51 protein-coding genes, 1 tRNA gene and 1 pseudogene (1 of these 53 only partly in view) are annotated in these 55,925 nt (G+C 73.3%); 30 read left to right on the plus strand and 23 right to left on the minus strand.

Going from position 1 to position 55,925, the window contains the following annotated elements:
• Positions 1 to 144: 144 nt before the first annotated feature.
• Positions 145 to 693 carry a sigma-70 family RNA polymerase sigma factor gene (locus IG05_RS0122285; RefSeq protein WP_030345134.1) on the minus strand — a complete coding sequence of 183 codons (549 nt, stop codon included), beginning with the start codon at positions 691 to 693 and terminating at the stop codon, positions 145 to 147.
• A gap of 330 nt (positions 694 to 1,023) precedes the next feature.
• Here IG05_RS0122285 and IG05_RS0122290 point away from each other — a divergent pair, with 330 nt between their 5' ends.
• Both IG05_RS0122290 and pepN read left to right on the plus strand, forming a co-directional pair.
• Positions 1,024 to 2,043, plus strand: coding sequence for an aspartate-semialdehyde dehydrogenase (locus tag IG05_RS0122290; RefSeq protein ID WP_030345136.1), 1,020 nt, complete (start codon positions 1,024 to 1,026; stop codon positions 2,041 to 2,043).
• 327 nt (positions 2,044 to 2,370) lie between these two features.
• Positions 2,371 to 4,941 (plus strand): aminopeptidase N, encoded by a 2,571-nt coding sequence (pepN, locus tag IG05_RS0122295; protein WP_030345138.1) that lies wholly within the window; start codon positions 2,371 to 2,373, stop codon positions 4,939 to 4,941.
• Between the two features lie 195 nt (positions 4,942 to 5,136).
• On the opposite strand, the gene IG05_RS0122300 is transcribed toward pepN, so the two are convergent.
• Positions 5,137 to 5,406, minus strand: a complete 270-nt coding sequence (locus tag IG05_RS0122300) for a hypothetical protein (protein ID WP_234335956.1) — start codon at positions 5,404 to 5,406, stop codon at positions 5,137 to 5,139.
• 223 nt (positions 5,407 to 5,629) lie between these two features.
• Positions 5,630 to 6,613, minus strand: a complete 984-nt coding sequence (locus IG05_RS0122305; RefSeq protein WP_051790114.1) for an EamA family transporter — start codon at positions 6,611 to 6,613, stop codon at positions 5,630 to 5,632.
• Positions 6,614 to 6,767: 154 nt separating this feature from the next.
• Between IG05_RS0122305 and IG05_RS0122310 the strand changes: the two genes are divergently transcribed.
• Positions 6,768 to 7,268, plus strand: coding sequence for a MarR family winged helix-turn-helix transcriptional regulator (locus IG05_RS0122310; protein WP_030345143.1), 501 nt, complete (start codon positions 6,768 to 6,770; stop codon positions 7,266 to 7,268).
• Between the two features lie 44 nt (positions 7,269 to 7,312).
• Positions 7,313 to 7,576, plus strand: a pseudogene (locus IG05_RS0122315) (TetR/AcrR family transcriptional regulator); the annotation flags it as partial.
• Between the two features lie 142 nt (positions 7,577 to 7,718).
• Here the strand turns inward: IG05_RS0122315 and IG05_RS0122320 are convergent.
• From IG05_RS0122320 to IG05_RS0122330, 3 genes are read right to left on the minus strand one after another with little or no spacing between them, the layout of a single operon-like run.
• Positions 7,719 to 8,000, minus strand: a complete 282-nt coding sequence (locus tag IG05_RS0122320) for a hypothetical protein (protein ID WP_030345144.1) — start codon at positions 7,998 to 8,000, stop codon at positions 7,719 to 7,721.
• Positions 8,001 to 8,048: 48 nt separating this feature from the next.
• Complete coding sequence (malQ, locus tag IG05_RS0122325) at positions 8,049 to 10,157, minus strand: 4-alpha-glucanotransferase (RefSeq protein WP_030345146.1); 2,109 nt, start codon at positions 10,155 to 10,157, stop codon at positions 8,049 to 8,051.
• Positions 10,158 to 10,403: a hypothetical protein gene (locus tag IG05_RS0122330; RefSeq protein ID WP_030345147.1), complete on the minus strand. Its 246-nt coding sequence runs from the start codon at positions 10,401 to 10,403 to the stop codon at positions 10,158 to 10,160. It lies immediately after the preceding gene.
• A gap of 156 nt (positions 10,404 to 10,559) precedes the next feature.
• On the opposite strand from IG05_RS0122330, the gene IG05_RS0122335 reads away from it, so the two are divergent.
• From IG05_RS0122335 to IG05_RS0122355, 5 genes are all read left to right on the plus strand, one after another.
• A complete protein-coding gene (locus IG05_RS0122335) occupies positions 10,560 to 11,168 on the plus strand; it encodes an RNA polymerase sigma factor (RefSeq protein ID WP_030345149.1) in 609 nt (202 codons plus the stop codon).
• On the plus strand, positions 11,165 to 12,088 hold the full coding sequence (locus IG05_RS0122340; RefSeq protein WP_030345150.1) for a zf-HC2 domain-containing protein: 924 nt from the start codon (positions 11,165 to 11,167) through the stop codon (positions 12,086 to 12,088). The genes IG05_RS0122335 and IG05_RS0122340 overlap by 4 nt, the downstream gene beginning before the upstream one ends.
• Before the next feature lie 204 nt (positions 12,089 to 12,292).
• Positions 12,293 to 13,066, plus strand: coding sequence for an ABC transporter ATP-binding protein (locus IG05_RS0122345; protein ID WP_030345152.1), 774 nt, complete (start codon positions 12,293 to 12,295; stop codon positions 13,064 to 13,066).
• A complete protein-coding gene (locus IG05_RS0122350; protein WP_107051396.1) occupies positions 13,060 to 14,376 on the plus strand; it encodes a hypothetical protein in 1,317 nt (438 codons plus the stop codon). The genes IG05_RS0122345 and IG05_RS0122350 overlap by 7 nt, the downstream gene beginning before the upstream one ends.
• Positions 14,373 to 14,984, plus strand: coding sequence for a hypothetical protein (locus IG05_RS0122355; protein WP_030345155.1), 612 nt, complete (start codon positions 14,373 to 14,375; stop codon positions 14,982 to 14,984). Before IG05_RS0122350 ends, IG05_RS0122355 begins: the two co-directional genes overlap by 4 nt.
• A gap of 58 nt (positions 14,985 to 15,042) precedes the next feature.
• Here the strand turns inward: IG05_RS0122355 and IG05_RS0122360 are convergent, their stop codons facing one another.
• A complete protein-coding gene (locus tag IG05_RS0122360) occupies positions 15,043 to 15,579 on the minus strand; it encodes an HNH endonuclease (protein WP_030345157.1) in 537 nt (178 codons plus the stop codon).
• Positions 15,580 to 15,896: 317 nt separating this feature from the next.
• Here IG05_RS0122360 and IG05_RS0122365 point away from each other — a divergent pair, with 317 nt between their 5' ends.
• The 3 genes from IG05_RS0122365 to IG05_RS0122375 all read left to right on the plus strand — a co-directional run bounded on the left by IG05_RS0122365 (position 15,897) and on the right by IG05_RS0122375 (position 18,085).
• Positions 15,897 to 17,009 (plus strand): mechanosensitive ion channel family protein, encoded by a 1,113-nt coding sequence (locus IG05_RS0122365; protein WP_030345159.1) that lies wholly within the window; start codon positions 15,897 to 15,899, stop codon positions 17,007 to 17,009.
• Positions 17,010 to 17,178: 169 nt separating this feature from the next.
• Positions 17,179 to 17,769 carry a Uma2 family endonuclease gene (locus tag IG05_RS0122370; RefSeq protein ID WP_234335958.1) on the plus strand — a complete coding sequence of 197 codons (591 nt, stop codon included), beginning with the start codon at positions 17,179 to 17,181 and terminating at the stop codon, positions 17,767 to 17,769.
• A gap of 82 nt (positions 17,770 to 17,851) precedes the next feature.
• Positions 17,852 to 18,085, plus strand: coding sequence for a hypothetical protein (locus IG05_RS0122375; RefSeq protein ID WP_030345162.1), 234 nt, complete (start codon positions 17,852 to 17,854; stop codon positions 18,083 to 18,085).
• Between the two features lie 121 nt (positions 18,086 to 18,206).
• Here IG05_RS0122375 and IG05_RS0122380 read toward each other — a convergent pair whose 3' ends face one another.
• Positions 18,207 to 18,743 carry a hypothetical protein gene (locus IG05_RS0122380; protein ID WP_030345164.1) on the minus strand — a complete coding sequence of 179 codons (537 nt, stop codon included), beginning with the start codon at positions 18,741 to 18,743 and terminating at the stop codon, positions 18,207 to 18,209.
• Between the two features lie 270 nt (positions 18,744 to 19,013).
• Here IG05_RS0122380 and IG05_RS0122385 point away from each other — a divergent pair, with 270 nt between their 5' ends.
• The 14 genes from IG05_RS0122385 (at position 19,014) to IG05_RS0122450 (ending at position 38,208) form a co-directional block, all read left to right on the plus strand.
• Positions 19,014 to 20,225 carry an ROK family transcriptional regulator gene (locus IG05_RS0122385; protein ID WP_030345166.1) on the plus strand — a complete coding sequence of 404 codons (1,212 nt, stop codon included), beginning with the start codon at positions 19,014 to 19,016 and terminating at the stop codon, positions 20,223 to 20,225.
• Positions 20,226 to 20,267: 42 nt separating this feature from the next.
• Positions 20,268 to 21,611 carry an ABC transporter substrate-binding protein gene (locus IG05_RS0122390; RefSeq protein ID WP_030345167.1) on the plus strand — a complete coding sequence of 448 codons (1,344 nt, stop codon included), beginning with the start codon at positions 20,268 to 20,270 and terminating at the stop codon, positions 21,609 to 21,611.
• Positions 21,611 to 22,552, plus strand: coding sequence for a carbohydrate ABC transporter permease (locus IG05_RS0122395; RefSeq protein ID WP_030345169.1), 942 nt, complete (start codon positions 21,611 to 21,613; stop codon positions 22,550 to 22,552). Before IG05_RS0122390 ends, IG05_RS0122395 begins: the two co-directional genes overlap by 1 nt.
• Positions 22,553 to 22,554: 2 nt before the next feature.
• Positions 22,555 to 23,448, plus strand: a complete 894-nt coding sequence (locus tag IG05_RS0122400; RefSeq protein WP_030345171.1) for a carbohydrate ABC transporter permease — start codon at positions 22,555 to 22,557, stop codon at positions 23,446 to 23,448.
• Positions 23,449 to 23,455: 7 nt separating this feature from the next.
• Positions 23,456 to 24,721: a 6-phospho-beta-glucosidase gene (locus IG05_RS0122405; protein ID WP_030345173.1), complete on the plus strand. Its 1,266-nt coding sequence runs from the start codon at positions 23,456 to 23,458 to the stop codon at positions 24,719 to 24,721.
• On the plus strand, positions 24,712 to 25,698 hold the full coding sequence (locus IG05_RS0122410) for an N-acetylglucosamine kinase (RefSeq protein ID WP_030345175.1): 987 nt from the start codon (positions 24,712 to 24,714) through the stop codon (positions 25,696 to 25,698). Before IG05_RS0122405 ends, IG05_RS0122410 begins: the two co-directional genes overlap by 10 nt.
• Before the next feature lie 73 nt (positions 25,699 to 25,771).
• A complete protein-coding gene (locus tag IG05_RS0122415; RefSeq protein WP_199808364.1) occupies positions 25,772 to 27,226 on the plus strand; it encodes a purine-cytosine permease family protein in 1,455 nt (484 codons plus the stop codon).
• Positions 27,227 to 27,408: 182 nt separating this feature from the next.
• Positions 27,409 to 28,857 carry a hypothetical protein gene (locus IG05_RS0122420; protein ID WP_030345179.1) on the plus strand — a complete coding sequence of 483 codons (1,449 nt, stop codon included), beginning with the start codon at positions 27,409 to 27,411 and terminating at the stop codon, positions 28,855 to 28,857.
• A 14-nt stretch (positions 28,858 to 28,871) separates the two neighbouring features.
• Positions 28,872 to 29,903, plus strand: a complete 1,032-nt coding sequence (locus tag IG05_RS0122425) for a glutamate ABC transporter substrate-binding protein (RefSeq protein ID WP_030345181.1) — start codon at positions 28,872 to 28,874, stop codon at positions 29,901 to 29,903.
• Between the two features lie 41 nt (positions 29,904 to 29,944).
• A complete protein-coding gene (locus tag IG05_RS0122430) occupies positions 29,945 to 31,237 on the plus strand; it encodes a hypothetical protein (protein ID WP_030345183.1) in 1,293 nt (430 codons plus the stop codon).
• On the plus strand, positions 31,234 to 33,711 hold the full coding sequence (locus tag IG05_RS0122435) for a serine/threonine-protein kinase (protein WP_030345184.1): 2,478 nt from the start codon (positions 31,234 to 31,236) through the stop codon (positions 33,709 to 33,711). Before IG05_RS0122430 ends, IG05_RS0122435 begins: the two co-directional genes overlap by 4 nt.
• 3 nt (positions 33,712 to 33,714) lie before the next feature.
• A complete protein-coding gene (locus IG05_RS0122440; RefSeq protein WP_030345187.1) occupies positions 33,715 to 34,956 on the plus strand; it encodes a PP2C family serine/threonine-protein phosphatase in 1,242 nt (413 codons plus the stop codon).
• Between the two features lie 113 nt (positions 34,957 to 35,069).
• Positions 35,070 to 36,413, plus strand: coding sequence for a vWA domain-containing protein (locus tag IG05_RS0122445; RefSeq protein WP_030345189.1), 1,344 nt, complete (start codon positions 35,070 to 35,072; stop codon positions 36,411 to 36,413).
• 34 nt (positions 36,414 to 36,447) lie between these two features.
• Positions 36,448 to 38,208: an FHA domain-containing protein gene (locus IG05_RS0122450; protein WP_030345191.1), complete on the plus strand. Its 1,761-nt coding sequence runs from the start codon at positions 36,448 to 36,450 to the stop codon at positions 38,206 to 38,208.
• A gap of 7 nt (positions 38,209 to 38,215) precedes the next feature.
• Here IG05_RS0122450 and IG05_RS0122455 read toward each other — a convergent pair whose 3' ends face one another.
• Positions 38,216 to 39,193, minus strand: coding sequence for a methyltransferase domain-containing protein (locus IG05_RS0122455; protein WP_030345193.1), 978 nt, complete (start codon positions 39,191 to 39,193; stop codon positions 38,216 to 38,218).
• 95 nt (positions 39,194 to 39,288) lie between these two features.
• Between IG05_RS0122455 and IG05_RS0122460 the strand changes: the two genes are divergently transcribed.
• Positions 39,289 to 39,693, plus strand: a complete 405-nt coding sequence (locus IG05_RS0122460; protein WP_030345194.1) for a globin — start codon at positions 39,289 to 39,291, stop codon at positions 39,691 to 39,693.
• A gap of 132 nt (positions 39,694 to 39,825) precedes the next feature.
• Here IG05_RS0122460 and IG05_RS0122465 read toward each other — a convergent pair whose 3' ends face one another.
• The 5 genes from IG05_RS0122465 to IG05_RS0122485 form a co-directional block, all read right to left on the minus strand.
• Positions 39,826 to 40,503 carry a hypothetical protein gene (locus IG05_RS0122465; protein WP_030345195.1) on the minus strand — a complete coding sequence of 226 codons (678 nt, stop codon included), beginning with the start codon at positions 40,501 to 40,503 and terminating at the stop codon, positions 39,826 to 39,828.
• The gene (locus IG05_RS0122470; RefSeq protein WP_030345196.1) at positions 40,500 to 40,916 is read right to left on the minus strand and encodes an acyl-CoA thioesterase; all 417 of its coding nucleotides are present in this window, start codon (positions 40,914 to 40,916) and stop codon (positions 40,500 to 40,502) included. The genes IG05_RS0122465 and IG05_RS0122470 overlap by 4 nt, the downstream gene beginning before the upstream one ends.
• 6 nt (positions 40,917 to 40,922) lie before the next feature.
• The gene (gene ettA / locus IG05_RS0122475; RefSeq protein ID WP_030345197.1) at positions 40,923 to 42,587 is read right to left on the minus strand and encodes an energy-dependent translational throttle protein EttA; all 1,665 of its coding nucleotides are present in this window, start codon (positions 42,585 to 42,587) and stop codon (positions 40,923 to 40,925) included.
• 262 nt (positions 42,588 to 42,849) lie between these two features.
• Entirely contained in the window at positions 42,850 to 43,299 is a 450-nt protein-coding gene (locus tag IG05_RS0122480) for a hypothetical protein (protein WP_030345198.1), read from the minus strand.
• A 13-nt stretch (positions 43,300 to 43,312) separates the two neighbouring features.
• Positions 43,313 to 43,588, minus strand: a complete 276-nt coding sequence (locus IG05_RS0122485) for a hypothetical protein (RefSeq protein WP_030345199.1) — start codon at positions 43,586 to 43,588, stop codon at positions 43,313 to 43,315.
• A 192-nt stretch (positions 43,589 to 43,780) separates the two neighbouring features.
• Here IG05_RS0122485 and IG05_RS0122490 point away from each other — a divergent pair, with 192 nt between their 5' ends.
• Positions 43,781 to 44,272: an MSMEG_6728 family protein gene (locus tag IG05_RS0122490; RefSeq protein ID WP_030345200.1), complete on the plus strand. Its 492-nt coding sequence runs from the start codon at positions 43,781 to 43,783 to the stop codon at positions 44,270 to 44,272.
• 351 nt (positions 44,273 to 44,623) lie between these two features.
• On the opposite strand, the gene IG05_RS0122500 is transcribed toward IG05_RS0122490, so the two are convergent.
• The 4 genes from IG05_RS0122500 to IG05_RS0122515 all read right to left on the minus strand — a co-directional run bounded on the left by IG05_RS0122500 (position 44,624) and on the right by IG05_RS0122515 (position 51,228).
• Entirely contained in the window at positions 44,624 to 45,982 is a 1,359-nt protein-coding gene (locus IG05_RS0122500; RefSeq protein ID WP_030345203.1) for a Cys-Gln thioester bond-forming surface protein, read from the minus strand.
• 289 nt (positions 45,983 to 46,271) lie between these two features.
• On the minus strand, positions 46,272 to 46,748 hold the full coding sequence (locus tag IG05_RS0122505) for a single-stranded DNA-binding protein (protein WP_030345205.1): 477 nt from the start codon (positions 46,746 to 46,748) through the stop codon (positions 46,272 to 46,274).
• Between the two features lie 466 nt (positions 46,749 to 47,214).
• Positions 47,215 to 49,572, minus strand: a complete 2,358-nt coding sequence (locus tag IG05_RS0122510; protein WP_420707615.1) for a GTPase — start codon at positions 49,570 to 49,572, stop codon at positions 47,215 to 47,217.
• Between the two features lie 48 nt (positions 49,573 to 49,620).
• Positions 49,621 to 51,228: a dynamin family protein gene (locus tag IG05_RS0122515; RefSeq protein WP_030345210.1), complete on the minus strand. Its 1,608-nt coding sequence runs from the start codon at positions 51,226 to 51,228 to the stop codon at positions 49,621 to 49,623.
• 320 nt (positions 51,229 to 51,548) lie between these two features.
• On the opposite strand from IG05_RS0122515, the gene IG05_RS0122520 reads away from it, so the two are divergent.
• A tRNA-Arg gene (locus IG05_RS0122520) sits at positions 51,549 to 51,624 on the plus strand.
• An 87-nt stretch (positions 51,625 to 51,711) separates the two neighbouring features.
• On the opposite strand, the gene IG05_RS48460 is transcribed toward IG05_RS0122520, so the two are convergent.
• The 3 genes from IG05_RS48460 to IG05_RS47030 all read right to left on the minus strand — a co-directional run bounded on the left by IG05_RS48460 (position 51,712) and on the right by IG05_RS47030 (position 52,623).
• The gene (locus IG05_RS48460) at positions 51,712 to 51,864 is read right to left on the minus strand and encodes a hypothetical protein (protein WP_199808365.1); all 153 of its coding nucleotides are present in this window, start codon (positions 51,862 to 51,864) and stop codon (positions 51,712 to 51,714) included.
• Positions 51,865 to 52,147: 283 nt separating this feature from the next.
• Positions 52,148 to 52,270 carry a DUF6959 family protein gene (locus IG05_RS50645; protein WP_420707616.1) on the minus strand — a complete coding sequence of 41 codons (123 nt, stop codon included), beginning with the start codon at positions 52,268 to 52,270 and terminating at the stop codon, positions 52,148 to 52,150.
• Positions 52,271 to 52,509: 239 nt separating this feature from the next.
• Positions 52,510 to 52,623: an LPXTG cell wall anchor domain-containing protein gene (locus tag IG05_RS47030; RefSeq protein WP_107051397.1), complete on the minus strand. Its 114-nt coding sequence runs from the start codon at positions 52,621 to 52,623 to the stop codon at positions 52,510 to 52,512.
• Positions 52,624 to 52,861: 238 nt separating this feature from the next.
• On the opposite strand from IG05_RS47030, the gene IG05_RS0122540 reads away from it, so the two are divergent.
• The gene (locus tag IG05_RS0122540) at positions 52,862 to 53,083 is read left to right on the plus strand and encodes a hypothetical protein (RefSeq protein ID WP_030345215.1); all 222 of its coding nucleotides are present in this window, start codon (positions 52,862 to 52,864) and stop codon (positions 53,081 to 53,083) included.
• 480 nt (positions 53,084 to 53,563) lie between these two features.
• On the opposite strand, the gene IG05_RS0122545 is transcribed toward IG05_RS0122540, so the two are convergent.
• Both IG05_RS0122545 and IG05_RS0122550 read right to left on the minus strand, forming a co-directional pair.
• Entirely contained in the window at positions 53,564 to 55,474 is a 1,911-nt protein-coding gene (locus tag IG05_RS0122545; protein ID WP_030345218.1) for a M64 family metallopeptidase, read from the minus strand.
• Between the two features lie 9 nt (positions 55,475 to 55,483).
• Positions 55,484 to 55,925, minus strand: the 3' portion of a protein-coding gene (locus IG05_RS0122550) for a hypothetical protein (RefSeq protein ID WP_030345220.1). 5 nt of this gene lie beyond the right edge of the window; only the last 442 of its 447 coding nucleotides appear in the window; its start codon lies beyond the right edge, outside the window; its stop codon occupies positions 55,484 to 55,486.

Raw genomic sequence — 55,925 nt, forward strand, 5'->3', positions numbered from 1 at the left:
CCGGCACTCCTTGCACCTCCGGCACCCCCAGCCCTCTCGGCGCCCCCGGCACCTCCGGCGCTCTCGGCACCCCCGGCGCGCCAGGCACCCCCGGCGTCCCCGGCGCTCCCGGCGTCCCGCGTGTTGTCGTGTTCGGCGGTCATGTCACACCACCTCGTCCTCGTGCAGCCGGTCGCGCAGTGCGCGGACCGCCGTGTGCAGCCTGCTCTTGACCGTGCCCTCCGAGACGCCCAGCTCCTCGGCGATGGCCCGCACCGGCAGGTCCGCGAAGAAGCGCAGCACCACCACCTGCCGCTGGGCGGCGGGCAGCTCGTCCAGGCCCCGGGCGACCGTGAGGGACAGCAGGCTGGTCTCCTCGCCGGAGACGTGCGCGGGCTCGCGCAGTGCCGCCAGCCGCTCCCCCAGCCGCTCCCGGCGCCGCTTGGCCCGGTGCCAGTCCATGGCCAGGTTGGAGGCGACCACCGCCGCCCACGCCGACACGTCCCGCGGCGCCTCACGACCGCTCGCGGCCCGCTCCAGCAGCCGCAGCCGTACCTGCTGCACCCCGTCCGGCAGGTCCGACTGCGGCACCCCGCCGAGCGCGAGCACCGCCCGCACCCGGCGTTCCTGGGCCGCGTCCAGCGGATCGTCGCCGGGCCGGTCCGTACCGACGGCGTACACCCCCTGCTCGCGGCGCGCCTTCCCGCGCAGCACACGCCACCCCCTCCCGCGTCTGCCCCTACGACGTGGCAGCGGGCCGAAACGTTCGGCCGGTGCCGGACCGGCGCAGAGGCGTACGTCACACCTTCGTATGGGCCACGCCGGGACGGGCAGGGTCCGGGACGGCACAGCTTCCGGCGCGGACCTGCGGCCGAGGGAATTTCTGCAGTTCAGCGGGGTGCTCGGCGAACGTCTGGAACCGCCGGGCGGCTGCTCGTGTCCCATTCCTCGGGCACACGGCACAAAGAATTGGACAGGTGGGCCGGGGTCGGCCGCATGATGGAAAAGCCCCGGTCAGGCAAGAGACAGATAGAGGGAGTCGCTGTGAGGGTCGGAATCGTCGGAGCCACCGGTCAGGTCGGCACGGTCATGCGCGGGATCCTCACGGAGCGGAACTTCCCGGTGACGGAGCTGCGCCTGTTCGCCTCGGCCCGTTCCGCCGGGAGCGTGCTGGACGGCGTGACGGTGGAGGACGCGGCGACCGCCGACTACACCGGCCTGGACATCGTGCTCTTCTCCGCGGGCGGCACGACCTCCAAGGCGCTGGCCGAAAAGGTCGCCTCGCAGGGCGCCGTGGTGATCGACAACTCCTCGGCCTGGCGCAAGGACCCCGAGGTCCCGCTGGTGGTCTCGGAGGTGAACCCGCACGCGATCGCCGACCGCCCCAAGGGCATCATCGCCAACCCGAACTGCACCACGATGGCCGCGATGCCGGCGCTCAAGGCGCTGCACGAGGAGGCCGGCCTGGAGGCCCTGGTGGTCGCCACCTACCAGGCGGTGTCCGGCTCGGGCCTCGCGGGCGTGGCCGAGCTGCACGGCCAGGTGCAGAAGGTGGCCGCCGAGGCCGACAAGCTCACTCACGACGGCGCGGCGGTCGACTTCCCCGAGCCGAACGTCTACAAGCGCCCCATCGCCTTCAACGTGCTGCCCTTCGCCGGCAACCTCGTCGACGACGGTCTGAACGAGACCGACGAGGAGCAGAAGCTGCGCAACGAGTCCCGCAAGATCCTGGAGATCCCCGGCCTCAAGGTCTCCGGCACCTGCGTGCGCGTGCCGGTCTTCTCCGGCCACTCCCTCCAGGTGAACGCCCGCTTCGCCCGCCCGCTGTCCCCGGAGCGCGCCACCGAGCTGCTCGCGAAGGCGCCGGGCGTCGCCCTCTCCGACATCCCGACCCCGCTGCAGGCGGCCGGCCAGGACCCGTCGTACGTGGGCCGCATCCGCCGCGACGAGACGGTGGACAACGGCCTCGCCCTGTTCATCTCCGGCGACAACCTCCGCAAGGGCGCCGCCCTGAACGCGGTCCAGATCGCGGAACTGGTGGCGGCGGAACTGTCCGCCAGGTAATCCCACCGGCCCACCAGGGGCGGCCCACCGGGGCCGCCCCTTCCGCATGCCCCGACGTCACCGGTGCCGCGGCAGCCGGTGGCCTGTCCCGGCCCCGCCGCCCCGGCCCCGCCGCCCCGGCCCCGCCGCACCTCGTACGGGAAGCAGCCGTACTCCACCACCCGCAGGTGCACCACCACCGCCGCCTGCGGGCCGGCTGCGGTGCACGTCGTCGCGCGCCCGGCGTCCCGCCGCGGCGCCGCGCCCACCGGCGGGATGCGGACATCGCTTTCCCCGTCGGTCCCATGGAAGGATGGCGCAACCGACACATAACGAGGAGATGACCGCGTGCCTGGCACAAACCTGACTCGCGAAGAGGCGCAGCAGCGGGCGGAGCTGCTCACCGTTGACTCGTACGAGATCGATCTCGACCTCTCCGGCGCGCAGGAGGGCGGTACCTACCGGTCCGTGACCACGGTGCGCTTCGACGTGGCCCGCGGCGGTGCCGAGTCCTTCATCGACCTGGTGGCCCCGACGGTCCACGAGGTGGTGCTCAACGGCGACCCGCTGGACCCCGCCGAGGTCTTCAAGGACTCGCGGATCGCGCTGCCGGAGCTGCTCCAGGGGCCCAACGTCCTGCGGGTGGTCGCGGACTGCGCCTACACCAACACCGGCGAGGGCCTGCACCGCTTCGTCGACCCGGTGGACGAGCAGGCCTACCTGTACACGCAGTTCGAGGTCCCGGACGCCCGGCGCGTCTTCGCCTCCTTCGAGCAGCCGGACCTGAAGGCCACCTTCCGGTTCACCGTGAAGGCGCCCGAGGGCTGGACCGTCATCTCCAACTCGCCGACCCCGGAGCCCAAGGACAACGTCTGGGCCTTCGAGCCGACCCCGCGGATCTCGACGTACATCACCGCGCTGATCGCCGGCCCGTACCACTCCGTGCACAGCGTGTACGAGAAGGACGGCCAGTCGGTGCCGCTGGGCATCTACTGCCGGCCCTCGCTCGCCGAGTTCCTCGACTCGGACGCGATCTTCGAGGTCACCCGGCAGGGCTTCGACTGGTTCCAGGAGAAGTTCGACTACGCGTACCCGTTCGAGAAGTACGACCAGCTGTTCGTGCCCGAGTTCAACGCGGGCGCCATGGAGAACGCGGGCGCGGTCACCATCCGGGACCAGTACGTCTTCCGGTCCAAGGTGACCGACGCGGCGTACGAGGTGCGCGCCGAGACCATCCTGCACGAGCTGGCCCACATGTGGTTCGGCGACCTGGTCACCATGGAGTGGTGGAACGACCTGTGGCTGAACGAGTCGTTCGCCACGTACACCTCGATCGCGTGCCAGGCCGCGGCTCCCGGCTCCCGCTGGCCGCACTCGTGGACCACGTTCGCCAACTCGATGAAGACCTGGGCGTACCGGCAGGACCAGCTGCCGTCCACGCACCCGATCATGGCGGACATCCGCGACCTGGACGACGTGCTCGTCAACTTCGACGGCATCACGTACGCCAAGGGCGCGAGCGTGCTCAAGCAGCTCGTCGCGTACGTCGGCGAGGACGAGTTCTTCAAGGGCGTGCAGGCCTACTTCAAGCGGCACGCGTTCGGCAACACGCGCCTGTCCGACCTGCTGGGCGCGCTGGAGGAGACCTCCGGCCGCGACCTGAAGACCTGGTCGAAGAAGTGGCTGGAGACGGCCGGCATCAACATCCTCCGCCCGGAGGTGGAGACCGACGCCGAGGGCCTGATCACCTCGTTCGCCGTCCGCCAGGAGGCCCCGGCGCTCCCGGCCGGCGCCAAGGGCGAGCCGACCCTGCGCCCGCACCGCATCGCCATCGGCCTGTACGACCTCTCCGACGCCGGCAAGCTGGTGCGCACCGAGCGGATCGAGCTGGACGTGGACGGCGACCTGACCGCCGTACCGCAGGTGGCGGGCAAGCGCCGCCCGGCGGTGATCCTGCTCAACGACGACGACCTGTCGTACGCGAAGGTCCGCCTGGACGAGGAGTCCCTGCAGACCGTCACCGAACACCTCGGCGACTTCGAGGCGTCCCTGCCGCGCGCCCTGTGCTGGGCGTCGGCCTGGGACATGACGCGGGACGCCGAGCTGGCCACCCGCGACTACCTCGCCCTGGTGCTGTCCGGCATCGGCAAGGAGTCCGACATCGGCGTGGTGCAGTCCCTGCACCGCCAGGTCAAGCTGGCCATCGACCTGTACGCCGCGCCGGCCACCCGCGAGTCCCTGCTGACCCGCTGGACCGACGCCACGCTGGCCCACCTGCGCACCGCCGAGCCGGGCAGCGACCACCAGCTGGCCTGGGCGCGGGCGTTCGCGGCGACCGCGCGCACCCCGGAGCAGCTGGACCTCCTGGAGGCCCTGCTCGACGGCACCCAGACCGTCGAGGGCCTGGCCGTCGACACGGAGCTGCGCTGGGCGTTCGTCCAGCGGCTCGCGGCCGTCGGCCGGTACGACGAGACGGAGATCGCCGGCGAGTACGAGCGGGACAGGACGGCGGCCGGCGAGCGGCACGCGGCCACCGCCCGCGCCGCCCGCCCGACGCCGGAGGCGAAGGCGGAGGCCTGGTCCTCGGTCATCGAGTCCGACAAGCTGCCCAACGCCGTGCAGGAGGCCGTGATCGGCGGTTTCGTGCAGACCGACCAGCGGGAGCTGCTCGCGTCGTACACGGACCGGTACTTCGAGGTCCTCAAGGGCGTCTGGGACTCCCGTTCGCACGAGATCGCCCAGCAGATCGCCATCGGCCTGTACCCGTCGGTCCAGGTCTCCGAGGAGACCCTGGCCAAGACGGACGCCTGGCTGTCCTCGGCCGAGCCGACCGCGGCCCTGCGCCGCCTGGTCTCGGAGTCCCGCGCGGGCGTCGAACGCGCCCTGAAGGCGCAGGCGGCGGACGCGGCCGCCGGCTAGTCACCCGCACGACAGCAGGGGCGCCCGGCCTCCCGGCCGGGCGCCCCTTCGTGTGTGACGCGGAAGATCAGGCGCGGCCCTCGGCCACCGGACCGACCGAGGCGGCTTCCCGCACGGGAGACGGCACACCCGCGCCGGACGGGCGGGGCCCGTCCGGCGCGGATGGTGGGATGGGGTGCGGGTCGCGAGCGGCCGTCAGTTGACGACGACCACCACGACGCCGCCACCGCCGAAGCCGGGCACGAAGCCCGTGCCGAAGAAGTTGTTGCGGAAGCCGTTGTTGAAGCCGAAGCCGTTGTTGAAGCAGTTGCCGCCCCAGCCGCGGTCGAAGCAACCGTGGTTGGTCGACACCTGGTCCGGGGTGGCCGCCGAGGCCGTACCCGCCGTGCCGATCGCGGCGCCACCGGCCAGGAGGACGCCGGCCGCGGAGACCGCGAAGAGATGCCTCACGCGTTGTGCTTTCATGGGCCTACCTTCCTTCCACGCCCTCGCGGGGTTTCCGGTACGGGGGCGATGGCCGCGGCCGCGCGGGATGGGGGCGCGGCGCGGTCGTAGGTGTTGCCGCGGGGGACGAGCAGCGGGCCTGTGCCGCTTCGGCTGTCGGCCCCTGTGGATCCGGGGCGCTCGCCGCCGGCGGCGGGCACACCCCTGATCGCGGACCTTCCCCTTCACGCTAGCCGCCCCCCGGTCACTCAGCATCTCGAACGGCGACGGAACGCCAGCGCCGGGATGCGCGGGGCGCCGCGCCGGTGCCGGGTGCCGGGTACGTCTGCGCCGGCTTGGGGCGCCCGCCGAGCTGCGCGGCCAGCGTCGCGCCGAACGCCAGCACCATGCCCGCCACCTGCACCGGGGTGAGCGCCTGGCCGAGAGCGGCCCAGCCGACGACCGCGGCGGTCAGCGGGGACAGCGGGCCGAGGAAGCCGGCCTGGGTCGTGGTGAGCCGGCCGATGCCGCGGAACCAGAGCCAGTAGGCGACGGCCGTGTTGGCCAGGGCGAGGTAGAGGTAGCCGCCGGCGGCACGGCCGTCCAGGGCGGGCGGGGCGCCCTCGGCCAGGAAGGCGACCGGGGCGATGAGCAGGCCGCCCGCGGTGAGCTGCCAGCCGGTGAGCGCCAGCGGACCGACCCCCTCCGGGCGGCCCCAGCGCTTGGTCAGTACGGTGCCGGCGGCCATGGCGGCGGTGGAGGCGAGGGCCGCGAGGGCGCCGACCGGGTCGAGCGCGCCGGCCCCCTTCAGTACGACCAGGCTGACCCCGAACGCGGCCACCAGCCCGGTGAGCAGCGTCCGTGGCTCCGGCCGCTGCCCGAGCAGCAGCGCGGAGAGCCCGACGACGAACAGCGGCCCGGCCGAGCCGACCACCGCGGCCATCCCGCCCGGCAGCCGGTACGCCGCGACGAACAGCAGCGGGAAGAACGCCCCGATGTTCAGCGCGCCGAGCACGGCGGCCTTGGCCCACCAGATGCCGCGCGGCAGCACCCGGGTGAGGGCGAGCAGCAGCAGACCGGCGGGCAGGGCCCGCATCAGGGCCGTGAACAGGGGGCGGTCCGGCGGCAGGAACTCGGTGGTCACCGCGTAGGTGGTGCCCCAGGAGACGGGCGCGAGGGCGGTGACGGCGATGACGGCGGCGGCGTTGCCACCGGGTCGGGCGGACCGGGTGGATCGGGTGGCGGCCATGGCGGGCCCCTTCCGGGGAGTGCGGGCGGGTACTGGGGCGGCTCACCGAAGCGGGTGGGTCACTGATAAGTAGCTTAGCGCTAAGCTACTTATCGTCAAGTGGCTGTCCGATGACTTTCTTGCGGGCGAGCGGATGCGGGTCGATACTCTGCGCATGGAGCAACAGTCAGCGGACCCCGTCGACGCGATCATCGAGCAGTGGTCCCGGGTACGGCCCGACCTGGACACCCGGGCGATGGAGGTCTTCGGCCGGATCTTCCGGCTCTCCCGCGCGATGGGCGACCGGATGGAGAAGGCCTACAAGCCCTACGGCATCTCCCGCGGCGAGTTCGACGTCCTGGCCACCCTGCGCCGCGCCGGCGAGCCCTACACCCTCTCGCCCCGCGAACTGTCGGCCACCCTCATGCTCACCACCGGCGGGATGACCGGTCGGCTCGACAAGCTGGAGCGCGCCGGACTGCTGCGCCGCTCCCCCGACCCGCACGACCGGCGCGGCCTGAAGGTGACGCTCACCGAGGAGGGGCTGCGGCTGATCGACGAGGCGGTGGACACCGGACTGGAGCAGGAGAGCACCGCACTGTCCGCCCTGGACGCCGAAGAGGCCGGCCACCTGGCCGCCCTGCTGCGGAAGCTGCTGGACGCGACGGCCGAGTAGCCGCCGCGGTCGTCATCGCACGCCACTCGGCGCGCGGAGGCGCGCTGCGGGTCGGGGCCACCGACGAGGGCGGGGCCGAGCGGATGCAGGGGATCTTCCGGGACCGGCTGCTGCCGGTGGCCCGGCGGGTGTGCCCGGACCCCGGGCAGGTCCCCGCGCGGGCCGCGCTGTGCGCCGCGCAGCTGCTCGGGCCGGGCCTCACCCGCTATGTGCTGCGGCTGCCGCCGGCCCGCGCGCTCACCCGCGAGGAGCTGGTGGCGTGGCCGGGCCCGACGGTGCAGCGTTGTCCGACCGCGCCGAACCCCTGAGCCGGGCGGGCGGAACCGCTGAGCCGGGCGCGGAGGAACGCGCACGGGAAAACGCCGGGGGCGCCGGTCTCTCCCCGGGTACGGCGTGTGCGCGTACCGACGGGAGGACCGGCGCCCCCGGCGAACGAACCGGTAATCCGGGTCAGGCCTTGGCCCCGGCGTCGGCCTTGACGTTGATGTTGGACGAGGTGGTGTCCTTCTTGGCCCGCGACTTGTCCAGTGCCATCACCAGACCGGCGATCACCAGGAACAGGACGACCGGCAGGAAGACGTACAGGCCCAGCGTCTGGATGACGCTCAGGCCCTTGCCGGGGTCGTCGCCGTCGTCGCGGGTCAGCGCGAGCGCGGGGGACGACATGAGCAGCATCATCAGCGTCGTACCGGCGGCCAGGGCGCCGGCGCGCAGGGCGTTCTTCTTGTCCACGGAAATCAAGTTAGCGAACCGCTGTCGGGGCCGCGCGCCCGGGGTGCCTTACGGGACCGCGGTACCGCCGCCGGACGGCCGCAGCACCTCCAGCAGCGCCCGCAGCCGCGGCGAGGCCACCAGCTCCTCCAGCGGCACCGGCCGGCCCTCGCCGTCGGCGACCGGCAGGCGCCAGTTGGGGTACTCGTCCCAGGTGCCGGGCAGGTTCTGCGGGCGGCGGTCGCCGATGCCGTCCGGGAGCCAGACGCCGATCAGGCGGGCGGGGGTGCGCAGCAGGAAGCGGTGGACGGCGCGGATCTCCTCCTCCTCGTCGGAGCCGGGCGGTCCGGCGGCCGGGCTGTCCAGCAGGCCGAGGCTGCCGAGCAGGGCGAGCCACTCGGCGGCGTCGGCGGTGGCCTCGGCGCGTTCCTCGGCGGCCGAACGGGTGAGCAGGCCGAGGCTGTCGCGCAGTTCGACGTGGTCGCCGGTGAGCCGGGCGGCGGTGGGCGGCAGGTCGTGGGTGGTGGCGGTGGCCAGGCAGTCGGCGCGCCAGCGCTCGGGCGGCAGCGGGCGGCCGTCGCCCTCCCAGTCCCGTTCGAACCAGAGCACGGAGGTGCCGAGCACCCCGCGCCGCTGGAGTGCCTCGCGCACGCCGGGTTCGACGGTGCCGAGGTCCTCGCCGATGACGACGGCCCCGGCGCGGGTGGCTTCCAGGGCGAGGAGGGCGAGCATGGCGTCGGCGTCGTAGTGGACGTAGGTGCCGTCGGTGGGCGGGTTGCCCTGGGGCACCCACCAGAGCCGGAACAGGCCCATGACGTGGTCGATGCGCAGGGCGCCGGCGTAGCGGAAGAGGGCGCGCAGGAGGTCGCGGTAGGGGGCGAAGCCGGTGGCGGCGAGCCGGTCGGGGCGCCAGGGCGGCAGGCCCCAGTCCTGGCCGCGGGCGTTGAAGGCGTCCGGGGGCGCCCCGACGGACATGCCGGCGGCGTAGACGTCCTGCTGGGCCCAGGCGTCGGCGCCGGCCGGGTGGACGCCGACGGCGAGGTCGTGCACGATCCCGACGGGCATGCCGGCCTCGCGGGCGCCGCGCTGGGCGGCCCGGAGCTGGCCGTCGGTGAGCCAGGCGAGGCGGGCGTGGAACTCCACCCGGCCGGCGAGGTCGGAGCGGGCGCGCGCGGTGGCGGCCGAGCGGGGGTCGCGCAGCCCGTCGGGCCAGTGGTGCCAGTCGGAGCCGTGGAGTTCGGCGAGGGCGTTCCAGGTGGCGTGGTCGTCGAGGGCCTGGCCGTGGGCGGCGCGGAAGGCGTCGTAGGAGGCCTGCCGGCCGGGCCCGAGGGGGACGGCGAGGACGAGTTCCAGGGCCTCGCGTTTCAGTTCCCACACGGCGTCGCGGTCGATGAGGGCGCCCTTGTCGAGGACGGCGGCGCGCAGCCGTTCGGCGCGCTGCAGCAGCCCGGTCAGGCGTTCGTGGTCCTCGACGTGGGCGAACTCGGGGACGGCCTCGATCCGCAGGTGGACGGGGTCGGGGAAGCGGCGGGAGGAGGGGCGGTACGGGGAGGGGTCGGTGGGGGCGCCGGGTACGGCCGCGTGCAGCGGGTTGACCTGGATGAATCCGGCGCCCGCGGTGTGTCCGGCCCAGCCGGCCAGCTCGGCGAGGTCGGTGAGGTCGCCCATGCCCCAGGAGCGGCGGGAGAGCAGGGAGTACAGCTGGACGAGGAGGCCGTAGGAGCGGCCGGCCGGGGCGGGCAGCCGGTCGGGGGCGACGACGAGGCAGGCCTCGCCGGTGCGTCCGTCGGGCGCGGTGGCGGTCAGCCGGTGGACGCCGAGCGGGAGGTCCGCGGTGTCCTGCGCGTGCCGGCCGTCCTCGGTCTCGACGTGCAGCCGGGTGCCGGCGGGCAGGGCGGTGAGGGCGGCGGGCGGCTCGGCGCCGGTCCACTGGACCAGCGTCGGCGGCAGCAGGCGCTCACGCAGCTCGCGTTCCCGGGCGGCGAGGGCGGTGCGCACGGCGTCCGGTCCGGTCGCGTCGACGCCGAGGGCGGCCAGGGCGGCGGTGACGGCGGCGGCGGGGACCTGGACGGTGCGGTCGGGGGCGGGCCGGTAGGAGGTGGCGACCCCGTGCAGCCCGGCGAGCCGGGCGAGGTCGGCGGAGGGCTGGCCGAGGGGCTCGTCGGGCGCCGCGGCCATCTACAGTCCCGGCGCGAAGGAGTCCGGGACCGGGTCGGACTCGCTGGTCAGCGGGGCGGCCTCGGCGAGCGGGGGTTCGCTGGTCAGCGGCTCGGCGTCGGGCAGCGGCGGCTCACTGGTCAGCGGCGCCTGCGCGCACGCGCTCTCCGCGCTGAACGCGTACAGCGGTGCCTCGTCGGTGTCGGCGGACAGCTCCGCCACGGGTTTGGACGGGGCGGGGATCGTGAGGCGAGCCGGTGCGGCCACGAGGGCCTCCTTGTCGGTGTGGGGGTGCTGCGGCTGAGGAGGGGTCACGGCAGGCCTACCCAGTGAGCCCGGCGCCACGCCCGGAAAATCCGGTGCCGGGGGTGATCCGGCGCCGGCCCGGTGATCGATAGAGGGGGTGTGAGACTGTTCCGCCCCATGGGGGGCCAGCGGGAGACGGACGACGGGAGCGGCGCGGACGCGGCCCTGTTGCGGGCCGTCGCGCAGGGGGACGCGGCGGCGATGACCGCGCTGTACGACCGGCACGCCGGGTGGCTGCACGCGCGGCTGACCCGGCGGTGTGCCGATGCGGAGCTGGTGCGGGAGGTGCTGCAGGACACGTTCGTCACGGTGTGGCGGTCGGCGGCCGGGCACCGCGGGCAGGAGGCCGGGGGCTGGCTGTGGACGATCGCGGCGCGCCGGCTGGTCGACGCGCGCCGGGCGCAGGAGCGGGTCGTCCGGGTCACGGGGCCGCTGCCGGAGCAGGAGAGCGCCGGACGGTACGAGCCCGTGGCCGCGCCGTCCGCCGAGGACCGGGTGCTGGCCGGGCTGGAGTACGGCGATGTCGGCACCGCGCTGGACCGGATCTCCCCCGAGCTGCGGGAGGTGCTGCGGGCGACGGTCGTCGACGGGCTGAGCACCCGGGAGGCGGCCCGGCTGCTCGGCATCCCGGAGGGCACGGTGAAGTCCCGGGCCCGCCGGGCCCGCGCCGAGCTGCGGGAGGCACTCGACCGGTTGAACCCGTCCCCGCTGGGAGGTACGGCATGACGCACCGCAACGCGCATCTGTGGCACGCCTCCGAGGACCTGGTCGCCCGCTATGCCGAGGGTGTCCTGCCGGAGCCGGACGCGTGGTCGCTGGAGAAGCATGTGGAGGGCTGCGCGGGCTGCGCGTCCCGGGTGTCGGCCGCGGTGCGCGGTACGGCGGCGGGCGCGGTGCTCGCGCAGGTGCGGGCGGCGGTGCTGGAGTCGGCACCGGCACCGGAGTCGGCTCCGGCGCTGGTGGCGGCGGGCGCGCCGGGGTCCGCCGGGGCGACCGGGGTGACCGGGTGGCGCGCGCCGTCCCGGATCGCCCGGCTGCTGTGGGCCGCGGGACCGGCGGTGCGCGGGGCGTGGCTGCCGGCCGTGCTGGGCGTGGCGGTGGCCGCGCTGGCCCTGTCGTACGGGGCCGGGTTCCCGGGCGCGCGTGCGCTGCTGCTGGCGGTCGCGCCGGTGGTGCCGGTCGCCGGGGTCGCCCTGTCCTACGGCCCGCACGCGGACCCGTTGCACGAGGTCACTGCGGCCACGCCGGCCGGCGGGCTGCGGCTGGCGCTGACCCGTACGGTCGCCGTCCTCGTGGTGAGCCTGCCGCTGCTGACCCTCGCCGGGCTGCTGCTGCCGGCCTCGGGGGCGCCGGCCGCGGCGGCCTGGCTGCTGCCGGGGCTGGCCCTGGCGCTGGCCTCGCTGGCGCTGGCCTCCTTCGTGGGGTGCCGGGCCGCTGCCGGGGTGACGGGCGGCGGCTGGCTGTGCGCCGTGCTGCCGCCGGTGGCCGTGGCGCCGGGCGGGGCGGTGACCGCGCGGCTGGCGGAGCAGCTCTCCCGCTGCCTGGACGGGACCGCCGCGCAGAGCGGGTGGGCGGCGGCGGCCGTGCTGAGCGCGGCCCTGCTGACGGCCCGCCGCCCCGCGTACGACCGCCCGCTGCGTCCCTGAGCACGTCGTACGACCACCCGCCGCCTCCCCGAACACCTCGGACGACCACCCGCCGCCTCCCCGAACACCTCGGACGACCACCCGCCGCCTCCCCGAACACCTCGGACGACCACCCGCCGCACCCGCGGCGGCGCGCTTGCGCCTGTGACATTCCGTCCCGGGGCCACCGCTGCCGTGGTCCCGTTCCCTCTCCTGAGGAGACCGATGAGTTCCATACGTGTGACCGGCCTGCGGGTCCGGCACCGCAAGACCCTCGCCCTCGACTCGCTCGACCTGGCGCTCGGCACCGGGGTGCACGGGCTGCTCGGGCCGAACGGGGCCGGGAAGACCTCGCTGATCCGGGTGCTGGCCACGGTGGCGCGGCCGGACGCCGGCCGGGTGGAGCTGCTCGGCGAGGACACCGCCGGCCACCGCGGGCTGGCCGGGGTGCGGCGCCGGCTGGGCTACCTGCCGCAGGACTTCGGCTACTACCCGGGGTTCACCGTGCGGGAGTTCGTGGCGTACGTGGCCTGGCTGAAGGAGGTACCGGCCGCGCGGGTGCCGGCGGCCGTGGAGCGGGCGGTGGCCCGGGTCGGCCTGACGGACCGGATCGACGCCAAGGTGCGGACGCTGTCCGGTGGCATGGTCCGCCGGGTCGGCATCGCGCAGGCCGTCGTCAACGACCCCGCCGTGCTGCTGCTCGACGAGCCGACGGCCGGCCTGGACCCCGAGCAGCGGGTCGAGTTCCGCGAGCTGCTGCGCGAGCTGGGCACCTCGGCGACCGTGGTGGTCTCCACCCACCTGGTGGAGGACGTGGCCGCCGCCTGCACGGAGGTCACGCTGCTGGACGCGGGCCGGATCGCGTACCGGGGCACGCCCGGGGCGCTCACCCGGCTCGGCGAGGCGTCCGGCGGGCCGGGCGACCATCCGATCGAGCGCGGGTACACGGCGGCGCTGCGCGCGCACCGCGCGCCGGGTGCGCGGGAGGCGGTGTGCTGACGCTGCTCACCGGGCGGGCTGCGCCCGTGCGCGCACCGCACCCGCTGCGCGCCGAGGCGGTGCGGGGCTTCACCCCCTGGGCCGGGGCCGCGGTGCTGCTGACGGCCGGCGCGATGCTGGGCGGCACGGCGGACCGCTGGCAGGGCGACTGGGCGGCGACCGCCACCGAGGTGCACACCGCCCTGCTGATCACCCTTCCGCTGGCCGGGGCGGCGGGCTGCTGGCAGGGCGGCCGGGAACGGCGGCGCGGCACCGAGGAGCTGTGGGGGACGACCGTACGGCCGCCGCTGACCCGGCTGCTGACGGCCGCGCTGCCGGTCGCGCTGTGGGTGGCCGCCGGCTACTTCGCCGTGGCGCTCCTGGCCCTGCTCGCGACCTGGCCGTACGCCCAGGGCGACCGGCCCCACCCGTCCCTGCTGCCGGGGGACACGGTCGCCATGGCGGCGGCCGCGCTGACCGGACACGTCCTGGGCCGGGCCGTGCCCACCCGGCTCGCCGCGCCGCTGCTGGGGGTGGGCGGCTTCCTGGGCCTCGGCACCACGCTGGGCGACCCTTCGGCCGCCGTGCGCGCGCTCAGCCCCGTGACCAGTTCCCTGGACGAACTGCCGGTGTGGTGGCAGTCGTGCGCCATGGCGGTGTGGACGGGCGGGCTGGCCCTCGCGGCGGTGCTGGCCCACGCGGCCCGGCGGCGGGTGACGGTCCTGCTGCCGCTGGCCGCCGCGCTGGCCGCGGGCACGCTGCTGGCGCAGACCGGGGACGGTCTGTGGCGCCCCGACCCGCTCGCCCGCCGCCAGGTGTGCGACACGTCCGTGGCTCCGGCGATCTGCGTCAACGCCCGGTACGCCGGGATGCTCCCGCAGGTCAGGGAGGCCCTGTCGGGGATCACGGGAAAGCTGGAGGGGGTGCGGAACCTGCCGGCGCGCTGGGCGGACCACGCCGGCGCCCCGCACGCCGGCGAGGCCCGGCTGCCGGGCATCACACCGCTGGGCTGGTCGACGGTACGGGGGCGGCTGACCGATCCGCGGCAGTTCGCCTGGGAGGCCGTCACCGCGCTGGAGAACAGCGACTGCCCGGAATCCGCGATGACCACCCGCGTCCTGCGGGCGGACGACGCGGTCGAGTCCTACCTCGCGCCGAACGCCCTGCAGAGGAAGGGCCTGGTGCCCGGTGCCGGCCCCGCCGAGGAGCGCAGGCTCCTCGCCGCCCGCACCCGGCTGGCCGGAATGGCGGAGCAGCGGCGCCGCGACTGGCTGTCGGCGTACTTCGCGGCCCGCGCGGGCTGCCGCCCGAAGGAGATCCCCGCACTGTGACGACGACCCACGGCCCCCTGCTGTACGCCCGCTCCCGGGCGCTGCCGCTCACCCTGGCCGCGCTCGCCGGCACGGCCGCGTTCGCGGTGTGGGCGGCCGGACGGCTGGACGCCTACCTCGACCCGGACCGCCGGGTGCCGATCGTCGCGCTGGCACCGCTGCTGGCGTCGGCGGTGATCGGGACCAGCCTGTACAGCGCCTCGGACGAGCTGGACGCGACGGCCGTACGCCCCTGGTGGCCGCGCCGCCTGGTGCAGCTGACGGCGCTGGCCGCGCTGGCCGCGCTGCTGGTGGCCCCGGCCGTCCTCGGACACGCCGAGACCTTCGGGGCGCCCGCGGTGGTCCGCAACACGCTGGGCTGCACCGGTGTCACCGCGGCGGCGGCCGTGTTCCTGGGCGCCCGCCTGAGCTGGCTCCCCGCGTTCGCCTACGTCACCGCCGTCTACCTGGGCTCCGCGATGGCGCACGGCCGCGCGGCCACGGTGTGGGCGTGGCCGATGCAGCCGGGCGCGCAGCGGGGTGCCTGGGCGGTGGCCCTGGCCGCGTTCGCCGCGGGCGCTGTGCTGTACGCGGCGCGCGGCGCCCGCCCGGAGGGGCCGCGGGCCTGAACCCCGGGCGGCACGGCCGGTCCCGCCGGCGCACCGGCGGACACACGTCGGCCCGGACCTAGGCGGAGATGCCGTCGATCCGGGCCAGGGCGTCGTCCGCGCCGAAGGGTTGCAAGTACGGCAGCCAGCGCGGGTCGCGATGCCCCGTGCCGATGATCCGCCAGGCCAGCCCCGTCGGCGGGGCCGGTTTGTGCCGCAGCCGCCAGCCCAGCTCCACCAGGTGGCGGTCGGCCTTGACGTGGTTGCAGCGGCGGCAGGACGCCACCACGTTGTCCCAGACGTGCTTGCCCCCGCGGCTGCGCGGGATGACGTGGTCGACGCTGGTTGCGATGCCACCGCAGTACATGCACCGGCCCCCGTCGCGCGCGAACAGCGCACGGCGGGTCAGAGGAACAGGCCCCCGGTAGGGGACCCGGACGAATCGCTTGAGCCGGACCACGCTGGGTGCGGGGAGGGTGACGGTTGCGCTGTGCATATAGGCGCCGGACTCCTCAAGGGAGACGGCCTTGTTCTCCAGGACGAGGATGAGCGCGCGGCGTAGCGGTACGACGCCGAGCGGCTCGTACGACGCGTTGAGGACCAGGACATGCGGCACGGGTGCCTCCTTGGGCGTCGGCGGCGCGTGGCTCGCGCCGGGACGATCTGCAGTCAGTCTCCCCTCATGCCTGGTGGAAGCGCCACCATGTCCCGGTAACGGGCTGGGGGTGTTTTCGACCACACGTGATTCATCCCCCGGATCGTGGCCGGTTCAAGCCCGCGTGAGCCGTGTCTCTCCTGCGGCGCTCATGTGCGGAACGGCATGAGGCACCCACAGTGCCCCGTTAGTGTGGTGGTCCTGTCCGTCCGGTGACCTTTTCGTGACCTTGACCGCCCCGCCGGTACGGACCGCGCAGCACCTGGGAGGTACCTGCCGTGTCGTCCCTGCCCGCCGCCCTCTTGGCCGCCGGGGCATCGCCGTCCCCGTCCCCGTCGCCCTCGGGCTCCACGGCCCCGGCCGTGCCGACGCTCCAGGACGCCCAGGAGAGCGCGACGAACGCGGCGAGCTGGGTCGAGCAGAACTGGTCGACGTGGCTCGCGATGGGCCTGCAGATCCTGCTGGTCGTGGTCGTGGCGGTCGCGCTGCGCGCGGTGGTGCGGCGGGCGATCACCCAGCTGATCGACCGGATGAACCGCAGCGGGCCGTCCGGGGAGGCCGGTGCGCTGGGCGGGCTGCTGGTCAACGCCGAGCGGCGGCGGCAGCGGGCGGCGGCGATCGGCTCGGTGCTGCGGTCGGTGGCGAGTTTCCTGATCCTCGGCACGGCCGCGCTGATGGTGCTGGGCACCTTCAAGATCAACCTGGCGCCGCTGCTGGCGTCGGCCGGTGTCGCGGGTGTCGCCATCGGTTTCGGTGCGCGCAACCTGGTCACGGACTTCCTGTCCGGCGTCTTCATGATCCTGGAGGACCAGTACGGCGTCGGGGACGTCATCGACGCCGGTGTGGCCACCGGCGAGGTGATCGAGGTCGGGCTGCGCGTGACCAAGCTGCGGGGCGACAGCGGGGAGATCTGGTACGTCCGCAACGGCGAGGTCAAGCGGATCGGCAACCTCTCGCAGGGCTGGGCGACGGCCGGGGTCGACGTGACCGTGAAGGCGAGCGAGGACCTGGACCGGGTCAAGGCCACGCTGGACGAGGTCGCCGAGAAGATGAGCAAGGAAGAGCCCTGGAACGAGCTGCTGTGGGGCCAGGTCGAGGTGCTCGGCCTGGACTCGGTACTGATCGACTCCATGGTGGTCCGGCTCTCGGCCAGGACCATGCCCGGCAAGTCGGTCACCGTCGAGCGGGAACTGCGCTGGCGGATCAAGCGGGCGTTCGACGCGGCGAGCATCCGCATCGTGGGCGGGGCGACGGCGGTGGAGGACCAGCAGGAGACCCCGGACCCGACCGTCGCGGTCGCGGCCCCCTCGGCGTACTCCAACGCGGATTCCCCGCAGACGGCGGCGGCCTCACCGATAGCCCCGCAGCGCACGGCTCCGCCGGGGAAGTAGCGGCAGCGGAACGGTTCGGCACACACGTTCGAGTGAACGGACGGGGCATTCCGGCGCGCGGCGCGCACGGGGTGCCCCATCGTTCTGCCGGGGCGCCCGGGGCGGGCTTAGCCTGGCATCAGCGTGACGAGGAGAAGCGAGGAGCGCCGAACCGATCATGGAGCCGGTGATGACGCAGGTGGACCCCATCGACCTGTTGAGTGCGATCGAAGAGGCAGCACCGATGCCCATTCGACCCGAGTACGTCGAGGGGACCGCCTTCGTGCCGCCGCAACCGAACGACAACCACAACGATGGCGCATTCGAGCTGAGCTTCCAGTTCCGAGCCGCCGGACACCGCCTCGTGGGCATGGGCAACGGCTACCGCGCCGCCCACCAGGACGGCAGGACCATGGCCCTGATCATTCCGGACCTCTACGTCCGCCGTCGCAGGCCGACGGAACTCGACGAGTCGTACCGCAAGGCCAACAAGGGCTGGTACCCCATCGACATGCTCGCCCTCGTCGGCGAGGTCACCTCGACCAACCACGAGACCGACACCGGCCCCAAGTTCCGCACCTACGCCGCCGCCGGCATCCCCGTCTACGTCCTCATCGACCGCCACTCCCAGACGGCCCACTGCTACACGGACCCCGTCCTGCCCGACGACGACCCCACCGAGGCTTACTACAAGACCGACACCAAGGTCACCCTCGGCGACCCCCTCCCCCTCCCGGCGCCCTACCCCACCCTCGACACGACCCCGTTCGTCACCGACTGACCGGCCCGCAGGCCGGCCGTACGCCTCGCGGACCCATGCCTCCCCGCCCGGGTCGGTGCCGCAGGCCAGGGAGTCGCCCCGGGTGCCGGTGAGCCAGGTCGCCGCCGTCTTCGACGGCTCGGGCCGCTTCGTCACCGCGGAGGCCGTACAGGCGGTGGACGCGAGCTTCGCCGTGACCTGCCCGGACGGCACGCACCGCCACGTTCCGGAAGGTGGCCCACCCGTCGTCCTCGCCGACCGTCACCACCGGCGAGACACCGGTCAGCCGGGTTCCCTGTTCCCTGCCGTACCCCGCCCCAGCGGAACGTGCCGGTGACGCAGGGCGGCGACGCCCAGGGCCGCACCGACGCCGCCGCCCGCGGCACACCCGTCCGCTGCCCCGTGCACGCCACCACGCCCATCAGCAGCACCGCCGGCGCCACCGTCGTCCGGCCCCCTCACCCGGTCCTCCTCAGTCTCGTCACCTGGCACAGCGCCACGAACGCGCCCGCCCCGCGCAGTCCCGGCAGGCCCCTCGGCCGCTCGTCCGCGCGCAGGAGGACCCGGGCCTCGCCGGAGGTCCGGTCCACCGTCAGGGACCCGGCGACGGTGCGCCGACCGCGGAACGGACGCCAGCGGAAGTCCCACGACTCCCCCGCGCCCGTCACGTCGTACGCCCGCCCGGACCCGGCGAGCGCCGCCCGCAACCGCTCCGCCTCCGCCGCCGGGAACGCCCGCTCCTGCGTCGCCGCGAGGGCGTCCACGGTGACCGGCAGGCCGGTGCCGCGCGCCCGGAGGGCCAGGGTGGCGTAGACGCAGAGCGCGTAGAGCAGGGCGAGCGAGGACCAGCCGAGCGAGGTGAAGAGGACGTCCTCGGCGAGCGACCAGGACGGTCCCCCGTCCAGGAGACCGCTCAGGCCCACCACCACCAGCACGGGCAGGAGCCCGGGCATCGTGGCCGGCCACAGCCTCCACAGCAGCCCAAGACCGGCCATCCCCGCCCTCCCCGTACCGCGTGAGCCGTTCATCGCCTGAATGTAGGCGCTCTGACCAGCGGAAACCACGGGCGTGACGCAGTCGTGATCGCGGTCGGCACGACCAAGGGGGCGTTGTCTATTGACGTCCACTTCGTCCTGGGCTTACGTTCCTCCCACCCCAATAGGAAAGTTTCCTAACAGTGATCTACGGCGTCCGGTGATCAAGACTGGACGTCCTCCCCGGGTCACTGAGAAGCTGGGCGGCTGGAAAGGCAGGTGTCGACCCCCATGGCAGGAACCGCCGGTACGCCGGGCACCCCGCGCGTCCTGCGCGCCATGAACGACCGCGCCGCCCTGGACCTGCTGCTGGAGCACGGGCCGCTGTCGCGCACCCGGATCGGCAAGCTCACCGGCCTGTCCAAGCCCACCGCCTCCCAGCTGCTGGCCCGCCTGGAGGCGGCCGGACTGGTCCGGCTCACCGGCACCAGCGAGGGCCGGCCGGGCCCCAACGCCCAGCTGTACGCGGTCGATCCGGCCGCCGCGTACGCCGCCGGGCTCGACGTCACCCCGCACCGCATCCGCGCCGCGGTCGCCGACATCACCGGCCGCACGGTCGGCGAGTACGAGCTGCCCACCCCCGGACGGCACCCGGCGCGGTCCGTGGTCCAGCAGGTCACCGAGGCCCTCGACGGCGCCGTCAAGGCCGCCGGGCTCGCCCGGTCCGAGGTGCACCGGCTGGTCATCGGCACCCCCGGCGCCTTCGACCCCAACACCGGGCGGCTGCGCTACGCCTCCCACCTGCCCGGCTGGCACTCCCCCGCACTGCTGGACGACCTCGCGGCGGCGCTGCCGATGCCGGTCGAGTACGAGAACGACGTCAACCTCGTCGCCATCGCCGAACAGCGGCTCGGCGCGGCCCGCGGCCACGCGGACTTCGTGCTGCTGTGGAACGAGGAGGGCCTGGGCGCCGCCCTGGTCCTCGGCGGCCGGCTGCACCGGGGCTGGACCGGCGGCGCCGGCGAGGTCGGCTTCCTGCCGGTGCCGGGCACCCCGCTGGTCCGGCAGGTCACCAAGGCCAACAGCGGCGGCTACCAGGAGCTGGCCGGCTCCCAGGCCGTACCGCGGCTGGCCCGGGAACTCGGCATCACCGACGTGCCGCCGGGGCCGCACGCCGAGGCCGCGACCGTACTCGTCGCCCGCGCCGCCGACCATGCGAGCGGCCCGCACCGGGAGCTGCTCCGGACCTACGCCACCCGGCTGGCCACCGGTCTGGCCTCGCTCGTCTCCGTGCTCGATCCCGAACTCGTCGTCCTGAGCGGCTCCGCCCTGACGGCCGGCGGCGAGGTGCTGCGCGGCCTCGTCCAGGCCGAACTGGAGGAGCTGGCCGCCGCCCGGCCCCGGCTGGTCGTCGGCGACGTCCGTGAACACCCCGTGCTGCGCGGCGCGCTGGAGTCCGCGCTCGCCGCCACCCGCGACGAGGTCTTCGACACCTCGCGCTGAGCGTCCCCTCTTTTCCCACACCCGTCCCTGGGAGACCTCGCCATGCCCACAGCCCTCCCCGAAGTCGCCCGAAAAGCGGCTTTTGCCGTGACTGTCTCCGCCGTGCTCCTCACCACCGCGTGTACCGGCCAGTCCGGCTCGGGCGCCACCGACGACCCGTCGAAGGACACGACGATCAACTTCTGGCACGCCTGGAGCGCGCCGAACGAGGTGACGGCCGTCAAGTCGCTGGTCGCCGGCTTCGAGCACGCCCACCCCAACATCCACGTGAACATCGTCGGCAACATGACCGACGACAAGATCAACCAGGCGCTGCGCGCCGGCGGCGCGAAGGCCCCGGACGTGATCTCGTCGTTCACCACCAACAACGTGGGCAAGTTCTGCTCCTCGGGCGCGCTGGTAGATCTGAACCCGTTCTTCGAGAAGTCCGGGATCGACCCGGAGAAGACGTTCCCGAAGCCGATGAACGAGTACACCCGGTTCGACGGCAACCGGTGCACGGTGCCGCTGCTCGGGGACGCGTACGGGCTCTACTACAACAAGACGGCGTTCGGGAAGGCGGGCATCGCCCGTCCGCCGAGGACCTGGTCCGAATTCGAGGCCGACGCGAAGAAGCTGACCGTCCGCCAGGGCGAGGGGTACCGGCAGCTCGGCTTCATGCCGGACTACCACGGCTGGGAATCCACCACCGAGCACTACCTCGGCCAGTTCTCGCCGACGTACTTCGACAAGGACGGCAAGTCGAACCTCGCGAAGGATCCCGCGTTCCGGAAGGGCTTCACGCTCCAGAAGAAGCTCGTGGACGAACTCGGCGGGTTCCGGCGGCTGGAGAGGTTCCGCGCCACGCTGGGCGACGAGTGGGGCCCCAAGCACCCCTTCCACACCGGCCAGGTCGCCATGCAGCTCGACGGCGAGTGGCGGCTCGGGATGGCCGAGGAGGCCAAGCCGGACTTCGAGATCGGGGTGGCGCCGCTGCCCGTCCCGGACGACCGGGCCGGCCAGTACGGCAAGGGCTACATCACCGGCACCATCGCGGGCATCGCCGCCACCAGCCGCCACCAGAACGCGGCCTGGGAACTGGTGAAGTACATGACCACGGACACGGACGCGGTGGTCGGCTTCGCCAACGCCATCCACAACGTGCCCTCCACACTGGCCGCGCTGAAGTCGCCGAAACTGAAGTACGACCCGCGGTTCAAGACCTTCCTGGACATCGCCGGCAACCCGCACTCCACCACGACTCCCGCCTCCGTCAACGGCGGTGTGTACCTGGTGACGATCCAGCAGTTCGGCTACGACTACGAGAGCGGCAAGGAGACCGATCTGGAGGCCGGGCTGAGGAAGACGGCCGCGCAGATCGACACGGACATCGCGCAGGCCCGGTGATGAGCGCCGTCACCCTCGCGTCGAAACGCCGGCGCTCGGCCCTGCGCACGCTCGCCTTCATGTCGCCGTGGCTCATCGGCTTCGCGGTCTTCTTCGCCTACCCGCTGATCTCCACGGTCTACTTCTCCCTCATGCACTACGACGGCTTCCGGCCGCCGGCGTGGAGCGGCGGGAAGAACTGGACGTACGTCTTCGAGCACTACCCGCTGTTCTGGCCCGCCCTGCGCAACACGCTCTGGCTGGTCGTGATCATGGTGAGCCTGCGGGTGGTCTTCGGGCTGGGCGTCGGTCTGCTCATCACCAGGATCAAGACCGGGACGGGTGTCTTCCGCACCCTGTTCTACCTGCCGTACCTGGCCCCTCCGGTCGCGGCGACCATGGCCTTCGCCTTCCTGCTCAACCCCGGCACCGGCCCGGTGAACTCGCTCCTGGAACACGCCGGGCTGCCGGCGCCGGGCTGGTTCAACGACCCCGCCTGGTCCAAGCCGGCACTGACCCTGCTGGCCCTGTGGGGCGTCGGCGACCTGATGGTCGTCTTCATGGCCGCGCTGCTCGACGTACCGGCGGAGCAGTACGAGGCGGCGGAGCTGGACGGCGCCACGGCGTGGCAGCGGTTCCGGTACGTGACCCTGCCGAACATCTCCCCGATCGTGATGTTCGCCGTCGTCACCGGCGTGATCCAGACCATGCAGTACTACACCCAGCCGCTGATCGCCGGGAAGGTCGCCTCCGGCGTGATCCAGGGCGCCGGCACCCAGTTCGAGCCCGGCTACCCCGACAAGTCCACGCTCACCCTCCCCCAGCTCGTCTACAACCTCGGCTTCCAGCGCTTCGACTACGGCTCGGCGTGCGTGGTCGCGCTGGTGCTGTTCGCCCTGTCGATGGCGTTCACCGCGCTGCTGATGCGGCGCCGGGGCGGCCTGATCCAGGCAGGTGACTGACCATGACGCAAGTACTGGAGCAGCCGGTGAAGCCGGCGCCGCTCGTCACCGGCGCCGAGCGCACCGCCCGGCGCCGTGCGCTGCTGGAGTGGGTCGCCGTCCACGCGCTCGGCGTCGCCGCCGCGCTGTTCTTCACGCTGCCGTTCGTGTTCGTGTTCCTGACCTCGCTGATGAGCGACAGCCAGGCCCTCGGCCGGGACCTGATCCCGCACACCTGGGAGTGGGGCAACTACCGGAAGGTGTTCGACACGCCCGGCTTCCTCACCTGGTGGCGGAACACGCTGGTCTACGCCGGACTCGGCACCCTGCTGACTGTGGTGTCCTCCATCCCCGTGGCGTACGCGCTCGCCAAGTTCCGCTTCCGGGGGCGCAACCTGTCGCTCATGCTGGTGATCTCGATGATGATGCTGCCCCCGCAGGTGGTCGTCATCCCGATGTACCTCTTCTGGGCGAAACAGCTGGACCTGTCCGGCACGCTGTGGCCGCTGATCGTGCCGATGGCGTTCGGGGACGCGTTCTCCATCTTCCTGCTGCGCCAGTTCCTGATGACGATCCCGAACGAGTACCTGGACGCGGCGAAGGTCGACGGCTGCGGTGACCTGCGGACCCTGCTGCGGGTCGTGCTGCCGATGGCCAGGCCGGGCATCGCCGCCGTGGCCCTCTTCCAGTTCTTCTACGCCTGGAACGACTACTTCGGCCCGCAGATCTACGCGTCCGAGAACCCCGGCGCCTGGACCCTGTCCTACGGCCTGGAGTCCTTCAAGGGTGCCCACCACACCGACTGGAACCTCACCATGGCCGCGACCGTGCTGGTCATGGCCCCCGTGATCCTCGTGTTCTTCTTCGCCCAGAAGGCGTTCGTCGAGGGCGTCACCCTCACCGGAGTAAAGGGTTGATCTGACTGTGAAACTCACCGTGGTCGGCGGCGGCTCGACCTACACGCCCGAACTCGTCGACGGCTTCGCCCGCCTGCGCGACACCCTGCCCGTCGAGGAACTCGTCCTGGTCGACCCGGCCGCGGACCGCCTGGAGCCGGTCGGCGGCCTGGCCCGCCGGATCTTCGCCAGACAGGGCCACCCCGGCCGGATCGTCACCACCTCCGACCTGGACGCGGGGGTCGACGGCGCCGACGCGGTCCTGCTCCAGCTGCGCGTCGGCGGTCAGGCGGCCCGGGAACAGGACGAGACCTGGCCGCTGGAGTGCGGCTGCATCGGCCAGGAGACCACCGGCGCCGGCGGCCTGGCCAAGGCCCTGCGCACGGTCCCGGTGGTCCTGGACATCGCCGAGCGGGTCCGCCGCACCAACCCGCGCGCGTGGATCATCGACTTCACCAACCCGGTCGGCATCGTCACCCGCGCGCTGCTCCAGGCCGGGCACCGGGCGGTCGGCCTGTGCAACGTGGCGATCGGCTTCCAGCGGAAGTTCGCCGCCCTGCTGGGCACGGCCCCGGCGGATGTGCACCTGGGCCATGTGGGCCTGAACCACCTCACCTGGGAGACAGGTGTGCGCCTGGGCGGTCCGGAGGGCGAGGACGTCCTGCCGAAGCTCCTGACGGAACACGGCGAGGCGATCGCCGACGACGTCCGCCTCCCGCGCACGCTGCTGGACCGCCTCGGTGTGGTCCCGTCCTACTACCTGCGCTACTACTACGCGCACGACGAGGTCGTACGGGAGCTGCGCACCAAGCCCTCCCGCGCCTCCGAGGTGGCCGCCATGGAGCGGGAACTGCTCGCGATGTACGGCGACCCGGCCCTGGACGAGAAGCCGGCCCTGCTCGCCCGGCGCGGCGGCGCCTACTACTCGGAGGCGGCCGTGGACCTGGCGGCGGCCCTGCTGGGCGGGGGCGGCAGCCCCTACCAGGTGGTGAACACGCTCAACCGGGGCACGCTGCCGTTCCTGCCCGACGACGCGGTGGTCGAGGTGCAGGCGGCGGTCGGCCCGGCCGGCCCGGTCCCGCTGCCGGTCCCGGCCCTGGACCCGCTGTTCACGGGCCTGGTCGCGCACGTGACGGGGTACGAGGAGCTGGCCCTGGAGGCGGCCCTGCGCGGCGGCCGGGACCGCGTCTTCCGCGCCCTGCTCGCCCACCCGCTGATCGGCCAGTACGCGTACGCCGACGCGCTCACCGACCAGCTGATCGCACACAACCGGGAGCACCTCGCGTGGGCCTGACCGCACCCGGCCCGCCGACGGTCCTCGCCGTCGACGCGGGCAACAGCAAGACCGACGTGGCCGTGGTCACCGCCGCCGGCGAGGTGCTGGCCACGGCCCGCGGCGGCGGCTTCCGGCCGCCCGCGGTGGGCGTCGCGGCGGCGCTGGACGCCCTGGCGGAGCCGGTGGCCCGGGCGTTCGCGGACGCCGGGGTCACCGGGGTCACCCATGTCTCGGCCTGCCTGGCCAACGCCGATCTCCCGGTGGAGGAAGAGCAGTTGGCGGCCGCGCTGCACGCGCGCGCGTGGGGCGCGTCGGTGGAGGTGCGCAACGACACCTTCGCGATCCTGCGCGCGGGCGTCACCGAGCCGCGCGGGGTGGCGGTGGTGTGCGGCGCGGGCATCAACTGCGTCGGCATGCGGCCCGACGGCCGCACCGCCCGCTTCCCCGCCATCGGCCGGATCTCCGGGGACTGGGGCGGCGGCTGGGGCCTGGCGGAGGAGGCCCTGTGGCACGCGGCCCGCGCGGAGGACGGCCGCGGCCGGCCGACCCTGCTGGCCCGCACCCTCCCCGCGCACTTCGGGCTGCCGAGCATGTACGCCCTCATCGAGGCCCTGCACCTGGAGCGCGTCGACCAGCACCGCCGGCACGAGCTGACCCCGGTGCTGTTCGCCACGGCGGCGGACGGCGACCCGGTGGCCCGCGCGATCGTCACCCGGCTCGCGGAGGAGGTCACGGTGCTGGCCACGGTCGCCCTGACCCGGCTGGACCTGCTGGACGAGCAGACCCCGGTGCTGCTCGGCGGCAGCGTCCTCACCGCCGGCCACCCCCAGCTGAACGACACCGTCCGCGAGCTGCTGTCCGCGCGCGCCCCGAAGGCCGGCGTCCGCGTGGTCACGGCGCCCCCGGTGCTGGGCGCGGCCCTGCTGGGCCTGGACCGGCTGGCGGCGGGTGAGGAGGCGCGGGAGCGGGTGCGGGGCCACTGGGAGGCGGGCTGATCCTTGAGTCGTCGCGCGGGTGGAGCGGGGCAACAATGTGACCAGAGGGGCGGGCCCGATCCCGGGAGGCGTCATGAGCACATCAGCCGAGCCAAGAGTGTCGGGGATCGAGGTCCGGTCCATCGACTACGTCCCGCTGGACGAGCGCCACGGCAAGCTCTGGCACCTGGGCCCGCTGTGGTTCATGTCCAACGCGCAGATCGCCACCCTGGCGGTCGGGCTGGTCAGCATCACCCAGGGCGGCAACCTCGTCTGGTCGCTGCTGGCCATCGTCTCCGGCACGGTGACCGGCACCTTCTTCATGGCCTTCCACTCCGCCCAGGGCCCCCAGCTCGGCCTGCCGCAGATGATCCAGTCCCGGCCCCAGTTCGGCTACGTCGGCGCGCTGCTGGTGTGGCTGTTCGCCTACGTGCAGTACGCCGGGTTCAACGTCTTCAACAGCATCCTCGCCGCCGACTCCCTGCACGCCACGCTGCACGGCGGCGTCAAGCTGTGGGTCGTCGTGGTGACCGCGGTCGCGCTCGTCATCGCGCTGGTGGGCTACGACATCATCCACAAGGCCGAGCGGATCCTGACGTACGCCTTCCTGGTGATCTTCGGGGTCTTCACCGTGGGCGTCCTGGTCACCCTGCACTACCCGGCGGGCTCCTTCGACCTCGGCGGCTTCCGGTGGACGCCGTTCCTCGCGCAGTTCGGCGTGGTCGCGGGCTACCAGATCAGCTGGGCCATCTACGTCTCCGACTACTCCCGCTACCTCCCTCCCGACGTGACCGTCCGCAAGACCTTCTACTGGACCTACTTCGGCTCCGCGCTGGGCGGCATCTGGCTGATGGTGCTCGGGGCGCTGCTCGCCGCCTGGGCGGGACCGAGGACCTTCGAGACGATCCCGGCGATCAACTCCGCGGGCGACAAGGTGTTCACCGGGTTCGGCGCCGTCGTACTGCTCTTCTCGGCCCTCGGCCTGGTCTCGGTGACCGCGCTGAACATGTACGGCGGGTCCCTCACGCTCATCAGCGCCATCGACTCGTTCCGGCGGGTCCGGCCGACGCTCGCCGTACGGCTGCTCACCCTCGGCCTCACCGCCGCGCTCTCCCTCGTCGGCGCGCTGGCCGCGACGTCGAACTTCCTGGCGAACTTCGAGAACTTCCTGCTGCTGGTGCTCTACCTGTTCATCCCGTGGACCGCGGTCAACCTCATGGACTACTACGTGGTGCGCCGCGGCCACTACGCCATCGCCGAGATCTTCAACCCGCACGGCATCTACGGCCGCTGGGGCTGGCACGGCATCATCGCCTACCTCGTCGGATTCGCCGCCATGGTCCCGTTCTTCTCCGTCGGCACCCTGTGGGCCGGCCCCGCCGCGAAGGCGCTGGGCGGCGCGGACATCTCCCTCTTCGTCGGCCTGCCGGTCTCCGCCCTCCTGTACTGGTGGCTGAGCCGCTCGATCGACGTCGAGGCGGAGACCCGGCTGGCGGCCGCGGAGGCGGCGGCCCTGGAACGGGCGGCCCACGAGCACCGCGAGCCGTGAGACCCGCCGTTCGGGGAACCGATCCGCCGCCACCAGCGTGTTCTTGAACAGGGGGTGGTGCGTCCGCAGGCGCGCGCCCCCCGGCACACTGCGATCCGATCAAGACCGGGTGAAGGCCGGTGCGCGATGTCGGTACGGGCGGTGATACTGGGCGGCGAACGGATGACCATGGGGGAGGTCGAGTGACACACCCGCCGAAGAGCAGCGCGGCACCACCGCCGGCCGCGTCCGCCGCCGTGGCCGGCGTCCCCGGCATCCCCGCCCAGCCCGGGCCGCCCGGGCTCCCCGCCGTCACCGGTCCGGGCGTGCCGCCCGCGCGCCGGACCGCCTTCGCCGAGGGGGCCGAGCGGCTGCGGACCGCCGCGACGACCGAGCCGGGACGGCTGCGGATCATCGGTGCCGTCCTGGCGGTGCTGGTCGTCGCGTTCGGCGCGGTCACCGCCTGGCAGACCAGCGAGCGCTCCGCCGCCGCCGACGACGTGCTGCACCGCAGCCAGCCGCTCAGTTCCGGCGCGGCCGGCATCTACCGGTCCCTGGCCGACGCCAACACCGCCGCCTCCAGCGGGTTCCTGGCGGGCGGCCAGGAGAACCCCGCGTCCAGGCAGCGGTACGAGAAGGACATCCGCACCGCCGCCGGCGGCCTCGTCACCGCCGCCGCCAACGCCGAGCCCGGCTCGGCCTCCGAGGCGACCATAGCCGGGCTGAACCGGCTGCTGCCCGAGTACAAGGGCCTGATCGAGCGGGCCCGGACGTACAACCGGCAGGGCTATCCGGTCGGCGGCGCCTACCTGCGGTACGCCAACGAGAAGATGCAGAAGGAGATGCTCCCGGCGGCGGAGGACCTCTACACCACGGAGAACCGGCGGCTGGACGCCGACTACGCGGACGCGACGCCCTACCCCTGGGCGGCGATCGCGCTCGGGCTGCTCGCCCTGGCCGCGCTCGGCTGGGCCCAGCACCGCACGTACCGGCGCACCAACCGGGTCCTCAACCACGGTCTGGCCGCCGCCACCGCCGCGACCACCGTCGCCCTGCTGTGGCTGGTCGTGGGCCACGCCGTCGCCCGGTCGGGCCTGGACGGCTCGTACGAGCACGGGATCCGCTCGCTGAACGTGCTGCACGACGCCCGGATCGCCTCCCTGAAGGCGCGCGGGAACGAGAACCTGAGCCTGGTGGCGCGCGGCGCCGAGACCGTCACGGTCGACGGCAGACCGTACGACGCCTACTACTACGACTTCGACAAGGACATCGCCGTGCTCGGCAAGGGCCTGTCCGAGGCGTCCCGGCTCGCCGACGACCAGGGGGGCACGGCACCGGTCGAGGCGGCCCGGGGCAACATGACGGTGTGGAAACAGCGGCACGCCGACGCCCGGGCCGAGGACGAGAACGGCAACTACCAGCAGGCGCTGGACAAGGTGATCGGCGCGAAGGGGGCGACGGCCGAGTGCTTCGACGGCGTCGACCGCAGTCTCGCCCGCGCCATCGACCACGAGCAGGCCGAGTTCCAGCAGGCCGCCGGTGACGGGCGGGACGCCATGACCGGGCTGCCGGTGGGCGCCGCCGTCCTCGCGGTGCTGGCCGCGGCCGGCGCCGTCGCCGGCATCGGCCGCAGACTTTCGGAGTACCGGTGACAAGGGGCAGGGCGATGTACGTGAGCCGTGCACGGGCCTCCCTGCGGGGCTGGGGCGGGGTCGCCGCCATGGCGGTGCTGTGCGCGCTGGCACTGGGCTTCGTCCTGCTGCTGCCGTGCACCCAGCGGGCGCCGGACGAGCCGGCCCGGGCCGGCCAGCGGTCCGCCACCGGCATCCAGGCCCGCGCCGACGGGTGCGTGGACGCCGAGGCACACCGGCAGACGCTCGCCCCGTCCGGCGCGGACGGCCCGACGATCGACGCCATCAAGGCCCGTACGGGCGCCAAGCGCAAGCTGATCGTCGGCGTCGACCAGAACAGCTACCGCTGGGGCTACCGCAACCCGAACACCGACGGCGCCCGGCTGGAGGGCTTCGACATCGACCTCGTCCACCGCATCGCCGCCGACATCCTCGGCGACCCCGACGCGGTGCAGTTCAAGGCCATACCGACCAGCCAGCGCATCCCGGCGATCGAGGACGGGCGGGTCGACATGGTCGTGCGCACCATGACGATCACCTGCGACCGGCTCCGCCAGGTCGCCTTCTCCGCGCCCTACTTCAAGACGGGCCAGCAGGTCCTCGCGCCCAAGTCGTCGCCGATCACCGGGTACGACGGCTCGCTGGCCCACAAGAAGGTGTGCACCGCGGCCGGTTCGACCGCGTACGCCAAGCTGGCCGCCGACCGGAAGGACGGCCGGCTGCCCGCCACCACCGACATCTCCGCCACCGTCCCGAACCAGCTGGACTGCCTGGTCCGGCTGCAACTCGGCGAGGTGGACGCGGTGGTGACCGACGGCGCGCTCGCCGCGAGCCAGGCCGCCCAGGATCCGACCGTCGAACTCAAGGGCAAGGCGTTCACGACCGAGTACTACGGAGTGGCGATGAAGAAGGACGCGGACGACCTGGTGCGCCGGGTCAACCGCGTCCTGGTGGACTACCGCGCCCAGGGCTGGCAGACGTCGTACGACGACTGGCTGTCGGCGACACTGGGCAAGGACGCGTCCGCGTCGAGGCCGCCCGCGCCGCAGTACCTGCGCGGCAGTTGAGCCGCACCCGACCGGAACACACAGCGAGCGAGAGGTGATCGATGGGCGTCACGGACCCCGCCGGGCCGGTGATGGACCGGGACGAGGTGGACCGTGCGCTGGCGCGGCTCGGCCAGGAGCACGAGGCGATCGAGACCTCGCTGCTGGCCCTCCAGGACCACGCGGGCCGCAGGCTCCTCGAAGGCGCGGAACTGACCGGTGTCACCAAGGAGCGCTGGCAGGCCACGGAGGCGCAGATCACCCTGCTGTGGGCGTACTTCGACGCCTACACGGCCGCACTGCGCGGCGCCCGGGAGATCCGCGCCCGGCGCCGCTGGTGCAGCCGGGAGGACCTGGCGGAGCTGACGGAGCTGCTGCGCGGCGCGTGCGTGACCGTCCCCGACGGCGGGAACGGCCGGCTGAGCGAGACGTTCTCGCTGTCCGCGCTGGTGGAGCGGATGAACGAGCTGTACGCGACCAGCCTGGACGTGATCGTCGCCGCCGACGCGGTCTGGTCGGCGCTGCCCGCCCGGATCGATTTACTCGCCGCGGAACTCCAGCGCACCCGCGGCCTGGCGCACTCCGTCGGGGTGCGCCCCGGCGAGCACCCGGCCGGCGACGACCTGGAGCGGATCACCCGCACGCTGACCCGGCTGCGCGCGGACGTCGTCTCCGACCCGCTCGGCTTCTGGGTGCCCGCCGAGGGCAGTAGCGCACCGGGCGGCGGACGTCCGGACACGCGTGTGTACGACCGTGAGGCGCGCGCCCTGGAGGACGTACGGCGGGAGATCGACGCCGTGCTGACGGTGCGCCAGGACGCCGAGGCTCGGCTGATCCGGCTGCGGGACGTGCTCTCGCGCGCGGACCGCACCCTCGCCGAGGCCCGTACCGCGCGCGGCGAGGTGCTCGCGAAGATCGCCGCGACGGAGGTGCCGGTGGTGAGCGGGCCGCCGACCGCGCTGCAGGAGCAGCTGGCGACCGCCGCCGAGTACCGCAGGCAGGCCCAGTGGCACCGGCTGTCGCCGCTGCTGGAGTCGCTGGAGGAGAAGGCGGAGGACGAACTGCTGCGCGCCCGCGAGTCGCTGACCGCGGTGACCGCGCCGCTCGCGGTCCGCGCCGAGCTGCGCGGCCGGCTGGACGCCTACAAGGCCAAGGTGGCCCGGCACGGGCTGGCGGAGGACCCGCTGCTCGTCGAGCGGTACGACGCGGCCCGCCGCATGCTGTGGAGCGCGCCCTGCGACCTGCGCGTGGCCGAACAGGCCGTGCTGCGCTACCAGCAGGCGGTGGCCGAGCTGCTCGGCGGCGCGAGCGCGCCGGAGGACAGCCGGGGGGAGCACAGGGGGGACGGGTCATGAGTCAGCCGGGGCAGAACTGCCAGCGACCGGGCTGCGAAGGGTCGTACGAGGACGTCGGCGGCGGCGAGCTGTACTGCGACACGTGCGGTCTCGCGCCCGTGGTGTCGGCCGGGGGCCGGCCCTCCGGGGAAGGCATGGTGGGCTCGCCGCCCACCGGGGTCACCCGGGCGGCCTCGGACAGCGGCAGTTCGCGCAGCTCCCGGACGTCCTCGCAGTCGTCGAAGTCGCGCCGCTCGGTCTCCGGGCGGCTGTCCCGGTCGCTGTCGGGAAAGCCCACGGGCCGCTCGGTCTCGGTGCGCAGCTCCGGCTCCTCCTCCGGCGCCGCCACGCGCGGGCGGCTGGGCGCCGGGCTGGTCTCCGTGCCGCAGGTGCCGCGGCCCGACCCGCGTGCGATGGTGCTGGACAACCCGGAGGTGCCCGAGCGGAAGCGGTTCTGCTCGCGGTCGGACTGCGGGGCGCCGGTCGGCCGGGCCCGGGGCGACCGGCCGGGCCGCACGGAGGGGTTCTGCACCAAGTGCGGGCACCCGTACTCCTTCGTGCCCAAGCTGCGGGCCGGGGACATCGTGCACGGCCAGTACGAGGTGGCGGGCTGCCTCGCGCACGGCGGGCTCGGCTGGATCTACCTCGCCGTGGACCGGGCCGTCTCCGACCGGTGGGTGGTGCTCAAGGGCCTGCTGGACACCGGTGACCAGGACGCGATGGCCGCGGCGATCTCCGAGCGGCGGTTCCTCGCGGAGATCGAGCACGCCAACATCGTGCGGATCTACAACTTCGTGGAGCACCTGGACCAGCGCACCGGCTCCCTCGACGGCTACATCGTCATGGAGTACGTCGGCGGCAAGTCCCTGAAGGAGATCGCCAACTCCCGCCGGGCACCCGACGGCCGGCGGGATCCGCTGCCGGTGGAGCAGGCCTGCGCGTACGGCATCGAGGCGCTGGAGGCGCTCGGCCACCTGCACAGCCGGAACCTGCTGTACTGCGACTTCAAGGTCGACAACGCCATCCAGACCGAGGACCAGCTCAAGCTGATCGACATGGGCGCGGTCCGCCGGATGGACGACGTGGAGTCGGCGATCTACGGCACGGTCGGCTACCAGGCGCCGGAGGTCGGCGAGGCCGGCCCGTCGGTGGCCAGCGACCTGTACACGGTGGGCCGTACGCTCGCCGTGCTGACCTTCGACTTCCAGGGCTACACGAACGTCTACGCGGACTCCCTGCCGGACCCCGACAGCATCGACGTCTTCCACCGGTACGAGTCCTTCTACCGGCTCCTGGTCCGCGCCACCGACCCCGACCCGGCGCGCCGGTTCGCCACCGCGCAGGAGATGGCCGAGCAGCTGACGGGCGTGCTGCGGGAGGTCGTCGCCCTCCAGACCGGGCGCCCCCGGCCCGCGCTGTCGACACTGTTCGGACCGGAGCTGAAGGTCACCGACACCGAGCTGTTCCCGCGGCTGGACGCGGACGTGTCCCGGCTGGGCGCCCGTCCGGTGCGCAAGGGGCAGGGCGCCGCCCCGGCCCTCCACCCGCCGGCCCTCGTCGAACCCGTCGACACCCCGGCCGCCGCGCTCGCCCTGCCGGTGCCGCTGGTCGACCCGGCGGACCCCAGCGCCGGCTTCCTCGCGGGCCTGTCGGCCTCCGCGCCCGCCGAACTGATGACCGCGCTGGCCGCCGCGCCCGCGCAGACCGTGGAGACCCGGCTGCGGCAGATCCGTGCCCGGCTGGAGAGCGCCGACCCCCAGGGCGCGGCGACGAGCCTCGCCGAACTGGACGAGGAACGGCCGGACGACTGGCGGGTGGTGTGGTACCGGGGCGTGGCCGCCCTGGTCACCGGCGACTTCGAGGGTGCCGCGCTCGCCTTCGACGCGGTCTACGACGCCTTCCCGGGCGAGGCCGCGCCGAAGCTGGCGCTCGCCCTGTGCGCGGAGGTGCTGGGCCAGCTGGACAACGCGGCCGAGTACTACCGCCTGGTGTGGACGACCGACCCGAGCTTCGTGAGCGCCGCGTTCGGGCTGGCCCGGGTGCAGCTCGCGGCCGGGGACCGGAGCGGGGCCGTGGGGACGCTGGAGTCGGTGCCGGAGTCGTCCATCCACTACACGGCCGCCCGGGTCGCCGCCGTCCGGGCCAGGATCGCCCGGCGCACGGCGGACACGGGTGACGTACCGTTCCTGGACGACCTGACGGCCGCCGCCGGTCAGGTCGAGGCACTCCAGGCGTACGGCCTGGACCCGGCGCGGCGCGAGCGGTTGTCGGCGGAAGTGCTCGGCTGCGCGCTGGACTGGATACTCTCCGGGGGTCAGGGCACCGGGCCGGCCGTCGGAGGCCGGGTGCTGCTGGGCAGCGGTCTGGACGAGCGGGGTCTCCGCTTCGGTCTGGAGCGCGCCTACCGCACGCTGGCGCGGCTGGCGACCGGCGGCGAGGAGAGGATCGAGCTGGTGGAACGGGCCAACCGTTACCGCCCCCGGACGTGGGTGTAGTCGATGTCGCAGATGCCCCAGCAGGCCGCACTGCCGAAGTGCCCGAGCTGCGCGGAGCCCGTGGAGCCGGGCGACCTGTACTGCGGAGCGTGCGGATACGACCTTTCGGTGGTCCCCGCCGCGCCGCAGGACCAGCAGGACCACCCGACGCTCACCATGACCGGCTCCGGCACGCCCGGCTCCGGCACGGCCGGTGACGGCACGCCCGGGGACGGCACGGCCGGGCAGGCTTCCGGAGTGCGGTTCGACCGGCCGGCCGAACCCGACGAGTACCCGCTGCAGGCGCCGGACCCGCGGCTGGCCGCCGGTGCCCCCGCCCCGGCCGATCCGGCGCAGGTCTGTGTGGCCTGCCGGGCGGGCCATGTGGACGGCGACGGCTACTGCGAGAACTGCGGGCACGCCCAGCCCCGCGAACGCGACCACGTGGAGCGGGAGTCGGGCCCGGTCGCCGCCGTCAGCGACCGCGGGCTGCGCCACCACCGCAACGAGGACGCCTTCGCCGTCGGCCACACCGCGCTGCCCGACGGCACCCCGGCGGCGGTGGCGATCGTCTGCGACGGCGTGTCCTCCGCGACCCGCCCGGACGACGCCTCCCTGGCCGCCTCCCAGGCGGCAGGTGACACCCTGCTGGCCGCGCTGCCCCGCGGCACCCACCCGCAGCAGGCCATGCACGAGGCGATCGTCGCCGCCGCGCAGGCCGTCAACGCGCTCGCCGAGGAGCCCGCCACGGCCCGCGAGCACGCCCCGCACCAGAACGCCCCGGCGTGCACGATCGTCGGCGCGGTGGTCACCCCCGGGCTGCTGGTCGTCGGCTGGGTCGGCGACAGCCGGGTCTACTGGGTGCCCACCGACCGCGGCGCACCGCCCGCCCGGCTCACCGAGGACGACTCCTGGGCCGCGCAGATGGTGGCCGCCGGCCTGATGAGCGAGGCCGAGGCGTACGCCGACGAGCGCGCCCACGCGATCACCGGCTGGCTCGGCGCGGACGCCTACGAACTGGAGCCGCACACCGCCTCGTTCAAACCGGACCGGCCGGGCGCGGTCGTGGTGTGCACCGACGGACTGTGGAACTACGCGGAGACGGCCGAGGAGATGTCCGAGGTCGTCCCGGCGGACGCGGCGGCCCGCCCGCTGCACAGCGCCCGGGTGCTGGTGGGGCACGCCCTGGACGGCGGGGGCCACGACAACGTAACAGTGGCGGTCCTGCCGTTCCCGGCGCCGCCGCAGGGGGCAGGATCGGCCTGAGGGCCGTATCCGAGGGGGAACGGCACGGGGAAGCCGGGGCGGACCGGAGGGGACCGGTCCGCTGACAGCCAGCGCCCCGCGTGGGCGGGGTGTCGAGGGGGATGCGATCAAGCATGGCCAATTTCGCGAAGTCGAACGTGCCGCAGTTCTCGGTGGACGTCTACCAGAACGAGTACCTGCCCGAGGGCGGCAGCGAGGTCAACGCCATCGTCACGGTGAGCGCGACCGGCGGCGGCACCACCGGCAGCACGGTCTCCGCGCCCGTGTACCCGCCGGGACGGCGGCCCTCCGCCGCGGTGGCGCTCATGGTGGACTGCTCGGGCTCCATGGACTATCCGCCGGCCAAGATGCTGGGCGCCCGGGACGCCACCGCCGCCGCGATCGACGCCCTGCGCGACGGCACCTTCTTCGCGGTGATCGGCGGCACGCACGTGGCCACCGAGGTCTACCCGGGCGCCGGGCGGCTCGCGGTCGCCGACGCCATCACCCGGGAACAGGCCAAGCAGGCGCTGCGCCGGCTGAGCGCGGGCGGCGGTACGGCCATCGGCACCTGGCTGCGGCTCGCCGACCGGCTGCTGTCCTCGGCGGACGTCGGCATCCGGCACGGCATCCTGCTCACCGACGGCCGCAACGAGCACGAGTCGGCGCAGGACCTGCGGGCCACGCTGGACGCCTGCGCCGGCCGGTTCACGTGTGACGCGCGCGGCGTGGGCACCGACTGGGAAGTGAAAGAAGTCACAGCGATCGCCTCGGCGCTGCTCGGCACCGCCGACATCGTCGCCGACCCGGCGGGCCTGGCCGCCGACTTCACGCAGATGATGGAGACCGCGATGGGCAAGGAGGTCGCCGACGTCGCCCTGCGGGTGTGGACGCCGGTCGGCACGGCCATCCGGTTCGTCAAGCAAGTCGCCCCCAGCATGGAGGACTTGACCGACCGCCGCACCGAGGCCGGGCCGCGCGCCGGGGACTACCCGACCGGGTCCTGGGGCGACGAGTCCCGCGACTACCACCTGTGCGTGACGGTCCCGCCGGCCGGGCTCGGCCGGGAGATGCTCGCCGCGCGGGTCTCGTTGGTGATTCCGCAAACGGACGGATCAGCACAAAGCCTCGGCGCGCAGGGGCTGGTACGGGCCGTGTGGACCGACGACATGGCCGCCTCCACCTCGATCAACGCGCAAGTCGCCCACTACACCGGGCAGGCCGAACTGGCCCAAGTCATTCAGAAGGGCCTCGACCTTCGCAAAGCGGGTGATTTCGATGAAGCAACGGCCAAACTGGGGCGGGCCGTTCAGCTCGCGAGCGCCTCGGGGAACGCGGATACTGCGAAACTGCTTGCGAAGGTGGTGGACGTGGTCGACGCCGCGACAGGTACTGTGCGGTTGAAGACGAGGGTCGCGGAGGCGGACGAGATGACTCTGGAGACCCGGTCCACCAAGACTGTTCGTGTGAAGAAGTGACCCTCGCAAGCGTAGGAGAAGGGGAAGCACCGACATGCCGACCTGCCCGAACGGACACCAGTCGGGTTCCGACGACTGGTGCGAGGTCTGCGGTCACCGCATGGCCGGTGCCGTACCTCCCCCTCCGCCGCCGCCCCCGGCCGGCGGCTACGGCTTCCCGCCGCCCGCGGGTGCCGCCGGCCGGCCCGGTCCGGCCGGCGGGGACCCCGAGCCGGAGCTGTGCCCGCAGTGCCGTACGCCCCGTGAGGGCGGCGCGCCCTTCTGCGAGGAGTGCCGGTGGAACTTCCTGACCAACACGGCGACGTCCTACACCCCGGCCGCCCCGCGTCCGCCGCAGCCGCGGTTCCAGCCGCCGAGCACGACGTACGGCGGCGGTGACGGGTACGAGTACCAGGGCTCGCGGCCCTCGCAGGTGAACCGGCCGGCCGAGCCGATCCCGTCCTTCGGCAGCGAGCCGTCGGGCCCGACGCCGTTCGGCGGCGACCGCGCCCCGTCCGGCCCGCCGACCTCCCCCGGCCCGCCCCCCTTCGGCGGCGGCAACCAGCGCCCGCCCGGCCCCCCGCCGGGCTTCGGCGCCGGTCCGGGGCAGGGTCCCGGCCAGGGTCAGGGCCCCGGCGGCCCCTCCGGCTTCGGCGGCGGTCCGGGGCAGGGCCAGGGTCAGGGTGGTTCCTCCGGCTTCGGCGGCGGTCCGGGGCAGGGTCCCGGTCAGGGACAAGGACCCGGCGGCCCCTCCGGCTTCGGTAGCGGACCCGGCCAGGGCCAGGGTCAGGGTGGTTCCTCCGGCTTCGGCGGCGGTCAGGGTCAGGGTCAGGGCCCCAGTGGCCCGTCCGGCTTCGGCGGCGGTCCGGGGCAGCGTCCCGGGCAGGGTCAGGGTCAGGGCCCCGGCGGCCCGTCCGGCTTCGGCGGCGGACCCGGTCAGGGTGGTCCCGGCGCCGGTGGGCCGTCCGGGTTCGGCGGTGGTCCGGGGCAAGGACAGGGGCCGGGACAGGGCCGGGATCAGGGACAGGGTCCGGGTCAGGGCCAGGGACCCGGTCAGGGATTCGGTGGGCCTGGGCAGGGTCCCGGCGGCCCGTCCGCGCCCCCGGCCTTCGGGCGCGAGCCCTCCCGTCCCGGTGCTCCCACGCCGCCCGGCCCCTCCGGCTTCGGCGGTGCCCCGCAGGGGTTCCAGCAGGCCGGGGCGTCGGCTCCGCCCGCGTTCCCGCGCGAGACCGGCCGCCCGCCGGCGGGCGACGACGACTGGGTGATCTCCCCGCCGTCGTCCCCCGGCCAGGGCGCCCCGGGTCAGGGTCCCGGCGGTCAGGGCGGCGGCTACGGCTACCCGCACCCCGGTGGCACCCAGGCCCCCGCCGGCCCCGGCGGCTTCCCGCAGGCACCGCATGCCTCCCAGCCGGCCACCTGGACGGCGACCATCGGCCCGGACCGCGAGTACTTCATGGCGATGATGCACCGCTCCGGCCCCGAGGCCGCCGGCCTGAACCTGCCCGCGTACTCGCCCGAGCAGCAGCGCACGCTCTCCGGCAACCAGGTCACCATCGGCCGCCGCCGGCACTCCACGGGCGACACCCCCGACATCGACCTGTCGGTGCCGCCGGAGGACCCGGGCGTCTCGCACCAGCACGCGGTGCTGGTGCAGCAGCCGGACGGCAGCTGGGCGGTCGTCGACCAGAACTCGACGAACGGCACCACGGTCAACATGTCGGAGGAGCCGATCCAGCCGTTCGTGCCGGTCCCGCTCCAGGACGGCGACCGGGTGCACGTGGGCGCCTGGACGACGATCACCGTCCGCCGGGGCTGAACCGCGCTCAGGGCAGGGGCCAGGCGTACGGCCCCTGCGGGTCGTCCAGCCACGCCCGAGCGTGTCCGCCGGCGACCGTGACGCCGTAGCGCCCGCGGTCCGGCCCGCCCTCGCGCTCCCACAGGGCGTACGCCTCCCGCGGGCCGAGGGTGCCCCGGGTCAGCGCGAGCAGGAAGCGGAACGGTTCCTGCCGGCGAGCCCGGCCCGGCAGCCCGGCCAGGCGGACGCCCTCGGGCTCCGCCCTGCCCTCGCCGCGCAGCGGCACGAAGAAGGCGCCCCCGGGCAGGAAGCGGCCCTCGGCGTGCTCCGCGTCCCGCACGGTCAGGGCGAGCAGGCCGGTGGCGAGCGGGGTGAGGACGCGCGCGCCGGGGCGGCACTGGGCGAGCCAGGCGCGCGGCACCGTGGGCAGTTCGCAGGTGGCGATGATCCGGTCGAAGGGGGCGCGTTCGGGCACTCCGCGCGCGCCGTCGCCGGTGACGACGACCGGGTGGTATCCGGCCGCGGCGAGGTGCTGCCGGGCCGACTCGGTGATCTCCGGTTCCAGGTCGACGGTGGTGACGAGGTCGCCGGCGCCGAGCCGGTGGGCGAGCAGGGCCGCGTTGTAGCCGGTGCCGGCGCCCACCTCCAGGACCCGGTCGCCGTCCTCGACCCGCAGGGCGACCAGCATCCGGGCCATCAGGGAGGGCTGGCTGCTGGAGGAGACCAGCTCGCCGTCGCGCAGCCGGGTGGCCAGCGGTTCGTCGGCGTAGGCCCCGCGCACCCAGCGTTCCCGGGCCTCGCGGTCGGTGCTCTCGCCCCAGCGGCGCTCGTAGCCACGCGCCCCCGCGACGTAGTAGTACGGCACGAACAGGTGCCGGGGCACGGCCGCGAACGCCTCCCGCCACACCGGGTCCGCGGCCCAGGCGCCGTCGGCGTCGATCTCCCGCACCAGCGCGGCCCGTGCCGCGTCGGCGAGGGCCTCGATCTCCGTGTCGTGGGCACCCATGAGTCCACACTAGGGGCGGGCGGTCCGCGGGCCGGGGCGGCCGGGGTGGTCCTAGGCCTTGAGTCCTGGGTCGTCCCGTCTGAGACGATGGACGGGTGAATGAGATTCGGCGCGGCACGCTTCAGGAGCAGACCTTCTACGAGCAGGTCGGCGGGGAGGAGACCTTCCGCCGGCTCGTCCACCGTTTCTACGAGGGAGTCGCCGCGGACCCGCTGCTGCAGCCGATGTACCCGGAGGAGGACCTGGGCCCGGCCGAGGAGCGGCTGGCCCTGTTCCTGATGCAGTACTGGGGCGGGCCCACGACGTACAGCGAGAACCGCGGCCACCCGCGGCTGCGGATGCGGCACGCGCCGTTCACCGTGGACCGGGCGGCGCACGACGCCTGGCTGCGGCACATGCGCACGGCGGTCGACGAGCTGGGGCTGTCCGAGGAGCACGAGCGGACGCTGTGGAACTACCTGACGTACGCCGCCGCGTCGATGGTGAACACCCCCGACTGACGAGTCCCGACTGATCACCGGTCGCGCGACCGCGGTACCGGCGACACGCTCACGGCGTCTCGGGGGCGATCGGGACCGTCCGCACGCGTACGGCCGTCCGTACGCGTGCCTGAAGGCACCTGGGACGCCGGCTCAGCGCACGCTCAGCCCGAAGGAGCCGAGCCCTGCCTGCCGTACCAGCACCGACCCGTACGGCGTGCGCAGCCGCAGCCACGTCCCGGAGGAGAACAGTCCGGTGTCGCCCGGACCGGTCCCGGGCCGCAGGAACCCCAGGGACTGGGCCGCGTGCACGGCCCGCACCGGCAGCCGGGTGCCCCTGATCTCCCGGGACCAGATGTCCCGCCCGATCCGGTCCAGCTCCGCGCGGGTACGGCCCTCGGGCGCCAGCTCCTCGGTACGGGAGCGGAACTCGGCCACCGCGGCGGCGACCGTCGCGCGCAGCGCGTCCGGCGCGGGCAGCCCGGGCTCCGGCTGCCAGCCGGTACGCGGCGGCAGCAGCCCGGCCCACGGCGGTCCGGTGACCGCGCCGGGGACGGCGGCGGTGGCCGCCCGCTCGTCCACGGACTCCAGGAACTCACCGGCGGAGACGGTCACGTCGAGGGCGACGTCCAGCCCGTCCTCGTACGGCTTCGCCAGCCGTACCGCGCGGACGGCCAGCACCTCGAAGGACGGCGGCCGGCCGAAGACGGCGAGGGCGGTGCCGGCCGCCTGCAGCCGCACCGCGGCCCCGCGGTCGTAGTGGAGCAGCCGGGAGAGGAAGGCGGCGAGGTCCGCCGCCTCCGTCTCGTCGGCCAGGTGCAGCACCGTCATGCCGCGACGGCCTCCGTCTTGTCGGCCCCGTCCCGGTACTCCTCCAGGAACGCGCGCTCCTCGGCGGTGATCCGGCGGGGCCGCTGGGCCTCGAAGTCGAACGGCACGACGACCGTCGAGGCCCGCACGTACACGAGATCCTCGTCCTTCACCTCGTAGGTGAGGGTGAAGGACGCGGCCCGGATCTCGGAGACCCACAGCTCGATGTCCACCGGGTGGTGCCGGTGCACGAGCTGCCGCTTGTAGTCGATCTCGTGGCGCGCCACCACCGACCCCTGCTTGAAGTCCTTCTCCGGACGGAACAGGAAGTCGATACGGGCTTCCTCCAGGTAACGGAGGAACACCACGTTGTTGACGTGGCCGTAGGCGTCCATGTCCGCCCAGCGCAGCGGGCAGCGGTAGAGGTGCCGCAAGATCGATCAGCCCCGGGTCAGCTTCTTGTAGGTGGCGCGGTGCGGACGCGCGGCGTCCGGACCGAGCCGCTCGATCTTGTTCTTCTCGTAGGACTCGAAGTTGCCCTCGAACCAGAACCACTTCGACTCACCCTCGTAGGCGAGGATGTGCGTCGCGACTCGGTCGAGGAACCACCGGTCGTGGGAGACGACGACGGCGCAGCCGGGGAAGTCCAGCAGCGCGTTCTCCAGGCTGGAGAGCGTCTCGACGTCGAGGTCGTTGGTGGGCTCGTCGAGGAGCAGCAGGTTGCCGCCCTGCTTCAGGGTCAGCGCCAGGTTGAGCCGGTTGCGCTCACCGCCGGAGAGCACGCCGGCCGGCTTCTGCTGGTCCGGGCCCTTGAAGCCGAACGCGGACACGTACGCCCGGCTCGGCATCTCGACCTGGCCGACGTTGATGTAGTCCAGGCCGTCGGAGACGACCTCCCACAGCGTCTTCTTCGGGTCGATGTTCTCGCGGCTCTGGTCGACGTACGAGATCTTGACGGTCTCGCCGACCTTGATGTCACCGGAGTCCGGCGTCTCCAGGCCCTGGATCATCTTGAACAGGGTGGTCTTGCCGGCACCGTTCGGGCCGATCACACCGACGATGCCGTTGCGCGGCAGCGTGAACGACAGGCCGTCGACGAGGATCTTCTCCCCGAAGCCCTTGTGCAGGTCGTTGACCTCGACCACGACGCTGCCCAGGCGGGGGCCCGGCGGGATCTGGATCTCCTCGAAGTCCAGCTTCCGCATCTTCTCGGCCTCGGCGGCCATCTCCTCGTACCGCGCGAGGCGGGCCTTGGACTTGGCCTGGCGCCCCTTGGCGTTGGAGCGGACCCAGTCCAGCTCCTCCTTGAGCCGCTTCTGCCGCTTGGCGTCCTTCTGGCCCTCGACCTTGAGGCGGGTCGCCTTGGTCTCCAGGTAGGTGGAGTAGTTGCCCTCGTACGGGTAGGCGCGGCCGCGGTCGAGCTCCAGGATCCACTCGGCCACGTTGTCCAGGAAGTACCGGTCGTGGGTGATCGCGACCACGGTTCCCGGGTACTTGGCGAGGTGCTGCTCCAGCCAGTTCACCGACTCGGCGTCGAGGTGGTTGGTGGGCTCGTCGAGGAGCAGCAGGTCGGGCTGCTCCAGCAGCAGCTTGCACAGCGCGACGCGGCGCTTCTCACCACCGGAGAGGTTGGTGACGGGCCAGTCGCCGGGCGGGCAGCCCAGGGCGTCCATGGCCTGCTCCAGCTGGGCGTCGAGGTCCCAGGCGTTGGCGTGGTCGAGCTGCTCCTGCAGCTTGCCCATCTCGTCGAGCAGCGCGTCGGAGTAGTCGGTCGCCATCAGCTCGGCGATCTCGTTGAACCGGTCGAGCTTGCCCTTGATCTCGGCGACACCCTCCTGGACGTTCTCCAGGACGGTCTTCTCCTCGTTCAGCGGCGGCTCCTGCAGCAGGATGCCCACGCTGTAGCCCGGCGACAGGAAGGCGTCACCGTTGGACGGCTGCTGCAGTCCCGCCATGATCTGCAGGACGGTCGACTTACCCGCGCCGTTCGGCCCGACGACGCCGATCTTCGCCCCCGGCAGGAAGCTCAGGGTGACGTCGTCGAGGATCACCTTGTCGCCGTGCGCTTTGCGCGCCTTGCGCATGGTGTAGATGTACTCAGCCAAGAGAAACCGTCCGGCAGCTTGAAATCTGGCAGTGGGCAGATACACCCCATCTTGCCGTACGGCCACCCCTGTGCGGAAACGCGTCAGGCGTGAGGGCCCTGACCTGGGGTTTCGCTGCGGCGGGCTACGGCCCGTCCGTCACAGTCGGTCATCGTCGGTCCGCCTCGGTCACCCTCGCACGGCCCGGGACCTGGCGGACACTGCGCGGGAGCTGGGAGAAGCCGATCGCTGCGCGGCGGCCCGTGAAGGGGGCGCCCCGCGGTCAGGGGGCGGTGTCGGGGCGGGCGGTGTGGTCGGGATGGCCGGCCGTGCGGCGGGCCTCCTTCATCCCCGCCTCGTAGAGATGGTCCCGGCCGTCGGCCAGTTCTTCCACCGCGGCATGTTCGAGGTCTTTGAACGGCTGGTAATACGTGTCGTTGTAGGCCTCGATGATCTGGAACGTCCAATGCCCCGGGATGACGTTGCGGCCCATGATTTCCGCCTGTACCTTGTCGGCCCACGCGGACTGGCCGGCTTCCCGCAGGAGCTGTATCGCCCGGTCCAGTTCCAGATCGGCGGTTCCGGTCAGCTGGTGGAAACTGTAGAGATGACCGCGCGCGCGTTCCGTCGTCTCCAATGCCTTCGAAAGTGATCCGAGGGCTTGGAGCAACGTATCGCTGAGGCCGTCGGGACGCTGGTGCGCGCGGTCGGGGCCGCCGCTGTCGGCATTCATGATCTTGCGGTTTTCACCCGGCCATCCTGTGTTCCGGGAATTCGTGGACGCTGGCCGTCAGTGTGCCGTCCTGCTGTTCGTAATGGGACAGGGCGAGGCCCAGGCCGAAGAACGTGGGAGCCCACTCGCCCACGAAGAGGCCCCACCGGTCGGCCCGGTCGAGCCCCGTGCCGCGCTCCGCCTTCAGGCTGGTCGCCCAGGCGACGACGGTGAGGCCGATCGAGGCGAAACCGGCCAGGTAGGCGTGCTCGCTGCGGACGCCCATCTCGTGCATTTTCTTGACGATCATCGTGCTCTCCCGGTAGGAAGCGATGCGCTGTTCACACCTGGGTTCCCATATCCTTTGAGCCACACCCGGGCTCCTGGAAAATTCGCGGGTCTTTTTATTTTCCGGTTCAACGTGCTGCGGGAGACTGCGTTGGCGCCCGGCGGAGTACTCCCGTATTCTTGGATTTCATCCCCGGTTGACAGGGGTGACCGCATGCAGACTTTCCTGCCTTATTCCGACTTCAGGTCCTCGGCTCTCGCCCTGGATCGTCGGCGACTCGGAAAGCAGCGGGTCGAAGCATTGCAAGTACTTCGCGGCCTCGTCGTACCGGGTTACGGATGGCGCCATCACCCGGCGGTGCGCATGTGGGCGGGATACGAGGAGGCTCTGGTCCGCTACGGCCTCGAAGTCTGCAAGGTGTGGCGTGAAGGCGGCCATCAGGACAGTTGCGCGGCCACCCTGGTCGCCGATCTCCTCGCCTTCCGGCCCGGTGCGTCGGTCCGCCACCAAGGGCCGCTGGCGGAGGCCGGGGAACTGCCGCCGTGGCTCGGCGACGAGGCGTTCCACCGCAGCCACCGGTCGGCGCTGGTGCGCAAGGACCCCGACACCTACGCGCCGCTCTTCCCCGACGTGCCGGACGACCTGCCCTACACCTGGCCGACGTCGGACCGCGGAGGAAACCAGCGGGGCGCCGTGCCGCCGTGACCGGTACGGCGGGGCCTCCCCTGCTCTTCGACGCCGACGGTCCGCTCGTCCCGTTCGGATCTCCGGCCGGCGCTCACTGCGGTGCGCCCCTCGGCCACCGGGGGAACCCGCTGCCGGACCGGCTCGCTCCGTGGACCGGGCCGGCCGCCGGCCGTTCGTCCGGGTCGGCGACGAGACCGGCGCCCTGAACCGCCTCCGAGCCGTCGCCGGGCGTCCCGGGACCGTCGCTCCCGCATCGCGTCGACCCGGCCGAGCGCCTCGCGGACGCCTACTTCGCCGCACTCACCGCGTGGCCGGGCACCGCCGCGCCGGCCTCGGCCGCGGGGCTCGGGAGGCCGCGGCGGCCCCGGTTCACTCGCCGGCCGGGTTCTCCCTGCGGCGCAGCACGATCAGCACCGCGCCGCCGATGACCACGAAGCCGATGGCCACGCCCGCGATCAGGGGGGTGATCGCGGAGCCGCCGGTCGCGGCCAGGTTGGTGTCGGGGACCGGGCTGCCGCCCACCGTGGCGGGGCTGGGGTCGTTGCGCAGCTGGGCCGTCTCCGTCGTCAGCGACCCCTGGGTCTTGCAGTCCAGGACGCCGGTGAAGCGGTGGCTGAAGCCGTGCGGGCCGGTGATGGTGAAGTCGTAGGCCTGGTCCTCCTGGAGCGGCACGGTCACCGTGCGGGACGCGCCCGCGGGGATCGTGTGCTCGGCGCCCATCAGGGTGAAGGTGAACGGCGCGTCACCCTTGTTGACCGTGGTGATGTCCACTCCGCCCTCGGCGCAGTTGTTGCGGGCCGAGACAGCCGGTATGGCACCCTCGGCCGCCCAGCCGGCCGTGGCGGTGGCGGAGACCGTGGACTCGCTGGAGCCGGCCAGGATCTGGGTCTGGCTGCGGCTCTCGGAGGCGAAGGCCCGGCCTACCGGCACGGTGGTCGACGCCTGCACGGACAGCTGGGCCGAGCCGTCCGCCGCGTCCTCGGGGACGTCGAGGAACAGCTGGCTGCCGTCCTTCGCCGAGGTGATCACCTTTCCGGTCCTGTCGATGACCCGCACCCCGCTGGTGGCGGCGTCCGCCGGCGGGCTCACCGTGACCGCGCCCGCGTTGGTGTGCACGGTCACCGGTCCGAGCAGGTCGCCCGGCCGCCCGGAGACGGCGGGCGGGTCCAGCGTGAGCGAGGCCTGCGGCTCGGCGACGCTCCGGGCGCTCTTCTCCAGGTAGTCGGCGAGCTTCTCGGCCTGCGGGTCGACGGCGTCGACCTTCGCGCCGTCGGAGTAGCGCCAGATGGCCACCTGGGTGCCGGCCGCCGCGTCCTGCTCGGTCAGCCCGCTCGTGCCCGCCCGCCGGGCGAGCGCGGCGAGGTCGTTGACCTGGGGGTAGGAGTTCTGCAGGATCCAGTGGATCCGGCCCGCGTCCTTGTTGGTGCCCAGCGAGGTGCCGCTCCAGGGCGTCTCCTGGTAGCGGGCGTCCCGCTGGGTCGGGTTGTACAGGTCGACGCAGTAGGTCTGCAGGGTGCCGCCGCCGTCCACGGACATCTCGAACAGGCCGGCGGACACCCGCTGGTCGGCGCCGTTCTCGTGGATCACGGCCTCGCCGTAGGTCTTCAGGCCGTTGATCGTGGCCGCCGCCCCGCCCTGCGGCTGCGCTCTGTCCTCGGCCACGGCCGTACCGGCGCCGGACAGCACGCCGGCCGCCACGAGTCCGGACACCGTGGTGGCGGCGGCCAGGCGGGCCGTTCCGGTGGACCGGCAGAACCCAGAGAGCGCAGCAAGCACAGAATTCCCCTTCGAGCAGGACCCGTTGGACGTGGGGGACGGTCCCACCAGCAGAATCGGCAGCCCCTAGGGGCACGCCCGGCATCCTATGGATCAGCCGGAGCCTCTCCCGGCGGTCGGATCATCCGATGGCCGATCCGATCCGCAATCGTTATCGCCGGGGCCTTCGTTGAGCTGGCCGAATCGACAAATCCACCGGTTCGTACGGTGTGTTCCGGCAACGGGGTGACGGTGACTGACGTCACGTCACCGCCGCTGCTTCTCCCTCCTGTTGCCCTGCCCGGTCGTCCTGCGGATCCGCCGGGCGCGGTGCCTCCCAGTTCGGCTCGGGCCGGGCGGATGCCGGCGGCGCCTCGGGTTTGACGGCGCGTTGGAAGACCGCCGTACCGCGCGACAGGTCGTGGCCGATCGCGACGGCGTCGATGTCGGCGGAGGCCCACTGCTGCTGCCCCTCACGCACCTCGGTGCGCACCTTCAGCCGGCCCTGGACGACGACCGGCTGTCCCACCTCCACGCACCCGACGACGTTGACCGCGAGCTGCCGGTTGGCCCACACCGTGAAGAAGTTGGTGTGCCCGTCCGTCCACGCGTTCTTCTCCCGGTCCCAGTAGCGCGCGGTCACCGCGAGCCGGAACCGGGCCGACGGCCCCGCCGCCAGTTCCCGGTACGCCGGCTGGGTCGCCACGTTGCCCACCACACAGACGATGGTCTCGTTCATGTCCTCGCTCCCCTCCCCCGCCCGTCCCCTTCCGGTTCCGGCCGGGCGGACACGCGTACGGGCCCGTCCCGTACGGCTGCGTCTGCCGTGCCGGCGCGTACGACTTCCGTACGTGCCCGCACGTCCCCGCGACCGCCCGCACCGCCCGCCGCTTCCGCGGCCGGACCCGCCGTGCGATCGCCGTGACCTCAGACTGCCTCCGCCGGGCTGGGCCCGCTGAGTGCTGTGGACCATCCCCCACCTGTGGAAAACTCCGCCACCCGGACGGGTGCGTGCGGCCTCGTGCCCGTGCCCCTCCCCCGCTCGCGGCGCCCCCGCTTCAGCCCAACCGGAACCCGCCTCAGCCCGCCCAGGACCCGCCTCAGCCCGCCCAGGACCCGCCTCAGCCCACCCGGGAGCCGCCTCAGCCCACCCAGGACCTGCCTCAGCCCACCCGGGAGCCGCCTCAGCCCGCCCAGGACCTGCCTCAGCCCACCCGGGACCCGCCCCGCACGACCCTGCCGTACTGCTCCCGCACCTCCCGGTACCGCAGCAGTTCCGACGCCACCGGATCGAGCACCCGGGCCCGGCCACAGCTCGCCGCCGCTTCCCGCAGCCGCCGTTCCGCCTCTTGGCCGTAGCGCCGTGCGGGGCCCCGGGCCGCCATCCGGCAGGCCCACTCCACCAGCGGACCGCCGATGATCCCGCACACCATCAGCAGCACCGGAACCCCCAGGTTGGGTGCCGTCACCCCGGCGATCTGCGCCGCCAGCCACGCGCCGCCCGCGACCTGCAGCAGGGTCATCGCGGCCTGGACCAGTACGGCAACCGGCCACCAGCCGGGCCGCGGCGGGCGCCCCGGCGGCAGCCCGGCACGTGCCGCCAGGTCGTCCAGCGCCTCGGAGAGCCCGTGGGAGCCGCGTACGGCGGCCTCGCGCACCGCTTGGGCCCAGGGCGCGGGCAGCCCGGCCGAGGCCCGGTCGGACACCGTACGGACCGCCTGTTCGACGCGCTGACGGGCCGTGGCCTCCTCGTCGGCCTGGGCGCGTACGGCGTGGCGGCCCGTCGCGGAGTCGCTCCGGCCCTGGTACCAGCGCCACAGCCGCAGCCAAGGCGTGCCGCAGGCCCGGTTGGCGTTGCGCAGCCAGGCGCGCTCCGCTGCCTCGCCCGCCGCGGTGGCGCCCACCGCGTCCGCGAGCCGCCCGGCGAACTCCTCGCGCGCCTCCTCGCTCAGGCCGGCCCGCCGGCCGGTGGCGTAGACGGGCCGCAGTTCGGCCGCGGCGCCGTCCACGTCGGCCGCCACCCGGCGGACCGCGGCCCCGCGCTCCGCCACGAACTGGCCGAGCGCCTCGCGCAGATCGCCGACGCCGTCGCCGGTGAGCGCGGACAGCGCGAGCACGGTGGCACCCGGTTCGCCGTGCTCGCCGAGCGCGATGCCGTCCTCGTCGAGCAGCCGCCGCAGATCGTCCAGGACCTGGTCGGCGGCGTCCCCGGGCAGCCGGTCCACCTGGTTGAGGACGATGAACATGATCTCCGCGTGACCCGCCATCGGGCGCAGGTAGCGCTCGTGCAGGACGGCGTCCGCGTACTTCTCGGGGTCGACCACCCAGATGACCGCGTCGACCAGCTTCAGGATCCGGTCGACCTGTTCGCGGTGCTGCACGGCGGCGGAGTCGTGGTCGGGCAGGTCGACCAGGACCAGCCCGCGCAACTGCCCCTCGACGTCCGGGCCGTGCAGCGGGCGGCGGCGCAGCCGGCCCGGGATGCCCAGCCGGTCGATGAGACCGGCCGCGCCGTCGCTCCAGCTGCACGCGATGGGCGCGGCCGTGGTCGGCCGTCGTACGCCGGTCTCCGAGATCGGCACGCCGGCGAGCGTGTTGAACAGCTGGGACTTGCCGCTGCCGGTGGCGCCTGCGAGGGCGACGACGGTGTGCCGGCCGGAGAGCTTGCGGCGCGCGGCGGCCTCGTCCAGGACCCGGCCCGCCTCGGCGAGGGTACGGCTGTCCAGGCGGGTGCGGGAGAGCCCGACGAGCTCGCGCAGAGCGTCCAGGCGGGAGCGCAGCGGGCCGTCGTACGCCAGCGGGGCCGGGGCGTGGCTGCCCGGTCCGCGGTGCGCCGGTTCCCCGGCGGAGGCGCGGTCGGCGGCGAGGGCGGCGGCGTTGGCCTCGGTGACGCGCCGCGCGATGAGCCCGTCGTCCCATTTCTCCGAGGAGGACTCGGAGCCGGCGTCGGTCTTGGCGGGCGCGCCGTCCATGTTCGCGGACGGGGCTTCGGCCGTGGCGGACGTGCCCCCGGTCCTGGCGGGTACGGCCTCCGTCCCGACGGGTACGGCCTCCGTCCTGGCGGGTGCCGCGTCGGCCGTGGGGCGGGGCTTGGAGGGGTGGGCGTGCGGCCGGGGGACGGAGATACCGCCCTCCTCGGCACGGGTCCCGCGCGCGGGGCGCTCGTTGTCATCCTTCGCGCGCGCGTGGCGGTCGTTGTCGTCCTTGCCGTCCCGCACGCGCGCGGGACGCCCGCCGACGGCGTCCGTGCGGCTGCCGTCACCGGCCTCGGTCCCGTCCCCCGGGCCCTCGTCGCCCTGTTCCTTCTTCGCCTTGCCCGCGTCCGTGTCCACGCCCCCGCCTGTGTGCTTGTCCGCGTCCTCGCCGTCGGAGCGGGCGCCGCCGGCGGGAACGGCACCCGAACCGGCGTGGTCCGCGCGACCCTCGGGACGCTCGTGACCCACGCGATGCTCGTGACCACCGTGATTCACGCCATCAGCGTGACTTGCGTGATCGGTGTGCCTGCCGAGCTCCGTGGCCCCGCCGCCGTCACCGTTCTCGCCGCCGTGGTTCATGCGCCTCATGTGCTCGGTGTGATCCGTGTGATCCTGGTCAGTGAGGGCGGTCACCGGTCACCTCTCCTTCTGCAGTACGGACAGCGCGGCGATGAGTTGGGCCTGGGGCTCGGGATGGACGTCCAGGGCGTCCAACGGAGCGAGACGCCGCTCGCGTTCGGCGCGCATGACACGGTCCACGTGCTCGACGAGCAGCCGCCCGGCGCGGTCGCGCAGCCGCAGCACGCCGTGGGCGCCGAGCCGTTCGGCGAGCCCCTCGCCCGCGGTACGGGCCCGGCGGCCGCCCAGTACGGCCGTGGCGACCAGCGCGGCGACCACCTCGGGATCGGGCGCGCCGGTGCGCTCCAGGACCCGTACCTCGTCCTCGGCGTACTCCTCCAGCTCGCGCCGCCAGCGCCGGACCGCGAGCCCGATACGGTGCTCTGACCGCTCCAGGGACACCTCGCGCCCGGCGAGTTCCGGGGCGTCGGCGGCGGGCTCGCGCCGCCAGGCGTCGTCGACGCGCTCGTCGGCGGCGGTGACCGCGCAGAGCAACAGCGCGGCCAGGCTTTCCACGAGGGCGTCCAGGAGTTCCCCGGCGGTGCAGTCCAGGGGGAAGGCGCGCCAGCGTTTGAGGGCGTCCCCGGCGAGTACGGCGCCGGCCTGGAGGCGGGCCCGCACGCGCGCGTGCTCCTTGTCGTAGGCGGCCTCCACGGCGGAGGTGAGCCGGAGGGCCGCCGCGTACTGGGCGGCGGCGGCGCTGGCCAGCTCGGGCATGCGGGCCTTGAGTGAGTCGAGGACGCCGTAGGCCGTACGGGCCATGACGTGCTGCCGGGCGGCGGGGTCCTGGGCGTGCTGCACGAGCCAGCTCTTCAGGGGCGCGACCGCGGTGGCGGGGAGGAGGCCGGCGCCCCAGGCCGACTCGGGCAGCTCGGGCACGGTGAAGCGGGGTACGTCGCCGAGCCCGGCCTTGGTGAGCAGCGCGCCGTACTGCCGGGAGACCTCGGAGACGACCTGGTGGGGCACCCGGTCCAGGACGGTGACGAGGGTCGCGTCGTACTCCTTGGCGGTGCGCAGCAGGTGCCAGGGGACGGCATCGGCGTAGCGGGCGGCCGTGGTGACCATGATCCAGATGTCGGCGGCGCAGATCAGTTCCGCGGCGAGGACGCGGTTGTCGGCGATCAGCGAGTCGACGTCGGGGGCGTCGAGGAGGGCGAGCCCGCGCGGGAGGGTGTCGGCGGTCTCGACGCGCAGCACGCGCGCGGGTTCCTCCTCGGAGATCACCAGTTCGTCGGCGGGGTCCTGGTGCGGTACCCACACGCGGGTGAGCTGAGGGAGCACGCGCATGCCGCTGAACCAGTGGTGATCCTCCGGATGGCAGACCAGCACCGGCGTCCGGGTGGTCGGCCGGAGTACACCGGCCTCGCTCACGCGCCGGCCCACGAGGGAGTTGACGAGCGTCGACTTGCCCGCGCCGGTGGAGCCGCCGATGACGGCCAGCAACGGCGCCTCGGGCTCCCGTAGTCGGGGCACGAGATAGTCGTCGAGCTGCGCAAGGAGTTCGTCGCGATTGGCACGCGCACGTGGCGCCCCCGCGAGGGGCAGCGGAAAGCGTGCGGCGGCGACACGGTCGCGCAGAGCGGAGAGTGTGTCGAGCAGCTGAGGCCGTACGTCCAAGGTCACCACATGCGAAGAATGCCCAATTTTAGGGGAATTCTGAAGCATATGGACATGTCTGCGCGCCGACGGAACAGAACGGGCGGAAGGGACGACCAGGACATGGGCACAGGCCAGGCATAACGAGTGCACAACACCCGGTGCGTCGGACGCCAAAAGCGGTGCACGATTCGTACCTGCCTGCGATTATCAGGACCGCTTCACCGAACCTCCACATCGAGCCACGGAGGCGAAGCGACAGGGTCAAGGAACCGGGAGCCCTATCCTTGACCCCGGCAACGTCACGGATCAGCCCACCCCAGGGCACCGCACACGAGGCCACCCCACCGGCCCCCGTAGCTCAGTGGATAGAGCAGGCGCCTTCTAAGCGCTTGGCCGCAGGTTCGAGTCCTGCCGGGGGCGCCATCTCCCACCTGCAAAAACGCCCCGGAGGGCAGCTTCCCTCCAGGGCGTTTCGTCTCTCTGGCGGCAACGCTGACGGCAACGGCCCCGTCACGCTTGTGCCGGCAGGCTTCCCGGCCGAGCAAAGGCGGTCCGCTTCTCGGTCATGTCGGCATGCGCGTAGCCGTGCATGGTCACCTCCAGCGCACTGTGCCCGACAATGTCCCGGACGGCGTACGGCGGGATACCGATGCCCAGCAGCAAGGGCACGTGGGGGTGCCGGAGATTCGTGACAGCGGATGTCCAAGCCCGGCCGCTCGCGGATCGGGGAGAAGTGCCGGTTGAGGTTCCACGGCTCCATGGATCTCCAACGAGCCGTTCTCCGGGTCGACGTCGGCCCAGCGGAGGGCGCGGACGTACGCGTCACCTGGACGGTCGTCGTCCACCTCGGTGAGGAGACGCCTGACGTCCGCGGCCGGCAGGCCCGCGGACGCGGTACCCGCGGAGTCTGGACGACAGTGGCCCAGCCGCAGGCAGACCCCGCCGCTCAGCAGGGCCGAGGGATCTCGTGCTCCTGCAAGACATCGGCGTAGCGCGCCAGCAGGGCGTCGAGGCTCATCAAGAGCAGGTCGGCCGAGTCCTGGGCCTCGCCAGGTCGCCACGCTCGCAGTCAACGGCGGAACTCCTGAGGCGGCGGCTCCCTGACGGCCAGCGGCAGCGGCCAGCCGGCGCAGGCCACCAGTGCGCTGCCGACCTCGGTGAGGAAGAGACCGGTGCTGCGGGCGGCGGCGAAGTCCCCGCCCGGGCTGCGATCCGCAGCGCCTCGACGATCTTGTCATCAGTCACGGACCAGACTCTCAGCCCGAGTGGCCGGACGTGCCAGATGCCCGGCCGGTACCAAGCGTCGGTCTACCTGCGGCGCCGGATGTACCAGCCCGCCACGAGCACGATGAGGATGCCGACGACGAACGCCCACACCGTGACGGTGGCGTCGTACGAGCGGTAGGCCACGAGAGCATGCATGCTCCGACGGATACCCGGGACGGTCCCGCGCAGGCGAAGGCCGTCCGGGATCGAGGTGATGCCGGCTCTGTTCGAGGGTGGGTGGGGGGTGCGTCAGCTTGGGGGCTCGCTCGGCTGCGTTCCAGTTTGGTCTCTGCCGGTTGGGAAAGCGCAGGTCAGGGGCTTGGGGTGGGTCGTCTCGTGTGGATCTGTGCCCACGGCCACAGCAAAGGGCGCGCGAATAGGCTCATACTGAGCCATGACAAAGCCTGCTGCGCCGAAGCGTCATCTGCCCACCAGCCCCTTCAAGGCCCCGGTTCCACCGGCCCCCAAGCACTTCGCCATGGGTGATCAGGTCACGCACGACATGTACGGCCTCGGCCGGGTGATCGGCATCGAGGAAGGTGTCGCGGCGCTCGTGGATTTCGGTTCGGTCCAGGTGCGGGTCCTGAGCCCGTACGCCAAGATGACCAAGCTGTAGAACCGCTGTGCCCGGTCACGGCACACCAGGACCCTGCGGGGACCTGCAACGAAAGAGAGCCCTCCCATCGATCTGACATCGCTGTTCTCCGCCCCGGAAGGCCAGCCGCGCCGCGCCGCCGCCGCTACGTCGCCCGCGCCGGCGACCAACCCCTTCCAGGCCCCCGACTTCGGGGAAGAGGAGACCTGGCCGCTTGAGGACGCACAGGCGGCCTGCCTCCACGAGTGACGGTGGCGCCGGGCACGGCTCAGCGCCGCCGGCTCGCCTGATCCGAGGCGGGGCAGGCCCGTGAGTGGCGCGCCCCGCCCCCGTCGGCGGAGGTACCGGCCCGCCACCGGCACACGAGCAAGCCCGCACAGCCCGGCACACGAGCAAGCCCGCACGGGTGGCTGCCCTGCGCGCAGCCCGGCACGCGTGAGCCCCGGACGCCCCCCTTGGTGAGCAAGGGCAGGCGCCGGGGCTCCGGCCGGCGCCGGGATCTCAGGTGATGCCGAGCTGGAACCAGCCGGCCCAGCCGCCCGACGCGTCCCACCACGTGCTGTAGACGGTTCCGTCCGTGCCGACCGCGAACAGGTCCAGGTGCTCGGTGACCCGGGTCAGTGCGGCGATCTGGCTGCCGGGCTTGGCAACACCGCCGGACACGTTGAACCACGCCGCCCAGCCCGTGGTGTCGTGCCACCAGGTGGAGTAGATCCGGTTGTCGGTGCCGACCACGAACAGGTCCATGTGGTTCGTGTAGCGCACCACGGCCGTGACCGGTGAGCCCGCCGACGCGACGCCCCCGGACACCTGGAACCACCCCGCCCAGCCGCTGCGCGCGTCCCACCACGTCGACATGATCTTTCCGTCGGACGCCGTGGTGAACAGGTCCAGGTGGTCGCGGTGGCGGGCGACGGCCGTGACGGTGGCGTCGGGCCGGCAGGTGATGCCCGGCAGGGGGAACCACGTCGACCAGCCGGAGCGCTCGTCCCACCAGGCGCTGTAGACGCGGTTGTCCGTGCCCACCGTGAAGACGTCGAGGTGGAAGGGGTAGCGCGCCACGGCCGTGACGGTGGCGCCGTTCGCCGCGACACCGCCGCTGATCTGGAACCAGTCGGACGCCCAGCCGGTACGGGCGTCCCACCACGTCGACATGGTCCGGCCGTCGGACGCCGTGGTGAACAGGTCCAGGTGGTCGGAGTACCGGCTGACGACGTTGACCGTCGAACCGGGGCGCGCGACCAGGCTGCCGACCCGGAACCAGCTCGCCCAGCCGGTCGACTGGTCCCACCAGGTGCTCCAGATCCGGTTGTCGGTGCCGACGACGAACAGGTCGAGGTGGCCGGCGTAGCGTGCGATCGAGGTGACCGGCGCGCCCGTGCCGCCGGGAGAGGCGAAGCCCCCGGAGACCTGGAACCACCCGGCCCAACCGCTGCTCGCGTCCCACCAGTCGGACATGGTGCGCCCGTCCGCGGCCACGGCGAAGACGTCCAGGTGCTCGGGGTAGCGGGCGACGACGCTGATCGGTGTGCGGTCACGGGCGGGCAGGGTGGCGAGGGGACCGATCCGGTTCCAGATCACCTGTCGGCACACCCGGCAGAACGGGACCCCCAACTCCCGCATCTTGCAGGTGTACTCGGGCCGGTAGGCGCCGCAGTGGTAGTAGTGCGCGCCTTCGAAGAGGCCGACCGTGCCGGCGGGTACCGGGCTGGGCCGTGTGTCCACCGTCGAGCAGCCGGGGTTGCTCATGGTGGGCAGGGCCGTGCTCGCGGCGACCGCCCAACCCCACTTCAGGGTGGCGCGGTTGGTGTTCAGCGTGACGTTCGGCTCGCCCGGCTCCCCCGCCGGGTGGTGGTCGTGCCCGGTCTCGTTGCCGCCGGCGTAGTACGCGTACTCGTCCGCCAGCCCGTACGCCGTGTGCCCGACCTCGTGGATGGCGATCTCGGTCGCGCCGTTCGCGAGGGAGTACGTGCCGACCGAGCCGCCGCTTCCGCCGTAGACCGTGGAGTTCACCACGACGATGGCGACGGAGAACTCCGGCACCTGGGCCGCGGCCGTCTGCAGGACCGTGGAGTTGTTGCACACCAGCAGCCGCCGGACGCCGTTCGCGCCGAACGTGGAGTCGAAGTAGGTGCGGGCCGTCGCGCCGGTGCCCCCGGCGCCCACGGGGTCGTCGGCGCCCGGGTCGGTGGAGGTGACGTTGACCCGCCAGATGTTGATGGCCGGCCCCAGTTCGTTGTAGGGCGCGGTCGCGGTCAGTGCGTTGACGAAGTCCTTGCAGGCGGTGTTGAAGTCGGTCTGCTGCGCGGCGGTGAAGCCGTCGCCCAGCAGCACGATGGTGAAGGCGCGGTTGCGGGGTGCGGAGCCGAAGATCTGGGTGCGGCCCTGGACGGTGCCGTCGGAGGTGGTCATCCCGGCCCCTCAGCGTTCGAGCCGGAAGGTGGCGAGGTCGACGTCCTGCGTCGCGCCGGGCGGCGGACTCGTCGCGCCTCCGGGGGCGAATCGCGCCTCGGGGGCCGCGGGGGCGACGCGGACCACGGCGACCTGTGCGGCCTCGTCCGGTGCGGGGAGGAGGACGGTGAAGGCACCGTGTGCCTCGACGTCGACCCGGGTGATCGGTTCGGAGTGGTCTTCGGGGAAGACCTCGGCGCTCTCCCGGAAGGCGCCGCGTGCGGGGACGCGGGCGAGGCGCCGCCCCTTGTCGTCGCGTGTCTCGACGAAATTGCCGGGACGTACCTCGGGATGGGCGTCGAAGCCGCTGATGACCGCGTCGACCGGCTGCTGGGAGACGAGTCGGACGTTGTCGCCCTCGTACTCGAAGATCAGGCGGACGGCTCGGGCGGTGGGCGTCTGTTGCGGGCCG

Origin of the sequence: Streptomyces sp. NRRL S-1022, assembly GCF_000720135.1 — a bacterium.
GTDB lineage: Bacteria > Actinomycetota > Actinomycetes > Streptomycetales > Streptomycetaceae > Streptomyces.

Bases quoted from the DNA above. Each gene is read 5' to 3' on its own strand.
- IG05_RS0122305 (WP_051790114.1), bottom strand. From the start codon at position 6,613: ATGGCCGCCACCCGATCCACCCGGTCCGCCCGACCCGGTGGCAACGCC.
- IG05_RS0122465 (WP_030345195.1), bottom strand. From the start codon at position 40,503: ATGACGGTGCTGCACCTGGCCGACGAGACGGAGGCGGCGGACCTCGCC.
- IG05_RS0122485 (WP_030345199.1), bottom strand. From the start codon at position 43,588: ATGATCGTCAAGAAAATGCACGAGATGGGCGTCCGCAGCGAGCACGCC.
- IG05_RS0122430 (WP_030345183.1), top strand. From the start codon at position 29,945: ATGGGCGTCACGGACCCCGCCGGGCCGGTGATGGACCGGGACGAGGTG.
- IG05_RS0122385 (WP_030345166.1), top strand. From the start codon at position 19,014: ATGGCAGGAACCGCCGGTACGCCGGGCACCCCGCGCGTCCTGCGCGCC.
- IG05_RS0122395 (WP_030345169.1), top strand. From the start codon at position 21,611: ATGAGCGCCGTCACCCTCGCGTCGAAACGCCGGCGCTCGGCCCTGCGC.
- IG05_RS0122390 (WP_030345167.1), top strand. From the start codon at position 20,268: ATGCCCACAGCCCTCCCCGAAGTCGCCCGAAAAGCGGCTTTTGCCGTG.
- IG05_RS0122340 (WP_030345150.1), top strand. From the start codon at position 11,165: ATGACGCACCGCAACGCGCATCTGTGGCACGCCTCCGAGGACCTGGTC.
- IG05_RS0122415 (WP_199808364.1), top strand. From the start codon at position 25,772: ATGAGCACATCAGCCGAGCCAAGAGTGTCGGGGATCGAGGTCCGGTCC.
- IG05_RS0122480 (WP_030345198.1), bottom strand. From the start codon at position 43,299: ATGAATGCCGACAGCGGCGGCCCCGACCGCGCGCACCAGCGTCCCGAC.
- IG05_RS0122370 (WP_234335958.1), top strand. From the start codon at position 17,179: ATGACGCAGGTGGACCCCATCGACCTGTTGAGTGCGATCGAAGAGGCA.
- IG05_RS0122490 (WP_030345200.1), top strand. From the start codon at position 43,781: ATGCAGACTTTCCTGCCTTATTCCGACTTCAGGTCCTCGGCTCTCGCC.
- IG05_RS0122540 (WP_030345215.1), top strand. From the start codon at position 52,862: ATGACAAAGCCTGCTGCGCCGAAGCGTCATCTGCCCACCAGCCCCTTC.
- IG05_RS0122510 (WP_420707615.1), bottom strand. From the start codon at position 49,572: ATGAGGCGCATGAACCACGGCGGCGAGAACGGTGACGGCGGCGGGGCC.
- IG05_RS0122425 (WP_030345181.1), top strand. From the start codon at position 28,872: ATGTACGTGAGCCGTGCACGGGCCTCCCTGCGGGGCTGGGGCGGGGTC.
- IG05_RS0122335 (WP_030345149.1), top strand. From the start codon at position 10,560: ATGGGGGGCCAGCGGGAGACGGACGACGGGAGCGGCGCGGACGCGGCC.
- IG05_RS0122450 (WP_030345191.1), top strand. From the start codon at position 36,448: ATGCCGACCTGCCCGAACGGACACCAGTCGGGTTCCGACGACTGGTGC.
- IG05_RS0122400 (WP_030345171.1), top strand. From the start codon at position 22,555: ATGACGCAAGTACTGGAGCAGCCGGTGAAGCCGGCGCCGCTCGTCACC.
- IG05_RS0122445 (WP_030345189.1), top strand. From the start codon at position 35,070: ATGGCCAATTTCGCGAAGTCGAACGTGCCGCAGTTCTCGGTGGACGTC.
- IG05_RS47030 (WP_107051397.1), bottom strand. From the start codon at position 52,623: ATGCATGCTCTCGTGGCCTACCGCTCGTACGACGCCACCGTCACGGTG.
- IG05_RS0122455 (WP_030345193.1), bottom strand. From the start codon at position 39,193: ATGGGTGCCCACGACACGGAGATCGAGGCCCTCGCCGACGCGGCACGG.
- IG05_RS0122440 (WP_030345187.1), top strand. From the start codon at position 33,715: ATGTCGCAGATGCCCCAGCAGGCCGCACTGCCGAAGTGCCCGAGCTGC.
- IG05_RS0122300 (WP_234335956.1), bottom strand. From the start codon at position 5,406: ATGAAAGCACAACGCGTGAGGCATCTCTTCGCGGTCTCCGCGGCCGGC.
- IG05_RS0122435 (WP_030345184.1), top strand. From the start codon at position 31,234: ATGAGTCAGCCGGGGCAGAACTGCCAGCGACCGGGCTGCGAAGGGTCG.
- IG05_RS0122505 (WP_030345205.1), bottom strand. From the start codon at position 46,748: ATGAACGAGACCATCGTCTGTGTGGTGGGCAACGTGGCGACCCAGCCG.
- IG05_RS0122310 (WP_030345143.1), top strand. From the start codon at position 6,768: ATGGAGCAACAGTCAGCGGACCCCGTCGACGCGATCATCGAGCAGTGG.
- IG05_RS0122545 (WP_030345218.1), bottom strand. From the start codon at position 55,474: ATGACCACCTCCGACGGCACCGTCCAGGGCCGCACCCAGATCTTCGGC.
- IG05_RS0122345 (WP_030345152.1), top strand. From the start codon at position 12,293: ATGAGTTCCATACGTGTGACCGGCCTGCGGGTCCGGCACCGCAAGACC.
- malQ (WP_030345146.1), bottom strand. From the start codon at position 10,157: ATGGCCGCGGCGCCCGACGAGCCCCTCGGCCAGCCCTCCGCCGACCTC.
- IG05_RS0122380 (WP_030345164.1), bottom strand. From the start codon at position 18,743: ATGGCCGGTCTTGGGCTGCTGTGGAGGCTGTGGCCGGCCACGATGCCC.